The 55,522-nt window shown below is 74.4% G+C and carries 53 protein-coding genes, 3 tRNA genes, 1 other RNA gene and 1 riboswitch (2 of these 58 cut by a window edge); of the genes, 26 read left to right on the forward strand and 31 right to left on the reverse strand.

Annotated features, from left to right (window positions below):
- From ACWIYF_RS26180 to ACWIYF_RS26190, 3 genes are all read left to right on the forward strand, one after another.
- On the forward strand, window positions 1-529 hold the 3' portion of the coding sequence (locus tag ACWIYF_RS26180; RefSeq protein ID WP_448625752.1) for a metallophosphoesterase. The gene continues 383 nt to the left of window position 1, outside the view; the window shows 529 of its 912 coding nt (coding positions 384-912); its start codon lies off the left edge, out of view; its stop codon occupies window positions 527-529.
- A gap of 50 nt (window positions 530-579) precedes the next feature.
- A tRNA-Pro gene (locus ACWIYF_RS26185) sits at window positions 580-653 on the forward strand.
- A gap of 58 nt (window positions 654-711) precedes the next feature.
- Window positions 712-2,511, forward strand: a complete 1,800-nt coding sequence (locus ACWIYF_RS26190; RefSeq protein WP_448625753.1) for a prolyl oligopeptidase family serine peptidase — start codon at window positions 712-714, stop codon at window positions 2,509-2,511.
- On the opposite strand, the gene ACWIYF_RS26195 is transcribed toward ACWIYF_RS26190, so the two are convergent.
- The 3 genes from ACWIYF_RS26195 to ACWIYF_RS26205 all read right to left on the reverse strand — a co-directional run bounded on the left by ACWIYF_RS26195 (window position 2,438) and on the right by ACWIYF_RS26205 (window position 6,095).
- The gene (locus ACWIYF_RS26195; protein ID WP_448625754.1) at window positions 2,438-3,673 is read right to left on the reverse strand and encodes a glycosyltransferase family 87 protein; all 1,236 of its coding nucleotides are present in this window, start codon (window positions 3,671-3,673) and stop codon (window positions 2,438-2,440) included. The two genes, ACWIYF_RS26190 and ACWIYF_RS26195, sit on opposite strands and share 74 nt — an antisense overlap.
- Window positions 3,674-3,759: 86 nt before the next feature.
- Window positions 3,760-4,830, reverse strand: coding sequence for an aspartate-semialdehyde dehydrogenase (locus ACWIYF_RS26200; protein ID WP_448625755.1), 1,071 nt, complete (start codon window positions 4,828-4,830; stop codon window positions 3,760-3,762).
- Window positions 4,827-6,095 carry an aspartate kinase gene (locus ACWIYF_RS26205; protein WP_448625756.1) on the reverse strand — a complete coding sequence of 423 codons (1,269 nt, stop codon included), beginning with the start codon at window positions 6,093-6,095 and terminating at the stop codon, window positions 4,827-4,829. The genes ACWIYF_RS26200 and ACWIYF_RS26205 overlap by 4 nt, the downstream gene beginning before the upstream one ends.
- Window positions 6,096-6,119: 24 nt before the next feature.
- Here ACWIYF_RS26205 and ACWIYF_RS26210 point away from each other — a divergent pair, with 24 nt between their 5' ends.
- Window positions 6,120-7,712: a phospholipase D family protein gene (locus tag ACWIYF_RS26210; protein ID WP_448625757.1), complete on the forward strand. Its 1,593-nt coding sequence runs from the start codon at window positions 6,120-6,122 to the stop codon at window positions 7,710-7,712.
- 23 nt (window positions 7,713-7,735) lie between these two features.
- Here the strand turns inward: ACWIYF_RS26210 and ACWIYF_RS26215 are convergent, their stop codons facing one another.
- Window positions 7,736-7,993: a hypothetical protein gene (locus ACWIYF_RS26215; RefSeq protein ID WP_448625758.1), complete on the reverse strand. Its 258-nt coding sequence runs from the start codon at window positions 7,991-7,993 to the stop codon at window positions 7,736-7,738.
- A 663-nt stretch (window positions 7,994-8,656) separates the two neighbouring features.
- On the opposite strand from ACWIYF_RS26215, the gene ACWIYF_RS26220 reads away from it, so the two are divergent.
- The 4 genes from ACWIYF_RS26220 (at window position 8,657) to ACWIYF_RS26235 (ending at window position 12,669) form a co-directional block, all read left to right on the forward strand.
- Window positions 8,657-9,286: a helix-turn-helix domain-containing protein gene (locus tag ACWIYF_RS26220; RefSeq protein WP_448625759.1), complete on the forward strand. Its 630-nt coding sequence runs from the start codon at window positions 8,657-8,659 to the stop codon at window positions 9,284-9,286.
- Window positions 9,287-9,461: 175 nt separating this feature from the next.
- Window positions 9,462-11,201: a 2-isopropylmalate synthase gene (gene leuA, locus ACWIYF_RS26225; protein ID WP_448625760.1), complete on the forward strand. Its 1,740-nt coding sequence runs from the start codon at window positions 9,462-9,464 to the stop codon at window positions 11,199-11,201.
- 54 nt (window positions 11,202-11,255) lie between these two features.
- Complete coding sequence (locus ACWIYF_RS26230) at window positions 11,256-11,786, forward strand: RNA polymerase sigma factor (protein ID WP_448625761.1); 531 nt, start codon at window positions 11,256-11,258, stop codon at window positions 11,784-11,786.
- Window positions 11,779-12,669: a VOC family protein gene (locus ACWIYF_RS26235; protein WP_448625762.1), complete on the forward strand. Its 891-nt coding sequence runs from the start codon at window positions 11,779-11,781 to the stop codon at window positions 12,667-12,669. Before ACWIYF_RS26230 ends, ACWIYF_RS26235 begins: the two co-directional genes overlap by 8 nt.
- A gap of 69 nt (window positions 12,670-12,738) precedes the next feature.
- Here ACWIYF_RS26235 and ACWIYF_RS26240 read toward each other — a convergent pair whose 3' ends face one another.
- Window positions 12,739-14,553 (reverse strand): ABC-F family ATP-binding cassette domain-containing protein, encoded by a 1,815-nt coding sequence (locus ACWIYF_RS26240; protein ID WP_448625763.1) that lies wholly within the window; start codon window positions 14,551-14,553, stop codon window positions 12,739-12,741.
- Between the two features lie 119 nt (window positions 14,554-14,672).
- Here ACWIYF_RS26240 and ACWIYF_RS26245 point away from each other — a divergent pair, with 119 nt between their 5' ends.
- Entirely contained in the window at window positions 14,673-15,431 is a 759-nt protein-coding gene (locus tag ACWIYF_RS26245) for a hypothetical protein (RefSeq protein ID WP_448625764.1), read from the forward strand.
- A 103-nt stretch (window positions 15,432-15,534) separates the two neighbouring features.
- Here the strand turns inward: ACWIYF_RS26245 and ACWIYF_RS26250 are convergent, their stop codons facing one another.
- From ACWIYF_RS26250 to ACWIYF_RS26270, 5 genes are read right to left on the reverse strand one after another with little or no spacing between them, the layout of a single operon-like run.
- Window positions 15,535-16,416: a transglutaminase family protein gene (locus ACWIYF_RS26250; protein ID WP_448625765.1), complete on the reverse strand. Its 882-nt coding sequence runs from the start codon at window positions 16,414-16,416 to the stop codon at window positions 15,535-15,537.
- A complete protein-coding gene (locus tag ACWIYF_RS26255) occupies window positions 16,413-17,357 on the reverse strand; it encodes an alpha-E domain-containing protein (protein WP_448625766.1) in 945 nt (314 codons plus the stop codon). Before ACWIYF_RS26255 ends, ACWIYF_RS26250 begins: the two co-directional genes overlap by 4 nt.
- Window positions 17,351-18,985, reverse strand: coding sequence for a circularly permuted type 2 ATP-grasp protein (locus ACWIYF_RS26260; RefSeq protein WP_448625767.1), 1,635 nt, complete (start codon window positions 18,983-18,985; stop codon window positions 17,351-17,353). Before ACWIYF_RS26260 ends, ACWIYF_RS26255 begins: the two co-directional genes overlap by 7 nt.
- A 54-nt stretch (window positions 18,986-19,039) precedes the next feature.
- Window positions 19,040-19,804: a class I SAM-dependent methyltransferase gene (locus ACWIYF_RS26265; RefSeq protein ID WP_448625768.1), complete on the reverse strand. Its 765-nt coding sequence runs from the start codon at window positions 19,802-19,804 to the stop codon at window positions 19,040-19,042.
- Window positions 19,801-20,814 carry a methylenetetrahydrofolate reductase C-terminal domain-containing protein gene (locus tag ACWIYF_RS26270; RefSeq protein ID WP_448625769.1) on the reverse strand — a complete coding sequence of 338 codons (1,014 nt, stop codon included), beginning with the start codon at window positions 20,812-20,814 and terminating at the stop codon, window positions 19,801-19,803. Before ACWIYF_RS26270 ends, ACWIYF_RS26265 begins: the two co-directional genes overlap by 4 nt.
- 108 nt (window positions 20,815-20,922) lie before the next feature.
- Here ACWIYF_RS26270 and ACWIYF_RS26275 point away from each other — a divergent pair, with 108 nt between their 5' ends.
- Both ACWIYF_RS26275 and ACWIYF_RS26280 read left to right on the forward strand, forming a co-directional pair.
- A complete protein-coding gene (locus ACWIYF_RS26275; protein ID WP_448625770.1) occupies window positions 20,923-21,927 on the forward strand; it encodes a pirin family protein in 1,005 nt (334 codons plus the stop codon).
- Window positions 21,928-21,931: 4 nt separating this feature from the next.
- On the forward strand, window positions 21,932-22,897 hold the full coding sequence (locus ACWIYF_RS26280) for a pirin family protein (protein ID WP_448625771.1): 966 nt from the start codon (window positions 21,932-21,934) through the stop codon (window positions 22,895-22,897).
- An 84-nt stretch (window positions 22,898-22,981) separates the two neighbouring features.
- Here the strand turns inward: ACWIYF_RS26280 and ACWIYF_RS26285 are convergent, their stop codons facing one another.
- From ACWIYF_RS26285 to ACWIYF_RS26300, 4 genes are all read right to left on the reverse strand, one after another.
- A complete protein-coding gene (locus ACWIYF_RS26285) occupies window positions 22,982-24,667 on the reverse strand; it encodes an ABC transporter ATP-binding protein (protein WP_448625772.1) in 1,686 nt (561 codons plus the stop codon).
- Window positions 24,664-25,740, reverse strand: a complete 1,077-nt coding sequence (locus ACWIYF_RS26290) for an ABC transporter permease (protein WP_448625773.1) — start codon at window positions 25,738-25,740, stop codon at window positions 24,664-24,666. Before ACWIYF_RS26290 ends, ACWIYF_RS26285 begins: the two co-directional genes overlap by 4 nt.
- Before the next feature lies 1 nt (window position 25,741).
- On the reverse strand, window positions 25,742-26,851 hold the full coding sequence (locus ACWIYF_RS26295; RefSeq protein ID WP_448625774.1) for an ABC transporter permease: 1,110 nt from the start codon (window positions 26,849-26,851) through the stop codon (window positions 25,742-25,744).
- Between the two features lie 165 nt (window positions 26,852-27,016).
- Window positions 27,017-28,663 (reverse strand): ABC transporter substrate-binding protein, encoded by a 1,647-nt coding sequence (locus ACWIYF_RS26300; RefSeq protein WP_448625775.1) that lies wholly within the window; start codon window positions 28,661-28,663, stop codon window positions 27,017-27,019.
- A 216-nt stretch (window positions 28,664-28,879) separates the two neighbouring features.
- Between ACWIYF_RS26300 and ACWIYF_RS26305 the strand changes: the two genes are divergently transcribed.
- On the forward strand, window positions 28,880-29,311 hold the full coding sequence (locus ACWIYF_RS26305; protein ID WP_448625776.1) for a PPOX class F420-dependent oxidoreductase: 432 nt from the start codon (window positions 28,880-28,882) through the stop codon (window positions 29,309-29,311).
- 24 nt (window positions 29,312-29,335) lie between these two features.
- Here ACWIYF_RS26305 and ACWIYF_RS26310 read toward each other — a convergent pair whose 3' ends face one another.
- Window positions 29,336-30,106: a VOC family protein gene (locus ACWIYF_RS26310; RefSeq protein ID WP_448625777.1), complete on the reverse strand. Its 771-nt coding sequence runs from the start codon at window positions 30,104-30,106 to the stop codon at window positions 29,336-29,338.
- A 122-nt stretch (window positions 30,107-30,228) separates the two neighbouring features.
- A complete protein-coding gene (locus ACWIYF_RS26315; RefSeq protein WP_448625778.1) occupies window positions 30,229-32,271 on the reverse strand; it encodes a TPM domain-containing protein in 2,043 nt (680 codons plus the stop codon).
- Between the two features lie 469 nt (window positions 32,272-32,740).
- Between ACWIYF_RS26315 and ACWIYF_RS26320 the strand changes: the two genes are divergently transcribed.
- On the forward strand, window positions 32,741-33,097 hold the full coding sequence (locus tag ACWIYF_RS26320; protein ID WP_448625779.1) for a Rieske (2Fe-2S) protein: 357 nt from the start codon (window positions 32,741-32,743) through the stop codon (window positions 33,095-33,097).
- 43 nt (window positions 33,098-33,140) lie between these two features.
- Here ACWIYF_RS26320 and recR read toward each other — a convergent pair whose 3' ends face one another.
- The 4 genes from recR to ffs form a co-directional block, all read right to left on the reverse strand.
- A complete protein-coding gene (recR, locus tag ACWIYF_RS26325; protein WP_448625780.1) occupies window positions 33,141-33,740 on the reverse strand; it encodes a recombination mediator RecR in 600 nt (199 codons plus the stop codon).
- A 37-nt stretch (window positions 33,741-33,777) separates the two neighbouring features.
- A complete protein-coding gene (locus tag ACWIYF_RS26330) occupies window positions 33,778-34,116 on the reverse strand; it encodes a YbaB/EbfC family nucleoid-associated protein (RefSeq protein WP_448625781.1) in 339 nt (112 codons plus the stop codon).
- Between the two features lie 91 nt (window positions 34,117-34,207).
- Window positions 34,208-36,454 carry a DNA polymerase III subunit gamma and tau gene (locus tag ACWIYF_RS26335; RefSeq protein ID WP_448625782.1) on the reverse strand — a complete coding sequence of 749 codons (2,247 nt, stop codon included), beginning with the start codon at window positions 36,452-36,454 and terminating at the stop codon, window positions 34,208-34,210.
- Window positions 36,455-36,527: 73 nt separating this feature from the next.
- Window positions 36,528-36,623, reverse strand: an RNA gene (ffs, locus tag ACWIYF_RS26340) — signal recognition particle sRNA small type.
- A 212-nt stretch (window positions 36,624-36,835) separates the two neighbouring features.
- On the opposite strand from ffs, the gene ACWIYF_RS26345 reads away from it, so the two are divergent.
- Complete coding sequence (locus tag ACWIYF_RS26345) at window positions 36,836-37,759, forward strand: DMT family transporter (protein WP_448625783.1); 924 nt, start codon at window positions 36,836-36,838, stop codon at window positions 37,757-37,759.
- A gap of 41 nt (window positions 37,760-37,800) precedes the next feature.
- Here the strand turns inward: ACWIYF_RS26345 and ACWIYF_RS26350 are convergent.
- A tRNA-Ser gene (locus tag ACWIYF_RS26350) sits at window positions 37,801-37,885 on the reverse strand.
- 155 nt (window positions 37,886-38,040) lie between these two features.
- On the opposite strand from ACWIYF_RS26350, the gene ACWIYF_RS26355 reads away from it, so the two are divergent.
- Window positions 38,041-38,400: a hypothetical protein gene (locus ACWIYF_RS26355; RefSeq protein WP_448625784.1), complete on the forward strand. Its 360-nt coding sequence runs from the start codon at window positions 38,041-38,043 to the stop codon at window positions 38,398-38,400.
- An 11-nt stretch (window positions 38,401-38,411) separates the two neighbouring features.
- Window positions 38,412-40,037 carry a serine/threonine-protein kinase gene (locus ACWIYF_RS26360; protein WP_448625785.1) on the forward strand — a complete coding sequence of 542 codons (1,626 nt, stop codon included), beginning with the start codon at window positions 38,412-38,414 and terminating at the stop codon, window positions 40,035-40,037.
- A gap of 48 nt (window positions 40,038-40,085) precedes the next feature.
- Here the strand turns inward: ACWIYF_RS26360 and ACWIYF_RS26365 are convergent.
- From ACWIYF_RS26365 to ACWIYF_RS26385, 5 genes are all read right to left on the reverse strand, one after another.
- Window positions 40,086-40,173 (reverse strand) — tRNA-Ser (locus ACWIYF_RS26365).
- A 10-nt stretch (window positions 40,174-40,183) separates the two neighbouring features.
- Window positions 40,184-40,642, reverse strand: coding sequence for a tRNA adenosine(34) deaminase TadA (gene tadA / locus ACWIYF_RS26370; RefSeq protein WP_448625786.1), 459 nt, complete (start codon window positions 40,640-40,642; stop codon window positions 40,184-40,186).
- An 8-nt stretch (window positions 40,643-40,650) separates the two neighbouring features.
- Window positions 40,651-41,307 (reverse strand): HAD family hydrolase, encoded by a 657-nt coding sequence (locus ACWIYF_RS26375; protein WP_448625787.1) that lies wholly within the window; start codon window positions 41,305-41,307, stop codon window positions 40,651-40,653.
- Complete coding sequence (locus ACWIYF_RS26380; RefSeq protein WP_448625788.1) at window positions 41,304-41,801, reverse strand: tRNA adenosine deaminase-associated protein; 498 nt, start codon at window positions 41,799-41,801, stop codon at window positions 41,304-41,306. Before ACWIYF_RS26380 ends, ACWIYF_RS26375 begins: the two co-directional genes overlap by 4 nt.
- Entirely contained in the window at window positions 41,798-42,460 is a 663-nt protein-coding gene (locus ACWIYF_RS26385) for an O-methyltransferase (protein ID WP_448625789.1), read from the reverse strand. Before ACWIYF_RS26385 ends, ACWIYF_RS26380 begins: the two co-directional genes overlap by 4 nt.
- Before the next feature lie 43 nt (window positions 42,461-42,503).
- Between ACWIYF_RS26385 and ACWIYF_RS26390 the strand changes: the two genes are divergently transcribed.
- The 3 genes from ACWIYF_RS26390 to ACWIYF_RS26400 are packed head-to-tail and all read left to right on the forward strand — an operon-like array spanning window position 42,504 to window position 44,106.
- Window positions 42,504-42,920 (forward strand): PaaI family thioesterase, encoded by a 417-nt coding sequence (locus ACWIYF_RS26390; protein ID WP_448625790.1) that lies wholly within the window; start codon window positions 42,504-42,506, stop codon window positions 42,918-42,920.
- On the forward strand, window positions 42,917-43,834 hold the full coding sequence (locus ACWIYF_RS26395) for a prephenate dehydrogenase/arogenate dehydrogenase family protein (protein ID WP_448625791.1): 918 nt from the start codon (window positions 42,917-42,919) through the stop codon (window positions 43,832-43,834). The genes ACWIYF_RS26390 and ACWIYF_RS26395 overlap by 4 nt, the downstream gene beginning before the upstream one ends.
- Window positions 43,835-43,872: 38 nt before the next feature.
- On the forward strand, window positions 43,873-44,106 hold the full coding sequence (locus ACWIYF_RS26400) for a DUF2630 family protein (protein WP_448625792.1): 234 nt from the start codon (window positions 43,873-43,875) through the stop codon (window positions 44,104-44,106).
- A 4-nt stretch (window positions 44,107-44,110) separates the two neighbouring features.
- On the opposite strand, the gene ACWIYF_RS26405 is transcribed toward ACWIYF_RS26400, so the two are convergent.
- From ACWIYF_RS26405 to ACWIYF_RS26415, 3 genes are all read right to left on the reverse strand, one after another.
- Window positions 44,111-45,256: an RNA polymerase sigma factor gene (locus ACWIYF_RS26405; protein ID WP_448625793.1), complete on the reverse strand. Its 1,146-nt coding sequence runs from the start codon at window positions 45,254-45,256 to the stop codon at window positions 44,111-44,113.
- An 18-nt stretch (window positions 45,257-45,274) separates the two neighbouring features.
- Window positions 45,275-45,682, reverse strand: a complete 408-nt coding sequence (locus tag ACWIYF_RS26410) for a YciI family protein (protein ID WP_448625794.1) — start codon at window positions 45,680-45,682, stop codon at window positions 45,275-45,277.
- Window positions 45,683-45,786: 104 nt separating this feature from the next.
- Window positions 45,787-46,998 carry a PucR family transcriptional regulator gene (locus ACWIYF_RS26415; RefSeq protein WP_448625795.1) on the reverse strand — a complete coding sequence of 404 codons (1,212 nt, stop codon included), beginning with the start codon at window positions 46,996-46,998 and terminating at the stop codon, window positions 45,787-45,789.
- Window positions 46,999-47,262: 264 nt separating this feature from the next.
- Between ACWIYF_RS26415 and ACWIYF_RS26420 the strand changes: the two genes are divergently transcribed.
- From ACWIYF_RS26420 to ACWIYF_RS26450, 7 genes are all read left to right on the forward strand, one after another.
- Entirely contained in the window at window positions 47,263-48,054 is a 792-nt protein-coding gene (locus ACWIYF_RS26420; RefSeq protein ID WP_448625796.1) for an ABC transporter ATP-binding protein, read from the forward strand.
- Window positions 48,047-48,811, forward strand: a complete 765-nt coding sequence (locus ACWIYF_RS26425; protein ID WP_448625797.1) for an ABC transporter ATP-binding protein — start codon at window positions 48,047-48,049, stop codon at window positions 48,809-48,811. The genes ACWIYF_RS26420 and ACWIYF_RS26425 overlap by 8 nt, the downstream gene beginning before the upstream one ends.
- Window positions 48,812-48,841: 30 nt before the next feature.
- On the forward strand, window positions 48,842-49,723 hold the full coding sequence (locus ACWIYF_RS26430; RefSeq protein ID WP_448625798.1) for a branched-chain amino acid ABC transporter permease: 882 nt from the start codon (window positions 48,842-48,844) through the stop codon (window positions 49,721-49,723).
- 3 nt (window positions 49,724-49,726) lie between these two features.
- The gene (locus ACWIYF_RS26435; protein ID WP_448625799.1) at window positions 49,727-50,884 is read left to right on the forward strand and encodes a branched-chain amino acid ABC transporter permease; all 1,158 of its coding nucleotides are present in this window, start codon (window positions 49,727-49,729) and stop codon (window positions 50,882-50,884) included.
- Window positions 50,885-50,983: 99 nt separating this feature from the next.
- Window positions 50,984-52,288 (forward strand): ABC transporter substrate-binding protein, encoded by a 1,305-nt coding sequence (locus ACWIYF_RS26440; RefSeq protein WP_448625800.1) that lies wholly within the window; start codon window positions 50,984-50,986, stop codon window positions 52,286-52,288.
- A gap of 226 nt (window positions 52,289-52,514) precedes the next feature.
- Entirely contained in the window at window positions 52,515-52,664 is a 150-nt protein-coding gene (locus ACWIYF_RS26445; RefSeq protein WP_448625801.1) for a hypothetical protein, read from the forward strand.
- Between the two features lie 159 nt (window positions 52,665-52,823).
- Window positions 52,824-52,992: riboswitch (cyclic di-AMP (ydaO/yuaA leader) on the forward strand.
- Between the two features lie 8 nt (window positions 52,993-53,000).
- Entirely contained in the window at window positions 53,001-54,176 is a 1,176-nt protein-coding gene (locus ACWIYF_RS26450) for a transglycosylase family protein (RefSeq protein ID WP_448625802.1), read from the forward strand.
- Between the two features lie 145 nt (window positions 54,177-54,321).
- On the opposite strand, the gene ACWIYF_RS26455 is transcribed toward ACWIYF_RS26450, so the two are convergent.
- Together ACWIYF_RS26455 and rfaE2 are read right to left on the reverse strand one after the other, a co-directional pair.
- A complete protein-coding gene (locus tag ACWIYF_RS26455; RefSeq protein WP_448625803.1) occupies window positions 54,322-55,233 on the reverse strand; it encodes a glycosyltransferase family 9 protein in 912 nt (303 codons plus the stop codon).
- A gap of 32 nt (window positions 55,234-55,265) precedes the next feature.
- On the reverse strand, window positions 55,266-55,522 hold the 3' end of the coding sequence (rfaE2, locus tag ACWIYF_RS26460; protein WP_448625804.1) for a D-glycero-beta-D-manno-heptose 1-phosphate adenylyltransferase. 1,114 nt of this gene lie beyond the right edge of the window; the window shows 257 of its 1,371 coding nt (coding positions 1,115-1,371); its start codon lies beyond the right edge, outside the window; it ends in the stop codon at window positions 55,266-55,268.

The raw sequence follows: 55,522 nt of genomic DNA on the forward strand, positions 1-55,522 counted from the left end.
CAAGAAGAACCACAAGCGGGTGCACGGCGAGCGGCTGCCGTGGCGCGACCTCCGTGACGGGCTGGTCGAGCGCGGCTGGCTGAACCTCACCAACGCCCGCGGCGAGCTCACCGTCGACGGGCGGCGGATCTCCTTCGCCGGACTGGACGACCCGCACCTGAAGCTGGACCGCTACGAGCGCGTGGGCGGCCCCGCCGACCCGACGGCGGACCTGCGCATCGGCCTCGTCCACTCCCCCGAGCCGCGCGTGCTCGACCGCTTCGCCGCCGACGGCTACGACCTCCTGCTGTGCGGGCACACCCACGGCGGCCAGCTGCGGGTGCCGTTCTACGGGGCCCTGGTCACCAACTGCGGCATCGACCGCCACCGGGTGCGGTGGCTGCACCGCTGGGCCGAGCCGACGGCGAGCAACCCGAACGGCACCTGGCTGCACGTCTCGGCCGGCCTGGGCACCAGCCCGTACGCCCCCGTGCGGTTCGCCTGCCCGCCAGAGGCGACGCTGCTGACGCTGACCGCACGGGAGGACTAAGGCCCGCCGCCGGGGCCGGCGCGGCGGCGGGTTAGACTCGTCGGGCACCTCGGGGTGTGGCGCAGCTTGGTAGCGCGCGTCGTTCGGGACGACGAGGTCGCAGGTTCAAATCCTGTCACCCCGACTTCAGTGCTCAGGGGCCGCCGATGGCGGCCCCTGAGTCGTTCTGCGAGGAGGAATGCGTGCCCGCCGTACCGGACGCCCCAGCCCTGTCCCCCGAGGTCACCGCGCGCTGGCAGGCCCGCTTCCGGGCGCCGCGGGTGAGCCTGCCCCAGTGGGCCGACGACGCGCCCGACCGCTGCCTCTACACCTCGGACGTGAGCGGCGTCGTCGAGCAGTACGCGTGGGACCGCGCCACCGGCGCCCACCGCCAGGTCACCGACCGGCCCAACGGCACGCTGATCGGCACCATCTCCCCCGACGGCGAGACGATCTGGTGGTTCGCCGACACCGACGGCGACGAGTTCGGCACCTGGCGGACCCAGCCGTTCGCCGGCGGCCCCGACACCGAGCCGCTGCCCGAGGTCGGTCCCGCCTACCCCGCCGGGCTGGAGATCGGCCGGTCCCTGGTGGCCGTGGGCCGCTCCACGGACGACGGCAGCGAGCTGTGGCTGGCGCCGTCCGCGGGCGCCGCCCGGGTGGTCTACCGGCACGAGGACCCCGCGTCGGTCGACGCCCTGACCCGGGACGACGAGCTCCTGGTCATCTCCCACTCCGAGCACGGCGACCCCCGCTACCCGGCGCTGCGCGTGCTGCGCACCGCGGACGACTCCGTCGTCGCCGACAAGTGGGACGGCGAGGGCCGCGGCCTGCACGCCCTGGAGTTCGGCCCGCTGCCCGGCGACCGCCGGCTGCTGGTCGGGCACGAGCGGCGCGGCCGCGAGGAGCTGCTGATCTGGAACCTCGCCACCGGCGAGGAGACCGAGCTCGCGCTGGACCTGCCCGGCGACGTGACCGCGGGGTGGTACCCCGACGGCTCGGCGCTGCTCGTCGGCCACGACTCGGCCGCCCGCAGCGAGCTCTACCGGTACGACCTGGCCGCCGGGACGCTGGTGCGGCTGGACACCCCGCAGGGCGTCGTCCGCGGGGCCACGGCGCGGCCGGACGGCACCGTGGAGCTCGCCTGGTCCTCGTCGGAGAGGCCGCCGGTGATCCGCCGGGCCGACGGCCCCGTCGTCCTCTCCGTGTCCGAGGAGGAGCCGCCGGCCGCCTACCCGGTCGAGGACCGCTGGGTGCCCGGCCCCGGCGGCGACGTGCACGCGCTGCTGGTCCGCCCGGAGGGGCCGGCCCCGTACGCGACGGCGTTCCTGGTGCACGGCGGCCCGGAGTCCCTCGACGACGACTCCTACCGCGCCCGGCGGGCGGCCTACGTCGACGCCGGCTACGCGGTCGTGCACGTGAACTACCGCGGCTCGGTCGGCTACGGCAGCGAGTGGCGCGACGCGCTCACCGGCCGACCCGGCCTGACCGAGCTCGAGGACGTCGCCGCGGTCTACGACGCGCTCGTCGCCGAGGGCGTGGTCGACCCGGCCCGCGCGCTGCTGTCCGGCGGCTCGTGGGGCGGCTTCCTGACCCTGCTCGGCCTCGGCACGCAGCCCGAGCGGTGGGCCGCCGGCATCGCCGAGGTGCCCGTCGCGGACTACCTGGCGGCCTACGAGGACGAGATGGAGGGCCTGCGGGCCTACGACCGGGCGCTGTTCGGCGGCTCCCCCGAGGACGTGCGCGACGTCTACGTGCGGTCCTCCCCGATCACCTACATCGACGCCGTCGCCGCGCCCGTGCTCGTGGTGGCCGGGGCCAACGACCCGCGCTGCCCGATCCGGCAGATCGAGAACTACCTCGGGGAGCTCGACCGGCTGCGCAAGCCGCACGAGGTGTACCGGTTCGACGCCGGCCACGGCTCGCTGGTCATCGAGGAGACGATCCGGCAGGTCGAGGTGGCGCTGTCGTTCGCGCTGCGGACGGTGCCGCCGACCCGCTGAGCCGCCGCACCGGCAGCAGCGCCAGCAGGACCAGCACGATCGCCGCGTAGACGTCGTCGGACAGGACCCCGAGTAGCCCCTGCCGGTACCCCTGGCCCGGCACGCCCTCCACCCCGAACCACATCACCGACAGCCCGAACGCCAGGACGACGGCGAGCGCACCGAGGCCGGCGCCGAACCGCACCGGACGCTCCCGCGCCGGCGCGACGCCGAGCACCGGCGTCCCGGCCGCCACGTCGACGAGCACGACGACGGCGGGCAGCACCCAGTAGAGGTGGTGGGTCCAGGTGATCGGGCTGATCGCGCACGAGGCCAAGCCGACCAGGGTGAACCCCACGAGCTCGTCGCCGGCCCGGCAGGCTCGCACCGCCCGCCGCAGGGCCAGCACGAGGATCCCTGCGGCGAGCACGGCCCACAGCAGACGGTTCGGCTCGTCCGTCGCGGTCGCCCGCGCCAGCACCCCGAGCACGGACTGGTTGGTCTGCTTGCTGACCGGGCCGACCCGGGAGTCGTCCCAGAGGTCCGCCGTCCAGTACGTCCAGGACGCCCTGCCGTCGGCGAGGAACCCGACCAGCGTGGCGGCGAGGAACGTGCCGATCGCGGTGGCCGCGGGCCGCAGTCGCCGGGTCAGCAGCAGGTAGAGGACGAACAGGCCGGGAGCCACCTTCAGCGCTGCGGCCAGCCCGATGCCGACCCCGGCCCACGGCCGTCCGCGCTGCAGCGCCACGAGGTCGGCCAGGACCAGCCCGAGGATGAGCATGTTGATCTGGCCGTAGCCGAGCGTCTCCCGGATCGGCTCGAGCGCGAGGACCACCGGGACGGCCAGGGCCACGGTGAACGCCGGCGGCCAGCCGTGCCGGCGCGCGACGGGGACCAGCAGCACGGCCGCGATCAGGGCCACGGCCACCAGGCCGGCGGTCAGGACCACCGCCACGGCCACGGGCAGCGGCACCAGGGCCAGCGGGACCATGACCAGGAGGGCGAACAGCGGATAGGTGAACCCGTACCGGGTGTCGTCCAGGCGGAAGTCGTACAGCGGACGGTCGGCGAACCACCACTCCACCGAGCCGCGGTAGACGCGCAGGTCGAAGAAGTCGTGCCAGACCGGCCGCTGCGAGACGTGGAAGACGACGAACCAGGCCACGGCGGCGACCGCGGCCACGGCAACGGCCGAAATGGCCACTTTGGCCGGGCCACGCAGGCGAGTCGCGTCCCGACGCCGCGCCGAAGTGGCCATTTCGGCCCTCGTCAGCGGGACTGGGCGGCGACGAGTTCGGCGATCTGGACGGTGTTGAGCGCGGCGCCCTTGCGCAGGTTGTCGTTGCTGACGAACAGCGCCAGCCCGCGGCCGTCGGGGACGCCGGGGTCCTGCCGGATGCGGCCGACGTAGCTCGGGTCCTGACCGGCGGCCTGCAGCGGGTTCGGCACGGTCGAGAGCTCCACGCCGGGCGCGCCGGTGAGCAGCTCGGTGGCCCGCTCGACCGACAGCGGCCGGGCGAACTCGACGTTCAGCGACAGCGAGTGCCCGGTGAAGACCGGCACCCGCACACAGGTCCCCGACACCAGCAGGTCCGGGATGCCGAGGATCTTGCGGCTCTCGTTGCGGAGCTTCTGCTCCTCGTCGGTCTCGAAGCTGCCGTCGTCGACGAGCGAGCCGGCCATCGGCAGCACGTTGAACGCGATCGGGCGGACGTACTTGACCGGCTCCGGGAAGGTCACGGCCGAGCCGTCGTGGGTGAGCTCGGTGGCCTTGTCCACGACCGCCTTCACCTGGATGTCGAGCTCCTCGACGCCGGCCAGGCCGCTGCCGGAGACCGCCTGGTAGGTGCTGGCGACGATCCGGGTCAGCTGCGCCTCGTCGTGCAGCGGCTTGAGCACCGGCATCGCGGCCATCGTGGTGCAGTTCGGGTTGGCGATGATGCCCTTGCGCATCTCGGCCAGCGCGTGCGGGTTGACCTCGGCGACGATCAGCGGGACGTCGGGGTCGCGCCGGAACGCGGAGCTGTTGTCGATGACGGTCACGCCGGCCTCGGCGAACCGCGGGGCCTGCACCTTCGACGTGCCGGCGCCGGCCGAGAACAGCGCGACGTCCAGGCCGGCGGGGTCGGCGACGGCGGCGTCCTCGACCTCGATCTCGCCACCGGCCCACGGCAGCGTGCTGCCGGCCGAGCGCGCGGAGGCGAAGAACCGCAGCTCGCTGATGGGGAAGTTCCGCTCGGCGAGGATCTGCCGCATCACGCCGCCGACCTGCCCCGTGGCGCCGACGACGCCGACCCGCAGGCCGTCGTTCCTGCCAAGCCCACTCAACAGCGTGCTCATCGTCCGGTCCCTCCGTAGACCACGGCCTCGACCTCGTCGGTGCCCAGGTCGAACGCGTCGTGCACCGCGCGGACGGCGACGTCCACGTCGGTGTCGCGGCAGACCACGGAGATGCGGATCTCCGAGGTGCTGATCAGCTCCAGGTTGACCCCCGCGTCGGCGAGCGCGCCGAAGAACTTCGCCGAGACGCCGGGGTGCGAGCGCATGCCCGCGCCGACCAGCGACACCTTGCCGATGTGCTGGTCGAAGCTCACGTCGGTGTAGCCGACCGTGTTCTTCACGTTCTCCAGGGCGGCGAGCGCGGCCGGGCCGTCGCTCTTGGGCAGCGTGAAGGAGATGTCGGCGAGCTTGCTGGCCTCGGCCGACACGTTCTGCACGATCATGTCGATGTTGATCTCGGCGTCGGCGAGCACGCGGAAGATCTGCGCCGCCTCACCCGGGCGGTCCGGGACGCCGTAGACGGTGATCTTGCCCTCGCTGCGGTCGTGCGCGACGCCGGTGATGATCGCCTGTTCCACCGAGAGGTCCTCCATCGAGCCGGTCACGATCGTGCCGGGGAGCTGGGAGTAGGAGCTGCGGACGTGCACCGGGATGCCGTAGCGGCGGGCGTACTCGACGCAGCGGAGCATCAGCACCTTGGCGCCGGACGCCGCGAGCTCGAGCATCTCCTCGTAGGTGATGGTCTCCAGCCGCCGGGCGTTCGGGACGATCCGCGGGTCGGCGGTGAAGACGCCGTCGACGTCCGTGTAGATCTCGCAGACGTCGGCCTCGAGCGCCGCGGCCACCGCGACCGCGGTGGTGTCGGACCCGCCACGGCCGAGCGTGGTGATGTCCTTGGTGTCCTGGCTGACCCCCTGGAAGCCGGCGACGATGACGATCGAGCCCTCGTCGAGCGCCTGGCGCAGCCGGCCCGGCGTGACGTCGATGATCCGCGCCTTGCCGTGGCTGGACGTGGTGATCACGCCCGCCTGCGAGCCGGTGAACGAGCGCGCCTCGTACCCGTGCGTGGAGATGGCGATGGCCAGCAGCGCCATCGAGATGCGCTCACCGGCCGTGAGGAGCATGTCGAGCTCCCGGCCGGGCGGGTCGTCGGTGATCTGGCTGGCCTGGTCGAGCAGCTCGTCGGTCGTGTCGCCCATGGCCGAGACCACCACCACGACGTCGTGGCCGTCCTTCTTGGCGCCCACGATCCGCTCGGCGACGCGCTTCATGTGCGCTGCGGAGGCGACGGACGAGCCGCCGTACTTCTGGACGACGAGAGCCACGGGTCAACAGGCTACCGTCGCCGCGTGCACGATCCCGAGCAGTGGCTGCTCAGCGCGGAGGAGCGCGGCAACCCGGCGACGGACATCCCCGCCTGGACGGCGGGCAACCTCGCCGAGCCGCTGATCCACGGCGCCGCCTACTTCGACCGGCTGGTCGAGGAGGTCGAGGCGCTCGGTCCCGGTGACCAGCTGTTCTTCACCGACTGGCGGGGCGACCCCGACGAGCGGCTGCGCGAGGAGGGCCCGACCGTCGCCGAGCTGTTCACCGCTGCCAGCCGCCGCGGCGTGTGCGTCCGCGGCCTGGTGTGGCGCTCGCACTGGGACAAGCTGTCCTTCAGCAAGGAGGAGAACCGGGCGCTGGACAGCGAGATCGAGCACGGCGGCGGCGAGGTCCTGCTCGACCAGCGGGTGCGGCGCATGGGCAGCCACCACCAGAAGTTCGTCGTCCTGCGGCACGCGGGCGACCCGTCCCGCGACGTCGCCTTCGCCGGCGGGATCGACCTGTGCCACTCGCGCCGGGACGACGCCACGCACGCCGGGGATCCGCAGCCGCAGCCCATGTCCCAGGCCTACGGGCCCACCCCGCCCTGGCACGACGTGCAGCTCGAGCTGCGCGGTCCGACGGTCGCGGTCCTGGACACGATCTTCCGGGAACGCTGGGACGACCCGGACAGCCCCGACTCGGACCACCCCTTCGCGTGGATCCGCGACCACTGGCGGCACGCCCGGCTGCACGCCGACCCCCTGCCCCCGCAGCTCCCCCCGCCGCCGGAGTGCGGCCCGCACGTCGTCCAGCACCTGCGCACCTATCCGGCGATCCGACCCCGCTACGACTTCGCGCCGGACGGCGAGCGGTCGGTGGCTCGCGGCTACTCGAAGGCCGTCGAGCGGGCGCGGCGGCTGATCTACCTCGAGGACCAGTACATGTGGTCGGCCGACGTCGCCCGGCTGTTCGCCAGGTCTCTGGCCGAGCACCCCGATCTGCACCTCGTCGTCGTCGTGCCGCGCGTGCCGGACCAGGACGGCGCCTTCGCCGAGCGGCCGCAGTACGTCGGGCGGTGGCAGGCGATCGAGATGTGCCGGCGCGCCGGGCAGGACCGGGTGCACGTCTTCGACGTGGAGAACCACGAGGGGACACCGGTCTACGTGCACGCCAAGGTCTGCGTCGTCGACGACCTCTGGGCCAGCGTGGGCAGCGACAACTTCAACCGGCGCTCCTGGACCCACGACAGCGAGCTGTCCTCCGCCGTCCTCGACACCACCCGGGACCCCCGCGAGCCCCGGGACCCGGCAGGCACCGGCGAGGGCGCGCGCGTCTTCGCCCGTGACCTGCGCCTGCGGCTGGCCCGCGAGCACCTCGACCGCGATCCCGACGGTAGCGAGGACGACGACCTGCTCGACCCGCAGCGGTTCGTCGCCGCCCTGAACGCCGCCGCCGGCGCGCTCGAGGCCTGGCACGAGGGCGGCCGCCGCGGGCCACGGCCGCCCGGCCGGCTGCGCCCGCACAACCCCGAGCGGCTCTCGCTGCCCACCCGCGTCTGGGCCACGCCGATCTACCGGCTCTTCGACGACCCCGACGGCCGGCCGCTGCGCCTGCGGCTGAAGAAGTCGTTCTGATCGACCGGCGCCCGAGAGCGGGTTCAGTCGAGGCAGAACGTGGTGACCTGGGCGTAGCCGACGATCGGCCCGAGGTAGCGGCCCACGAAGTACTCGGCGTCCCCCTGCGTGGCGAAGTGCACCGCCGCCGTGAGGTCGTCGGGGTCGACGCCGAGCGCTTCGGCGGCGCCGGCGTCGCAACCCACCTGGGCGATGCCGGCGCCGTCGTAGCCGAGCGACCGGAGGTCGGCGAGTGCCCGGTCGAGCTCGGGGGCCGGACCGGGCGCGACGGCCAGGTACACGCCCCACGCCTGTCCGCCATGGACGGCGGGCGCCTCCGGTGGCGGCCAGGGCGGCGCGGCCGGCGGCGTGGTGGTGCTCTCGGCCGCAGCCGATGACTCCGCGTCCCCGCTCGCCGGCGGGGGCTGCGACCCGGTGTCCGCGGTTCCCGGCGAAGCCGACGTCCTCTCCGGCCCGGTGCTCGGCGCGGCCGACGTCTCCGTGGAGCCGGCTGTCGGTGAGGCGGACGGGTCGGACTCGCTCCCGCAGGCCGGCAACAAGGCCAGCGACAGCAGGAGCGCGGGGACCAGGGCGCGTCGATCCTTCATCCCGGAGCCTTCGTTCGGGGCTCCCCGCCGGAGCCGTGTGCTCAGAAGAGGGGGGAACGTGAGGTTCCGATACGAGTTCTCTCGCCACTTCGGTCGGGGACGGCGTGCCGCGACGATGCGTCCCCCTCCCGCTGCGTGCCTCCAGACCGATCCACCGGCTCCTCGACGACACCCACTACCGCCCGCGTCCCCCGTCCTGCCTCTCCCCGGCACGCTGGTGCTCTGAGTGCCACTGCACTCAGAGCACCAGCGTCCTGCCATCACTGTGTCGCGGACCCTCCGTCCACAGCCACGCAGCCGCTCCACAGATGCGGTCTCTCGATCCATCGGACGTCACGCCGGGCCGACCATCGCGCCGTGCCGGACTTCGACCTCGTGGGCGCGCTGAGGCGGATCCGGCGGGCGGCGGACCTCTCCCAGCGCGAACTCGCCGCCCGGTGCGAGATCTCCCAGTCCGCGATCGCCCAGGCCGAGAGCGGTCGACGTGACCTCCCGGTGGGGATCATTGCTCGAGCCGCGGAACTGGCCGGAATGCGGCTGGGGTTGCTGGACGCCGCCGGCGTTGTAGTGACGGGCATGGCCGACGGCGCTGTCCGCGACCAGGCGGGTCGGCGGTTCCCGGCCCACCTGGACACCCGCTACGGGGACCAGTACTGGTGGCACGGCGACGAGCGCTACAGCCGGGAACAGCCCTGGTACACCTTCGACCGCGTCCGGGAATGGCGCGATATCCGGCGCGACCGGCTCGGCACCCCGGACGACCACCAGTTCCCGCAGCCAGGGGACTCGCCGGCGGAACGGCAGGCGGCCCGGGTCCGGGCAGCACGGCTGCGCCGCCAGGACGCGCAGCAGCGCTGGCGCGAGGAACACCGCGGCCCGGGGACACCGCCGTGGACGTGCGAATGTCCGCCGGAGTGCGCGGAACTGGACATCGGCGAACGTCCGGTACACGCCGCGGGCTGCCCGTGTGGGTGCGACGTGGACTGACTCGCTGCTACCGTGGGGGCGTGCGCGGCAGCCTCCTGCTTACCCGCCGCGGCGAGGCCCTCTCCTAGGTCGGCCCCCTCGCCGCGGAGACTTGCCGTGACCGAGTGCGTTCCCGGCGCCTGCTGACCGCCCCACAACGGAGCTGAGTCCAGCCCGCGCCAGAGGAGCCAACCCAGTGAGCAACCCCAGCACGCACCCGCACGTACGCAATCCGCAGCAGCCCTCGCGGATGCCGATCCACCGCTACGCCCCGTTCACCCCGATCGACCTGCCGGACCGCACCTGGCCGAACCGGGTCACGACCGTCGCCCCCCGCTGGTGCGCCGTCGACCTCCGCGACGGCAACCAGGCGCTGATCGACCCCATGACCCCCGACCGCAAGCGGCGCATGTTCGAGCTGCTGGTCCGCATGGGCTACAAGGAGATCGAGGTCGGCTTCCCGGCGGCCAGCCAGACCGACTACGACTTCATCCGCCAGCTGGTCGAGGAGGACCTGGTCCCGGACGACGTCACGGTCCAGGTCCTGACCCAGGCCCGCGACGAGCTGATCGAGCGGACCTTCGAGTCGCTGCGCGGGGCCAAGCAGGCGATCGTCCACCTCTACAACTCGACCAGCACGCTGCAGCGTCGCGTCGTCTTCAACTCCGACCGCGCCGGCATCGTCGACATCGCCGTCCACGGCGCACAGCTGGTCCGCAAGCTGGCCGAGGACATGGGCGACACCGAGATCCGGTTCGAGTACTCCCCCGAGTCCTTCACGGGCACCGAGCTGGACTTCGCCGTCGAGGTCTGCAACGCCGTCACCGACGTGTGGGAGCCGACGGTCGACCGGCCGACGATCATCAACCTGCCGGCCACCGTCGAGATGGCCGAGCCCACCGTCTACGCCGACCAGATCGAGTGGATGCACCGCAACCTCGGCCGCCGCGACGCGGTCGTGCTGAGCCTGCACCCGCACAACGACCGCGGCACCGCCGTCGCCGCCGCCGAGCTGGGCTACCGCGCCGGTGCCGACCGCATCGAGGGCTGCCTGTTCGGCAACGGCGAGCGCACCGGCAACGTCGACCTGGTCACCCTGGGCCTGAACCTGTTCAGCCAGGGCGTCGACCCGCAGATCGACTTCTCCGACATCGACGAGATCCGCCGCACCGTCGAGTACTGCAACCAGATCGGCGTCCACGAGCGGCACCCCTACGGCGGCGACCTGGTCTACACCGCCTTCTCCGGCTCGCACCAGGACGCGATCAACAAGGGCTTCAAGGCCCTGGAGGCCGACGCCGCGGTCGCCGGCACGCCGGTCGACGACATGCCGTGGGCGGTGCCGTACCTGCCGATCGACCCCAAGGACGTCGGCCGCAGCTACGAGGCGGTCATCCGGGTGAACAGCCAGTCCGGCAAGGGCGGCGTCGCCTACATCATGAAGACCGAGCACCACCTCGACCTGCCGCGCCGGCTGCAGATCGAGTTCAGCGGAGTCATCCAGCGGCACACCGACGACGAGGGCGGCGAGGTGACCGCCCAGCAGATGTGGTCGGCCTTCAGCGCCGAGTACCTGCCCGACCCGTCGGCGCCGTGGGGCCGTTTCGCGCTGACCGGGCACCGGCACCGGGCCCACGGCGAGCAGCTCGACGAGATGACGGTGGACCTCACCGACCAGGGCGTACCGGTGAGCATCTCCGGCCACGGCAACGGCCCGATCGCCGCCTTCGTCGACGCGCTGAAGGGCCTGGGTGTCGACGTCCGGGTGCTGGACTACGCCGAGCACGCGATGTCCGCCGGCGGCGACGCCCGCGCGGCCGCCTACGTCGAGTGCGCGGTCGGCGACCGCGTCCTGTGGGGCGTCGGCATCGACCCGAACATCGTCACCGCCTCGCTGCGCGCGGTGGTCTCGGCGGTCAACCGGGCCCAGCGGTAGGAGAAAGTTCGGGCTGGGGCGTCGGGGAACCGGGCGCCCGGACGACGACCGGACATGAGCAGCAGCCCGGGGTCGCGCGCGGTGGGTCCACCGCCCGACCCCGGGCTGCTGGCTCTCTACGACCGGACCCTGCCCGAGGTCTACGGCTACCTGCTGGCCCGCTGCGGCTCGCGGGCCCTCGCCGAGGACCTCACCGCCGAGACCTTCCTGGCCGCGGTCCGCGCCGAGGCCGACGGGCGCGGCCCCACCACGGCGGCCTGGCTGATCGGCACCGCACGGCACAAGCTGATCGACCACTGGCGCCGGAAGGAGCGCGAGGAGCGCAGCCTGCGGCTGGTCGAGGGCGCGGACACGGTCGAGGATCCCTGGGACGTCGAGCTGGACGCGATGCGCGCGCAGCAGGTCCTCGACGGGCTCTCGACGCAGCACCGCGCCGTCCTCACCCTGCGCTACCTCGACGACCTGCCCGTGCCGGAGGTCGCCGCCCTCCTGCAGCGCACCGTCCACGCGACCGAGGCGCTGCTGGTGCGCGCCCGCAGCGCCTTCCGCCGCGCGTACGTCCTCACCGGGGGCAGCGATGCCTGACCCGTTCACCCAGCTGCGGCGCCCCGCCGACCGCGCGGAGCCGGACCCGGCCTTCGCCGCTGAACTGCGCGAGCGCCTGCACCGTGCCCTCCTCCAGCAGCCCCGTCCGACCGTGCCCACCGAGCCCACCGGAGGTCCCGCCATGTCGCACCTGACGCCCTACCTCGCCGTCCGTGACGCCCGTTCGGCGATGACCTGGTACGCCGAGGCCCTGGGCGCGCGCGTGGTCGGCGACCCCTACGTCATGGACGACGACCGGATCGGCCACGCCGAGCTCGAGGTCGACGGTGCGCGGCTGTACCTGTCCGACGCCTACCCGGAGATGGGCATCGTGTCCCCCGAGGACGGCCGGGTGTCCGTGTCGCTGCACCTCGCCGTCCCGGACGTCGACGCGGCGATCACCCGCGCCGCCGAGCTCGGCGCCACGGTCGAGCGGCCCGCCCGTGACGAGCCCTACGGCCGCACCGGCGTCGTCGTCGACCCGTACGGGCACCGCTGGATGCTGCAGACGCCGAGCCCCGCGCCGCAGAGCGAGCCGCGGCCACCGGTGCGCCCCGGCGACGCCGTCTACCTGACGCTGCAGGTCCGCGACGGCGCCCGCGCCCGGGACTTCTACGAGGCCGTCCTCGGCTGGTCCGCCGTCCCCGGGCGGGTGCCCGACGGCTGGCAGGTCGAGGGCCCGGTCCCCATGGTCGGCATCGGCGGCGGGTCCGACGAGCCCGGCATGGTCCCGATGTACGCCGTCGACGACCTCGAGGTCGCCGTCGCGGCGGTGCGGACGGCGGGCGGCCTGGCCGGCGAGATCCAGCAGCAGCCGTACGGGCCCACCGTCCTGTGCCGGGACGACCAGGGGCTGCCGTTCTACCTCGGCCAGCTGGGCTGACGTATCTGACGGCGGTGCCCGCCCTCAGTCCGGGTGATGGACGGGGAGCGAGCACCGCAGCGAGGCGGGTCAGCCCTCGGCGACCTCGGCCGCGGCGAGCCAGTCGGTCTCGACGCGGTCCTTCTCGGCGAGGAGCTCCCGCAGCTTCGCGTCGAGCTCCATGACCCGGGTGTGGTCGGTGGCCGCCGCGGCGAGCTCGGCGTGCAGCCGCTCCTCGTCGGCGGTGAGCTTCTCCAGCCGGCGCTCGAGGCGGGCCGCCTCCTTGCGGGCGGTCCGGACCTCCGCCGCCGAGGGGCCGGACGGCACGGGGGTGACGCCGGCCTGCGCGGGCCCGGTGCCGCCGGCGGGACGCAGCTGCGCCTCCCCGGCCGCGCGGCGGGCCAGGTACTCCTCGACCCCGCCGGGCAGCGCGGCCAGCGAGCCGTCGCCGAGCAGCGCGACCACCGAGTCGCAGACCCGGTCGACGAAGTAGCGGTCGTGGCTGACCACCAGCACGGTGCCCGGGAACGAGTCGAGCAGGTCCTCGAGCGCGGTCAGGGTGTCGATGTCGAGATCGTTCGTGGGCTCGTCGAGCACCAGCACGTTCGGCTCGCCCATGAGCAGCCGCAGCAGCTGCAGCCGCCGCCGCTCGCCGCCGGAGAGGTCGCCGACCGGCGTCCACTGGCGGGCCGCGGCGAAGCCGAACCGCTCGGCCAGGGACGACGCGGAGATCTCCTGGTTGCCCAACCGGGCGATGCGGGCGACCTCCTGCACCGCCTCGTGCACCCGCAGCCGCCCCGGCAGCTCGGTGACATGCTGGGAGAGGTAGCCCGCCGCCACCGTCTGGCCGCGCACCACCAGGCCGCGGTCGGGCTGCAGCTCGCCGACAAGCAGCCGCAGCAGCGAGGTCTTCCCGGCCCCGTTGACGCCGACGACGCCGATCCGGTCACCCGGGCCGACGTGCCAGGTGAGGTCGCGGAACAGCACGCGCTCGCCGTCGTCCGAGCGGACGGCGAAGTCGACGTCCTCGACGTCGTAGACGGTCTTGCCGAGCCGGCGGGCGGCGAAGCCCTTGAGGGCGAGCGACTCGCGTGGCGGCGGCTCGTCCGCGATGAGCGCCTCGGCCGCCTCGATGCGGAAGCGCGGCTTGCTGGTGCGCGCCGGCGGGCCGCGGCGCAGCCAGGCCAGCTCCTTGCGGACCAGGTTCAGCCGGCGCTCCTCGGTGACCGCCGCGATCCGCGCCCGCTCGGCGCGGGCGAGGGTGTAGGCGGAGTAGCCGCCCTCGTACGCGAAGACCTTGCCCTCGGCGACCTCCCACGTGGTCGAGCAGACCTCGTCGAGGAACCACCGGTCGTGGGTGACCACGACCAGGGCGCCGACCCGGCTCTTCACGTAGTCGGCCAGCCACGCCACCCCCTCGACGTCGAGGTGGTTGGTCGGCTCGTCGAGCACGAGCAGGTCCAGGGGGCGGATCAACTGGGCGGCCAGTGCCACCCGGCGCCGCTCGCCGCCGGACATGGGTGCCACGGGGGCATCCAGGCCCAGGCGGTCGAGCTCGAGGCCGGTGAGCACGCTGCGCACGGCCGGGTCGGCCGCCCACTCGTGCTCGGCGGCGAACAGGCTCTGCGGCAGCACCACGTCGCGGACCGTCGTCCCCGGCGGGAGCGTGCCGGACTGGTCGAGGACGCCGACGGCGAGGTCCCCGCGGCGGGTGACCCGGCCCGAGTCGGCGTCCTCCCGGCCGGTGAGGACGCCGAGCAGCGTGGACTTGCCGCTGCCGTTGCGGCCGACGACGCCGATCCGCTCGCCCGCGGCGATGCCGAGGGAGACGTCGTCGAGCAGGACGGTCGTGCCGTGCGCCTTGGACACGCGCTCCAGGGCGATGAGGTTCAGCGGCGCACTCATGGGAGCCCCAGTATTCCCGCCCGCTAGTGAGCCCCAAGAGCGCCCCAAGCGATCCCCGGCAAGGTCAGCACCGAACGAGGCACAGCGCCCCACCCGGGGGCGGAACGGGAGGACGGTCCATGAACGCGGCGGTCGCACGGCAGGACTCCGACGGCGCACCGGCGAACCGGCGGCCGGGGCTGCGCCGGGTGCCGCCCCCGGCGCCCGCCCCGGCCATCGTGTGGCTGGCCCGGCTGGCCCACCGCACGGCCGGCGGCCCGGCCGAGCACTCCCTGGTCCTGGTCAACTCCGACCGCTTCCCCGACGGCACCCCCGTGGACTTCAGCGCCCAGGACGCCCGCGGCCGCCGTCCGGCCGGCTGGCTGGTCGACGTCCGCTACCGGGCCTGCGACGGGCGGATCCGGCGGATCGACGTCTCCGAGTCCGTGGCCGCGCCCGAGCCGCCGCTGTGGTTCGCCGAGATCGCGCACGCCGGCAGCGGCGTGCCGTCGGCCTCGCTGGTGGCCTTCGCGGGCGGCGCCTACCCGGCCGGTGCGCTGGTCGGGCCGCACGACGTCGCCCGCCGGGGCCTGCGGATGAGCGACCGGGTGGGCGAGATCCGCTGGTGGATCCGCTCCGGGGTCGTGGAGACCGTCTCCGTCGAGCCGGTGTTCCGCCGGCAGGGCATCGGCCGGGTGCTGGTCGCCGCGGCAGAGGGCCTGCGGACCGTCCGCGGCTGGGCGCCGCTGACCACCGACGGCCGGCTCACCGACTCCGCCGCCGCCTGGCTCGCCGGAGCGCCCGGGTACTGGCGGCCCCGCCTCGCGGAGCGGACCGCGCACCTGCCCGAGGACGACGAGCCCGAGGGCCCGACCGGCGTCGCACGCCTCCTCCGCTGACGCGGCGCCGGTCACGGGAGCTTTTTCGGGCTGGAGCACCGCGCGCATGGCCGGGCGGGGGCCCGGCCGGGTGCTTCAGCCCGAAAAAGCGCCTCTCGGGGCTTCAAGCAAGGCGGGTGACCTCGACGGTCACGGCGTGCCCCTCGCTCGTGGGACCGGAGAACAGGCCCTTGAACGGCGGCACGTCCCCGTAGTCGCGGCCGCGGCCGATCGTCACGTGCCGCGGCCCGATCTCGACGGCGTTGGTCGGGTCGAAGCCGGTCCAGCCGCCGTCCCACCACTCCACCCAGGCGTGGCTCTCCCCCGTCACCGGCGCCCCGATGGCCGCGTCCGGCTGGGGGTGCAGGTACCCGGAGACGTAGCGCGCCGGCAGGCCGAGCGCCCGCAGCAGCCCGATGGTGACGTGCGAGATGTCCTGGCAGACGCCCTTGCCCGTCGTCCAGGCCTGCATGGCGTTGGTCTTCACGTTGGTGGCGCCGGAGAGGTAGGCCATGCGGTCGCGGACGAACCGGCAGACCAGCGCGCCTGCCTCGTGCGGGTTGGCGCCGCCCACGGCCGCCCGGGCCTCCTCCACGACCGAGTCGTCCATCGCGGTCAGCGGGGTGGGGCCGAGCAGCTCGCCGAACCGGTCGCGGACGTCGCGGCCGGCCAGTTCGGGCCAGCCGAGGAAGCGGTGCAGGGCCGGCTCGGGCCCGGCCTCGACGATCGACGTGCCGGTGATCAGCAGCTCGCGGTGCGGCACGTGCAGGTCGAAGGCGGTGACCGTCGTCCCCCAGTAGTCGCGGTAGGGATAGGCGGTCGCCGCGGGCTCGATCTCGATCCGGGAGCGCAGGGTCGTCTGCCGGCTCGAGTTCTCCGGGGTCAGCCGCGCCTCGTTGTAGGACGAGCGGACCGGCCCGCTGTAGGAGAAGCGCGTCCGGTGCACGACCTGCAGCCGCCACCGCTGCGCGGACAGCCGCGGCCCCTGCACCTGCGTCTGCGTCACCCGACCTCCTCCGGCACCCACACCTGCGGCGCCTGCTCGGTGAAGAACCGGTGGGTCACGGCCGCGCTCGCCGCCGAGCAGGTGCGCTGCAGCTCCTCCAGCCGGGCCGGCAGCCCGGCGAGCAGCTGGTCGGGGGCCATGAACTCCAGCATCGTGCGCGCACGGCCCACGATCCGGTGCGCCTCGCCGGCCACGCCGACCCGGGTCGCGTCGCGGACCGGCGCGCGCTCCAGCTCGGCGAGGCAGGCCTCGGCCTGCTCGAGCGCGGCGAACACCGACCGCGGGAACAGCCGGTCCAGCAGCAGGAACTCCGCGGCCCGGCCCGAGTTCACCACCCCGCGGTAGGTGCGCAGGTAGGGCTCGTACGCGCCGGTCGAGCGCAGCACGAGCGTCCAGGAGGGCGCGGCGTCCCCTGCCAGGACGCGGGTGGAGATCATCCGCGCGGTCATGTCCACCCGCTCCAGCGACCGGCCGAGGATGAGGAACAGCCAGCTCTCGTCGCGGCTCATCGTGGCGTCGGCCAGGCCGAACACCATCGCCGAGCGCTCACGGACGAACCGGAACAGCGAGTGCGGGCCGTACCGGCGGGCCATCGTGCGCTGCTGCGGCAGGGCGTTGTGGGTGACGTTGAGCGACTCCCAGATCTCGGCCGAGAGCACCTCGCGGGCGCCGCGCGCGTTCTCCCGCGCGGCGGACAGGGCCCCGACGATCGAGCTGGGGCTGGTCCGGTCGAAGGCCAGCGTGTCGAGCACCCGCTCGGTGTCGGCGCCGCCGTCCGGGGCGCCCATGAGCGCGAGCAGGTTGGCGCAGGCCCGGCGCTCGTCGATCCACGGGTCCTCGACCAGCCGCTGGGTGTGCACGTCGAGGATGCGGGCGGTGTCGTCGGCCCGCTCGACGTAGCGGCCGATCCAGAACAGCGACTCGGCGATCCGGCTCAGCATGATGGCCTCGCCCGGAGGCTCGACCCGAGCTTGCGAGGGTTGAGAGGGGCGAGGTCCTTTGTCTGCTGCTGCTGCTGGGACTGTCCGGCCGCCAGGTCGTTCAGCGGCCCGGCGTCCGGGGTGACCCCGGGCAGGTCCTCGGTGCTGAACTCGATGCGGGTGAGGTCGGGCTCCTCCGGCTGCTCGGTGGCCGGCCGCGGCGGGCTGATCACCCAGGTGTCCTTGGAGCCGCCGCCCTGGCTGGAGTTCACCACCAGCTCCCCCTCCGGCAGCGCCACGCGGGTCAGCCCGCCGGGTAGCACCCACACGTCCGAGCCGTCGTTGATCGCGAACGGCCGCAGGTCCACGTGCCGCGGCGCGATCCGGCCGCCCACCAGCGTCGGCACGGTCGACAACCCGATCGGCTTCTGCGCGATCCAGTCCCTCGGTCTCGCGCGCACCTTGGCGGCCAGCTCGGTCAGCGTCCGCTCGTCGGCGTGCGGGCCGATCACGATGCCCTTGCCGCCGGAGCCGTCGACCGGCTTGAGCACGAGCTGATCCAGCGAGTCGAGCACCCAGGCGACGGTGTCCTCGTCGTCCAGCCGGTGGGTCTCGGCGTTCTGCAGCACCGGCTCCTCGCCGAGGTAGTAGCGGATCAGGTCGGGCACCCACGTGTAGAGCAGCTTGTCGTCGGCGACACCGTTGCCGACGGCGTTGGCGACGGTCACCCGACCCGCGCGGGCGGCGTTGAGGACGCCGGCGCAGCCGATCACCGAGTCCGGCCGGAAGTGCACCGGGTCGAGGAACTCGTCGTCGATGCGCCGGTAGATGACGTCGACGCGGCGCTGGCCGTCCGTCGTCCGCATGCTGACCTGGTTGCCGGCGCAGACCAGGTCGCGGCCCTCCACCAGCTCGACGCCCATCTGGCGGGCGAGCAGCGCGTGCTCGAAGTACGCCGAGTTGTAGACGCCCGGCGTGAGGACGACGACCGTCGGGTCGGTCACGTTCGACGGCGCCGAGGCCTTGAGCGCCGCGAGCAGCCGGGTCGGGTAGTCGTCGACGGGCTGGATGCGGTGGTCGGCGAACAGCTCGGGCAGCACCTGGCTCATCGCCGACCGGTTGGTGATCACGTAGCTGACGCCGGACGGCGAGCGCAGGTTGTCCTCCAGCACGCGGAAGTCGCCGGCCTCGTCGCGGACCAGGTCGATGCCGGCGACGTGCACGCGGACGCCGTTGGGCGGCACCAGCCCGTGCGCCTGGCGGTGGAAGTGCGCGCTGGTGGTGACCACGCTGCGCGGCACCACCGTGTCCTCGAAGACCTCCCCGGCGCCGTAGACGTCGGCGAGGAACGCCTCGAGCGCCAGCACCCGCTGCGCGACGCCGCGCTCGATGACGTCCCACTCCTCGGCCCCGATCACCCGCGGCACGATGTCGAGCGGGAACGGCTGCTCCTCGCCGGCGTGCGCGAAGGTGACGCCGGCGTCGCGGTAGGTCTGCGAGAGCAGGTCGGCGCGGGCGGCCAGCTCCTCACCGGCCATGGGCTGCAGGGAGGCGAAGAGTCCGGAGTAGGCGGGCCGCGGAGAGGTGGGCGCGCCGAACATCTCGTCCCACTGCCCACCCAGGGGGTAGCCGTCGAAGAGGTCCGCCATGGAGCGCAACCTAGTTCGGCCGTGTGTCCAGCGCGTTTCGAAACGACGACCTGGTCAGCGCGCCGCCGCGACGCCGAGCCACGGCCGCACCGCGCCGTCCCCCAGCAGCCGGGCCATCCGGCCGGCCTGCTCGCGGGCCTGGCGCAGCGCCGGCTCGTCCCCGTGCCGGCGCGCGACCTCCTCGTCGACGGCGTCCGCGCGCTCGTCCCAGCCCGGCGGGTTGTCGTGCAGGTCGGCCTCGGTCGCCTCCAGCAGGGCGAAACCGGCGTCCGCGAGCAGCCTCTCCAGCTCGCCGGACGAGGGGAACTCGTTGCCCTCGGGCGCCGGGCCGGTCAGCGGGCCGTCGGCCACGAAGACGAGCAGCCCGAGGCGGCCGCCGTCGGCCAGCACCCGGCGCAGCTCGGCCAGGGCGGCCGCCTTGTCCGGCAGCGTGCACAGCACCCCGAGGCACCAGGACGCGTCGAAGCAGGCGTCGGGGAAGGGCAGCGCCTGGGCGGCGGCGACCACGGCGGGCAGGCCGAACAGCCGGCGGGCGGCGGCCACCGCGTCGGCCATCGGCTCCGCGCAGACCGGCCGCACGCCCCGTTCCCCGGCCAGCCAGCCGGCCGGGCCGCCGACGCCGGCGCCGTCGTCCAGCAGCCGGGCCCCGGGCCGCAGCGCCAGCCGGTCGGCCAGCCACCGCAGGGCGCCCTCGCTGCCGCTGCCGCGGCACCCGGCCGGGACGGCGTGCTCCGGCCCGAGCGCCCGCACCGCCTGCTCGGTCCAGGCCGCGACGGTGCCGAACTCGGCCTCCATCGCCTCGCTCGCAAGTTCGCTCACCCGCGGATCCTTCCCGCCACCTCGGCCTTCACCCGCGCGCCGTCGTCCTCGCCGGCCGCCGACGCCAGGCCGGAGAGGTTGACGCCGACGACGCCGGGCACCGCCAGCAACGCCCGCGCCTCCTCCACCGCGGCGGCGATGCCGGCCTCGCGGGGGTCCGGCGCGGCGAGCACCCGCTCGACGGCGTCGCCGTCCAGGTGCAGGCCGGGGAAGCTCTGCAGCACGCGGGCCGAGCGCTCGTCGGTGTAGACCGCGACGCCGGCGAGGAACGGCAGCGTCGCGCCGGCCGCCCGGGCCGCGGCGACGAACGCGGCCACCCGCGCCGGCGTGCCGACGTGGTTGAGCACGCACAGCGCGGCCCCGGCCCGCTGCTTCTGCACCACCCGGGCCGGCCGCAGGTCGACCGGCGGCGCCTCCGGCGACTCGGCGACGGCGGCCGACAGCCCCGCGCGCGCGGCGAGGGCGGCCAGCCGCGTGCCGTCGAGGTCGAACACCTGGCTGACGCCCGGCCGAACCGAGACCCCGCGGGCGTCACCGGTCACGCAGAGCACGCCGTCGACGCCGAGCGCGGCCAGCCCGGTCAGCTCCTGCTCCAGCACCACCCGGTTGCGGTCGCGGCAGGCCAGCGTCGTCCAGAGCCGGCCGCCCGCGGCGAGCGCCTCCGCGGCGAACATCGTGGGCGGGAAGTCGGGCCGATTGGCGTGCTCGCCGATCAGCAGGCCGTCGGCCACCGGGCTCAGCACCTCGACGACCCGGCGCAGCGAGCCGCGGTCGAAGGGGGCGACCGTGAGGTCGGCCAGCACCACCGGCCCGCTGCGCGCACGGTCGAGCAGGCCACCGGGCCGGGGCGGCGGCACCGGCTCGGGCAGGTCGTCCCACGTCACGAGCGGGGCGTCGACGAACACGCAGGCGTGCTCGGCGACCTCGCACCGGCCGTCGTCCCGGACGCCGCCGCACGGCCCGAACACCATCCGCTTCGGGCAGCCGAGGCGGCCGGCGGCGTCGTCCACGGCCCCGATCCTCCGACGGATCGATTCCCTCCGCGCGAGGGGGAACACTGGGGCGCCCGACAACGCTACAGTGCGCACTAGTTGAGCTCTCAACCGAGGAGGCCCGGCATGCCGGCCATCACCGTCGAGGACACCACCACCCTCCCCCGCGTCCCCGTCCCGGCGCCGGGCACGGTGCAGCGCCGGGTTCGGTCGGTCACCACCGCGCCGTCGGGCTTCGAGGGCGAGGGCTTCCCCGTCCGCCGGGCGTTCGCCGGGGTGGACCTGCGCGACCTGGACCCGTTCATCCACCTGGACCAGATGGGCGAGGTCGAGTACGCGCCCGGCGAGCCCAAGGGGACGCCGTGGCACCCGCACCGCGGCTTCGAGACCGTCACCTACATCATCGACGGCACCTTCGAGCACGCCGACTCCCACGGCGGCGGCGGCACGATCAGCAACGGCGACACGCAGTGGATGACTGCCGGCGGCGGTGTCCTGCACATCGAGCGCCCGCCGGAGCACCTCGTCGTCACCGGCGGCCTGTTCCACGGCCTGCAGCTGTGGGTGAACCTGCCCAAGGCGCAGAAGTGGGTCGAGCCGCGCTACCAGGACCTGCGCGCGCACGACTCGGTGCTGCTGGCCAGCCCCGACGCCGGCGCGTTCCTGCGCGTCATCGCCGGGGACGTCGCCGGCCACACCGGCCCGGGCAGCACCTACACCCCGATGGCGATGGTGCACGCGACGATCGCGCCCGGGGCGACCCTCGAGCTGCCCTGGCGACCGGACTTCAACGCGCTGGTCTACGTGCTCTCCGGCGCCGGCTCGGTCGGCATCGACAAGCACCCGGTGCGCACCGGCCAGCTCGCCGTCTTCGGGCCCGGCGACACGATCTCGATCCACGGGGCGCTCCAGCAGGAGTCGCGGACCCCGGCGCTGGACGTCGTCATCCTCGGCGGGCAGCCGATCCGCGAGCCGATCGCGATGTACGGGCCGTTCGTGATGAACACCCGGCAGGAGGTCCTGGACGCGTTCACCGACTACCAGGCCGGCCGGCTGGGCGTGATCCCCGCCCAGCATCTCCCGCACGCCGCCGTCCAGGGTGAGACCGGACAGCCCGGCGCCGAGGAGTGACCCGGTGAGCAACCTCGACCGGCGGCCCGAGCCGCGGGAGCTGGGCGGGCTGGAGCAGACCTCCGCCCGCCCGGCGCTGGACCTGCTGCCCGGCCGGGAGGTGCTGCTCGGCGAGAGCACCCGCGTCCGCCGGCTGCTGCCCACCCTGGGGCGGCGGCTGGTCGGCGCGTGGGCGTTCGTCGACCACTACGGCCCGGACGACATCACCTCCTCGCCGGGGATGCAGGTGGCGCCGCATCCGCACACCGGGCTGCAGACGGTGTCCTGGCTGCTGGAGGGGGAGGTCCACCACAAGGACTCCCTCGGCAGCGACGTCCGGTTCCGGCCCGGCGAGCTGGCGCTGATGACGGCCGGCCACGGCATCGCCCACTCGGAGCAGTCACCGGCCGACCACCCGCGCTTCCTGCACGGCGCGCAGCTCTGGGTCGTCCTCCCCGATGCCTCCCGCGACGTCGCGCCGGCGTTCGAGCACCACGGCACGCTGCCGGGATTCACCTCCGACGGGCTGTCGGCGACCGTGCTGATGGGCTCCTTCGGCGGGGCGACGTCCCCCGGGACGGCGTACACCCCGCTGGTCGGCGTCGACCTCGACCTGGCCGCGGGCGCCGACGTGGAGGTGCCGCTCGAGCCGGACTTCGAGCACGGCGTGCTGGCCGCGTCGGGGTCCGCGACGGTCGAGGACGTGCCGCTGGCCCACGGGACGATGGCCTACCTCGGCAGCGGCCGGCGGACCCTGCGGGTGCGCGCCGACGAGCCGGCCAAGCTGCTGCTGCTCGGCGGCGAGCCGTTCGAGGAGCGGATCGTCATGTGGTGGAACTTCGTCGGCCGCTCCGGCGACGAGATCGCGGAGTTCGCCACGGCGTGGAACGAGGACGGCGGCCGCTTCGCGCCGGTCGTGGGCTACGACGGCGACCGGATCGAGGCCCCGCCGCTGCCCCCGCTCCCCCTCGTCCCCCGCGGCCGCGTCTAGCCGTCGGCCGAAGTGGCCACTTTGGCCGTTCTCGGGACGTGAGGGACGCGCCCTGGGGCCAAAGTGGCCACTTCGGCCCCAGGCTCACTCGTCGGCGCGGAGGGCGGCGAGATGGGCGCGGCGGCGGGCCTGCTCGTCGGGGTCGGGCACCGGCAGCGACGCGAGCAGCCGCTGCGTGTACGGGTGCTGCGGCGCGCCGAGCACCTGCTCGCCGGTCCCCTCCTCGACCAGCTGCCCCCGGTAGAGGACGGCGATCCGGTCGGCCAGCAGGTCGACCACGGCCAGGTCGTGGCTGATGAACAGCGCCGCGAAGCCGAGCTCGCGCTGCAGGTCCTCGAACAGCTCGAGCACCTTGGCCTGCACCGAGACGTCGAGCGCCGAGGTCGGCTCGTCGGCGATGAGCAGCTCCGGGAACAACGCCAGCGCGCGGGCGAGCGACGCCCGCTGCCGCTGGCCGCCGGAGAGCTCGTGCGGGTACCGGTCGCCGAAGCTCTTCGGCAGCTGCACCGACTCCAGCAGGTCGTCGACCCGCTTGCGCGCGCCGGCGAGGTCGTCGTGCCGGCCGTGCACGATCAGCGGCTCGGCGACCGCCTCGGCGATGGTCAGCAGCGGGTTGAAGCTGGTCGCCGGGTCCTGGAAGACGAACCCGATCCGCTCGCGCACCGGCCGGAACGCCTTCTCCTTGACGCCGTTCATCTCGGTGCCGAGGACCGAGAGCGACCCGTCCGTCACCTTGGTCAGGCCGGCGATGGCGCGGCCGATCGTCGTCTTGCCGCTGCCGCTCTCGCCGACCAGGCCGAGCACCTCGCCGGGGCGGATGGCGAAGCTGACGCCGTCCACGGCCGTGAAATCCGGACGGCGGAACCGGCCCGGGTAGACGATCCGCAGGTCGCGGGCCTCGACCACCGGTGCCGCCGACTCCCACCCCGGCTCCCGGCGGGCGGCCCGCTCGGCCGCCCGCGCCGTCCCCTGCCCGATCCGCGGCACCGAGCCCAGCAGCTGCTTGGTGTAGTCGTCCTGCGGCTCGCGGAACAGCGTGCGGACGTCGGCCTCCTCGACGATCCGCCCCTGGTACATGACCGCCACCCGGTCGGCGAGGTCGGCGACCACGCCCATGTTGTGGGTGATCAGCACGATCGCGGCGCCGAACTCGTCCCGGCAGCGGCGCAGCAGGTCGAGGATCTCCGCCTGCACGGTCACGTCCAGGGCGGTCGTCGGCTCGTCGGCGATGATCACGCCGGGGTCGAGCACCAGCGCCTGCGCGATGACGATCCGCTGCTTCTGCCCGCCGGAGAACTGGTGCGGGTAGTAGTCGATCCGCTCCTCCGGGTCGGGGATGCCGACCCGCCGCAGCACGTCGATCGCCTTCGCGCGGGCCTCCGCCCGGGACAGCCCGCCGTGCGCGCGCAGCCCCTCGACGATCTGCCAGCCGACCTTGTAGACGGGGTTCAGGACGCTGCCCGGCTCCTGGAACACCATGGCCGCGTCCCGGCCGCGCACCTCCCGCAACTGCTTGCCCGAGAGGGAGACGACGTCGTGCTCGGCAGCGCCGTCCTTGCGGGTGAGGACGACGGCGCCGCGGGTGGTCGCCGTCTCGGGCAGCAGGCCCAGGATGCTGCGGGCGGTGACGGTCTTGCCGCTGCCGCTCTCCCCGACGATCGCCAGCACCTCGCCGGCCTCCACCGAGAGGCTGACGTCCTGGACGGCCTCGACCGTCCCGGCGTCGGTGGCGAAGGAGACCGCCAGGTTGTCGATGTCGACGACGGTCATCGCGCGCTCCCCGGTTCCAGCCCTGCAATTCCCCCGGGTGCGGCCAGCGCGCCGCCGGGCACGACCGCCACCTCGGCCAGCCCCTCCGGCTCCCCCTCGGCGACGCGGCGGCGGGTGCGCAGCCGCGGGTCGGCGAGGTCGTTGAGGCTCTCGCCGACCAGGGTCAGCCCCAGGACGGTGAGCACGATCGCCGTCCCCGGGAACACCGAGGTCCACCAGATGCCGCTGCTGACGTCGGAGATCGACCGGAAGAGGTCGTAGCCCCACTCGGCGGCCGCGGTCGGCTGGATCCCGAAGCCGAGGAAGCCCAGCCCGGCCAGGGTCAGGACCGCCTCCGAGGCGTTGAGCGTGAGGATCAGCGGCAGCGTGCGGGTCGCGTTGCGCAGCACGTGCCGGGTCATGATCCGCCAGTTGCTCGCGCCGATGACCCGCGCCGACTCGACGAATGCCTCGGCCTTGATCCGCACCGTCTCGGCCCGCACCACCCGGAAGTACTGGGGGATGAACACCACGGTGATCGAGATGGCGGCGGCGAGGATGCCACCCCACATGCTGGACTGGCCGCCGCTGATGGCGATCGCGACCACGATCGCGAGCAGCAGGCTCGGGAAGGCGTAGATCGCATCGCACAGGACGACGAGCACGCGGTCGACCCAGCCGCCGAAGTAGCCGCTGACCAGGCCGAGCAGCACGCCCGCGACGATCGAGAGCAGGACGGCGACGAGGATCACCAGCAGCGCCGTGCGGGCGCCCCAGATGACCCGGGACAGCACGTCGTAGCCGCCGACCGTCGTGCCGAGCCAGTGCGCGCTCGACGGCTCCTGCTGGGCGCCGAACGTCCCGTCGGGATCGCGCAGCTGGCCGTACTCGTAGGGCGCGAGCAGCGGCGCGAAGATCGCCGCGATCACGAAGACCGCCATGAGCACCAGACCGGCGACCAGCATGCCGCGCTGCAGGCCGACGCTCTGCCGCAGCTGGTGGACCACCGGCAGCCGCCGCCAGGAGCGGCGCCGGCGCGGAGCGGGCGGGGTCGAGGCGTCGGTGGAGGCCGGGGCGGGGGCCGCGGTGGCCATGTCAGTACCTCACCCGTGGGTCGATGAGCGCGGCGATGATGTCGACGACGAAGTTGGTGACCGCGACGATCACCGCCAGCAGGGCGACGATCCCCTGCACCGCGACGAAGTCGCGCGCCTGCAGGTACTGGGAGAGCTGGAAGCCCAGCCCCTTCCACTCGAAGGTGGTCTCGGTGAGCACCGCGCCGACGAGCAGGATCGCCACCTGCAGCCCGATGACGGTGATGATCGGGATCAGCGCCGGCCGGTAGGCGTGCTTGCGCAGCAGCCGGTACTCCCCCACCCCCCGCGAACGCGCCGCCTCGACGTAGCCGGCGCCCAGCGTGCCGATCACGTTGGTGCGCACCAGGCGCAGGAAGATGCCCGCGGTCAGCAGGCCGAGGGCCAGCGCCGGCAGGATCGCGTGCTGCAGCACGTCCTCCACGACCGACGAGTCACCGGTCTTGAAGGCGTCGATCAGGTAGATGCCGGTCGGGTTGTCCAGCGTCTGCAGCTGGATCTCCGCGCCGGTGGAGGCGCGGCCGGCGACGGGCAGCCAGTCCAGCCCGACCGCGAAGATCAGCTTGAACAGCAGGCCGAGGAAGAACACCGGCGTCGCGTAGAAGAAGATCGCGAACACGCGCAGGACCGCGTCGGGGAACCGGTCCCGGAAGTAGGCGGCGACCATGCCCAGCGGGATGCCGACGATCAGCGCCACGATCACGGCGTAGACGGTCAGCTCGAGGGTCGCGGTGCCGAACGTCGTGAGGACGTCGAGGACCGGCCGGCGGTCGCTGATCGTCGTCCCGAAGTCGCCGCGGAGGACCCCGCCGAGGTAGTCGAAGTACTGCACGAGCAGCGGCCGGTCGTAGCCGGCCTCGTGGACGCGCTCGGCCAGCTGGTCGGCCGGCAGCCGGCCACCCAGCGCCGCGGTGATCGGGTCACCGGTGGTGCGCATCAGGAAGAACACGGTCGTCACGAGGATGAAGATCGTGGGGAAGATCAGGAGGAACCGCACGAGGACGTAGCGGCCCAGGCCGCCACCGGATCTCCTGCGGCGACGGGCGGCCGGCGCGCCGGCGCCGTCGTCCTGCGCTGACCCCTCGGTCAGCTCGGTGGTGGTCGTGGACATGGCTCCCAGCCGTTCGGCGCCGACCCCTCGGTCGGCGGCCTGTGTCGTGTTCAGCCGGTGCTGCGGCACGGAAAGGATGCGCCCCGGGGGGCGCCACACGCACCGGGCCCCGGGCAACTCGCGCGAGGCGAGCCACCCGGGGCCCGGCTACCGGTCCGCCGGCGGTCAGCTGGTGCGGGACAGCACCCCGTACCGGAACTTGAAGGACGGGTCGAGCGTGTCCTGCGCCCCGTCGATGTCCGTGCCGGTGACCGCCACCTGGGCGCCCTGCAGGTAGGGCACCGTGGACAGGTCGGCCGCCTCGAGCTCCTGGATCTGCTCGATGAGCGCGGTGCGCTGGTCGGGGTCGGCCGTGGTGGCCTGCTGCAGGATCAGGTCGTTGATCTGCTGGTTGCTGTAGTGGTTGCCGAGGAAGTTCTCCGTCAGGAAGAACGGCGTGAGGTAGGTGTCGGCGTCGGAGTAGTCCGGGAACCAGCCGAGCTGGTAGGCCGGGTACACGTCCGCCGTCCGGTCCTCGGAGTACTGCACCCACTCGGTGGACTGCAGGTTCACCTCGAACAGGCCGGTGGCCTCCAGCTGGTCCTTGATGAGGGCGTACTCGTCACCCGACGACGGGCCGTAGTGGTCGGGGTTCCACTGCAGGCTCAGCTGGACCGGGGTGGTGACCCCCGCGTCCTGCAGCACCTGCGCCGCCTTGTCCGGGTCGGGGCCGCCGTTGCCGTCGCCGTACATGTCCTTGAGCGGCGTGGTGGCGCCGGTCAGGCCCTCGGCCACGAAGGAGTACAGCGGGGTGTAGGTGCCCTTGTAGACCTGGTCGGCGAGCTCCTCGCGGTCGAGCAGGTGCGCCACGGCCTGACGGACGGCGAGCGCCTTGGCCGGATCGGCCTCGGGGGTCGTCGCGCCGTAGGGCATCGTGTTGAAGTTGAAGACGATGTAGCGGATCTCGCCGCCGGGGCCGTCGACGACCTTCACGTTGTCGTTGCCGCGCAGGTCCTCGATGTCGGTCGCGGTCAGGCTGCGGAAGGCGACGTCGATGTTGCCCTCCTGGACGTCGAGCTTGAGGTTCGACGCGTCCGAGTAGTACTTGACGTTGATCTTGTCCGTCTTCGGCGTGCCGAGCGCCCCCTGGTAGTCCGGGTTCGCCTCGTACGACACCAGGTTGTTCTGGTCGTAGTTGGTGATCGTGTAGGGGCCGGCGAAGGCGTTGGCGTCCACGATGTCCGTGTCCGGCGTCAGGGCCTCGGGGTCGAAGACCTCCTCGTCGATGATCGGGCCGACGTTGCTGGACAGGATCTGCGGGAAGATCTGGTCATTCGGGTTCTTCAGGTGGAACACGACCGTGGTGTCGTCCGGCGCGTCGACGCTGGCCAGGTTGTACAGCAGCGAGGCGGGGCCGTTCGGGTCGTTGATGGCGACCATGCGGTCGAAGCCGAACTTCACGTCCGAGGACGTCAGGTCGTGGCCGTTGGCGAAGGTCAACCCCGACTTCAGCGTCACCGTGTAGTCGGTGGGGGACGTGAACTCGGCCGACTCGGCGATGTCCGGCGCGACGTCGGGGTTGCCGGGCGTCGTGTTGAGCAGGAACGGGTAGACCTGGTTCATCACCGTGAAGGACCCGTTGTCGTACGAACCGGCGGGGTCCAGCGTGACGATCTTGTCGGTGGTGCCGATGGTGAGCGTGCCGCCACCGCCGCCGCCCGAACCGCCGTCGTCGTCGCTGCCGCCGCCGCACGCGGTCAGCGCCAGGGCCGTGACCGCGATGCCGGACGTGGCGGCCAGCAGGCGCCGGCCACCCCTCGAAACGGATCTCATCCGCTACCTCGTCTTCATGGGAGCGGACGCCGGGCGCGGAGGGCGCCCCACAGCGGCCGCCCGTGGCTATGGAGGGTTCATGCCTAGCACAGAGCATTTCCCGTGCAGCAGGCCTGGCGAGCTGCTGTTATCCGGTCGTGACCGGCGCCGGCCGGACGGCTTGCAGCGACAGGCTCACCTCGAGACGACGGAGGCGTCCTCGGGCAGGCTGTCGGCATGGCCGCCCCGGATCCCCGCCTGCTCGCCGTCCTCGCCGACCGCCGCTGGGGGGTGCTGGCGACCGTCAAGCGCGACGGGCGCCCGCAGCTGTCCACCGTCGGCTACGCCTACGACACCGAGGCGGACGTGGTCCGCATCTCCGTGACCGACGACCGGGTCAAGACCCGCAACCTCCGGCGCGACCCGCGGGCCACCCTGCACGTGACCGGCGAGAGTCTCTGGACCTGGGTGGCGGTCGAGGGCACCGCCGAACTCACGCCGGTCGCCGCCGATCCGCACGACGCCACGGTCGAAGAGCTGATCACCTACTACCGGGGCACCGCCGGCGAGCACCCGGACTGGGACGAGTACCGCGCCGCGATGGTCACCGACCGGCGGCTCGTCGTCCGGCTCCGCCCGGAGCACGCCTACGGCCAGCTCGGCGGGTAGCCGAGCCGGCCGCGTGCGGCGCGATCAGGTGGACGGCGCCTGCATCACCTCGAACGGCGCGCCCCAGGGGTCCTCGACGACGGCGAAGCGCCCGAACGGCGTGTCCGTCGCCGGCATCGTGACCTTGCCGCCGGCCGCCTCCACCGCCGCGACGGCGTCATCGGTCGACGCCACGGAGAAGCAGACCAGCCAGCCCGTCGGCGAGCCGGGCTGCGCGCCGCCGAGCCCGCCCAGCGGGTAGTCCGCCGCCCGGTCGCCGGTCTTGAAGGTCGTGTAGCCGCCGGCGCCGGGGACCTCGTCGTAGGTGTAGCCGAACACCGCCGCGTAGAAGGCCCGGGCGGCGTCCGGATCGGCGAGCGCGGCCTCGTTCCAGGTCACCGACCCCGGCTCGTTGTAGCGCTGGAAGCCGGTGTGCTCGCCGGCCTGCCACAGGCCGAACGCCGTGCCGGTCGGATCGACGGCGATGACCATGCGCCCGAACGGCGCGACGTCCATCGGCGGGACGACGACGGTGCCGCCGGCCTCGGTGATGCGGGCGGCGGTGGCCTCGGCGTCGTCGGTGGCGAAGTACGTCGTCCAGGCGACCGGGTCCGACTCGTTCATGCGGGGGCCGAGGCCGGCGACCAGGAGTCCGTCGCGGGCGGCGTTGAGGTAGCCGCCGTACTCCTCGCCGCCGCCGCTGAACTCCCAGCCGAGCAGGTCGCCGTAGAACGCGCGGGCGGCCGCGATGTCGGGGGCGCCGTAGTCGACCCAGCAGGGCGTGCCGGGCGGCCAGGCGGTGTCACGGGTGGGCATGTCTCCTCCTTGGGACGGGGAGACGCACCCTCCTCCGCGGGACCGACAGTTTTCGCCCCGGTCCGGCCCCGCTGCAGGGTCCCGCCGCGAGCTTGCGAGCGGTGGGGGGCAGCGGGGCCCTTCTAGAAGTCCCCGCCCCCGCCACCGAAGTCGCCGCCGCCCCCGAAGTCGCCCCCGCCGCCGAAGTCACCGCCGCCGCCGGCGAAGCCGCCGCCGACGTCGTTGTCGTGGTCGCCGAACAGCAACCCGCCGAGCACGAGACCGCCCAGGCCCCAGCCCAGGCCGCTGCCCATCCCGCCCCGACGGCCGTACCCGCCGCCCCAGCCGCCGCCGTAGCCGGGGGCGCCGTAGCCGCCGCCCCAGCCGTAGCCGGTGCGCTGCGACCACTGGGCGACGTCCTCCTGGGCCACGTCGAGGGCGTAGCGGGCGAGCTGGTCGGCGTGCTGCGCCTCGCGCAGCGCCCGGACCGGGTCGTCGTAGGCCTGCCGCGCGGCCGCCTCGAGGTGCCGCTCTGCCTCGGCCAGCCGGGTCCGGGCCTCGCTGCCCACCGCGCCGCGGCGGGTGCTGATGAAGTCACCGGCCGCCGCGACCGCCGAGCGGGCGGTCAGCAGCGCCTGCTCCAGCGCCTCGGTGGCCCGCCGGCGGTTGGTCTCGGCGTCACGGGCGCTCACCAGCGCCTGCTCGAGTGCGGCGTCGGCCTCCTCGATGCGGCGCAGCGCGGCCAGCGGGTCGGGCTTGCCGCCGTCGGCCGGGCGCAGCGCGGCCTCCGCCGACCTCAGCTCGGCCTGCGCGCGGGCGACGTGCGGCTGCAGGTTGTCCCGGTCGCCGCGCTCCATCAGCGCGCGGGCCTCGGCCAGGTCGGCCTCGGTCTCGGCGCGCGCGGCGGCGAGCCGGTGCTCGGCGGCGGCCAGGTCGTCGGCCAGCCGGTCGATCGCGTCGAGCAGGGTGGTGCTCTGCGTGACGGCGTCCTCGGCCGGGCGCAGCCGCCCCACGGCCTGCCCCGTCTCGCCGGCGTCGTGGGCCTGGCGGGCCTGCCCGAGCAGCTCCGCGGCGGCGGCCAGCCGCGCCCCCGCCTCCTCGACGTTCACCGCGACCGGGGCGAGCGCGGCCGGGGCGTACCGGTCGGCCAGGGCGGCCAGCCGGCGCTGCTGCTCCGGCAGCCGCGCCCGCAGGGCCTCGATGCGCCCGCCCAGCTGCTCGATCGCCTGCGGTGCCGCGGCCTCCTGCGCGCGCAGGGCGTCCAGCGCCGCCGACTGCTCCTGCAGGCGTGCGCTCGCGGCGTCGGTGAGCGAGAGCAGCTCGGTGAGCATGCGCCGCTGCGTCGGCTCGTCCTCGGGGATCTCGTCGTCGAGCTCCTGCCGGATGGTGAAGGCCCGCGCCAGCTCGCCGCGGGTCCGCTCCAGCGCCTCGTCGGCACCCGGCACGGCGTCGGCGCCGAAGTGCGTCCGCGCGAAGTCCACGTTCACCTGAGCGGTGCGGACCCGCTCGTCGAGGTCGAGCAGCGCCTCGCTGGCGCGGCCGTTGAGCTCTGCCGTCGGGGTCCCGGCGTGCGGGTCCGGCTCGGCGCGGCGGGCTGACCCGGCCGGGAGCTCCTTCTGCTGCCGCCGCCGGCGGGACCGGAAGAACAGGTAGCCGCCGCCGGCGAGCAGTGCGACGACGAGCAGCAGGCCGAGGACGGCGCCTCCGCCACCCCCGGAGGACTCGGACGACGACGCCGAAGGCCCCCCGAGGGCCTCGGCGGCGGTGGCCACCAGCCCGTCGTAGTTGCCGTCGTCGAGCTGCGACCCGATCGCTCCCGCCGCCTGGTTGAGCTCGGCCTGGGCCTCCTGCGTGCCGGCGTAGAAGCCACCGGAGGACTCGTCGGTCGCGACGGCCAGTACCACCTGGTTGCCGGAGAGCCCGGAGGCCTCGAAGGTCTCCCGCGCCCACTGCTGACCGCTGGCGCCGTCGAAGTCGTCGACGTAGACCACGTACATCTGGGTGCCGGTGTCGGACCGCAGCTGGTCGAGCGTCCCCTCGACGTCGGCCTCCTCGCCGGAGGACAGCACGTCGGCCGTGTCGGTGACCGGCTCGGACACGGCGGTCGGGGGGTCGGCGAGCGCCGGGACGGACCCGGCGAGCAGGACGGCGGCGAGGACGCCGAGGACGATCGTCAGGCGACGCACGGTGCAGACCTCCAGTTGGATGGGGCGCCCCAGAGGACGTCCCGGACCTCATCCACGCGCGGGAGCGCTGCGTGGTTCCCGCGCCGGCCGGGTCAGAACCGACCGCCGCCACCGTGCCGGCGCCCGCCGCTCCGGCTGACCGAGCGGCGGGTGCCGGACGAGCGGCTGGAGGACCGGTATCCACGAGCGGAGCCGCCGAATCCGCGACGCCCGCCACTGCTCCAGCCGCCGGAGCTCCAGCCGCTGCCGCGGTAGAGGTCGCCCTCGGCCTGCTGCCGCGCCGTCGCGGCCAGCGCGGCCGCCCCGCAGCAGCCCCGCGAGCAGTCCGAGGACGACGAGCGGCCGGCGCACGGCGGGCACCTCCAGCGCGGTCGGGATCGGGCGAGCCCGGACCCTAGTGGCGGCGGGGGTCGGATGGGGGCGTCCTGGGTAGGGCGCGCACCCGACGTCCTCGAGCGAGGAGGCACCCGTGACCGAGCCCGACCGGATCCCCGCCGCCGACCTGCCGCCCGGAGCGGTCCGCCGCGCCGGCGAGTGGGCGGTCGGCAACGCCGGCGGGTCGTACTTCGCGGTCTCCCGCCGCTGCCGGCACCAGCTCGCCGACCTGGCCGAGGGCAGCATCGATGCCGAGGGCTGCCTGGTCTGCCCGTGGCACCAGAGCCGCTACGACGTCCGCACCGGGGAGATGGTCGAGGGGCCGAAGGGCTTCCTCGGCTACCACGGGCCGACGCCGGGCTACACGCAGCTGGCGCGCGCCTACGGCCGCTGGCTGCGGCTGCGCGTCCGCCGCGCCGTGCGCCGCGGCGACGACGTCGTCGTGGAATGACCGGAGGAGATCCGTGCGGGTGACGCGCACGGATCTCCTCCGGTCAGGCGTCGATGCGGCGGCGGCCCTCGAAGGCCCGGCCGAGGGTGACCTCGTCGGCGTACTCGAGGTCACCGCCGACCGGCAGGCCGCTGGCCAGCCGGGAGACCGCCAGCCCCATCGGGGCGACGAGCCGGGCGAGGTAGGCCGCGGTGGCCTCGCCCTCGAGGTTGGGGTCCGTGGCGATGATCAGCTCGGTGACCTGGCCGTTCATCAGCCGGGTCATGAGCTCCTTGACCCGCAGGTCGTCGGGGCCGACGCCCTCGATCGGGCTGATCGCGCCGCCGAGCACGTGGTAGCGGCCGCGGAACTCGCGGGTGCGCTCGATCGCGACGACGTCCTTGGGCTCCTCGACGACGCAGATGACGTCGTCGGAGCGGCGCGGGTCGCGGCAGATCCGGCACTGCTCGCCCTCGGCGACGTTGTAGCAGGTCACGCAGAAGCGGACCTCCGCCTGCACGCGCTGCAGCGCGGCGACCAGCCGGCCGACGTCGGCGCTCTCGGCGGCGAGCAGGTGGAAGGCGATGCGCTGGGCGCTCTTGGGCCCGACGCCGGGCAGCCGGCCGAGCTCGTCGATGAGGTCCTGGACGGCGCCCTCGTACACGGTGGGATTCCTCGGGTTCGGTCGTGCGGGGAAAGGCTCAGAAGCCGGGCAGGCCCAGCCCGCCACCACCGAGACCGCCGGCCAGCGGGCCCATGCGGCTGGCGGCCAGCTCGTCGGCGGCGCGCTTGGCGTCCCGCACGGCGGCGACGACGAGGTCCTGCAGCGTCTCGACGTCGTCCGGGTCCACGGCGGCCGGCGCGATGGTCAGCGCGGTCAGCTCGCCGCTGCCGGTCATGGTCGCGGTGACCAAGTTGCCCCCGGCCGAGCCGGTGACCTCGGTGCGCGCGAGCTCCTCCTGCGCGGCCACCAGCTGCTGCTGCATCTGCTGGGCCTGCTGGAGCAACTGCGCCATGTCGGGCTGGCCTCCGGGGAACATGCACCGAGCGTAGGCCGCGGCAGCGACAGCGGCGTGACACGCGGACCTGCTCGGAGTGCCACGGCGCGGAAAACGCGCCCGGGCGCTCCGCTCAGCTGTCGACGGGGCGGGCGCCGAGCTGGGCGCGCAGCAGCGCCAGCGCGGCCTGCTCCGGATCGACCGCCGGGGTGTCGTCGACCGGCACGCCGGCGGCCTCCGCGGCGCGCTGGGCCACCAGCTCGCGCTCCTCGCGCTCCTCCGCGACGCGGGCGGCCTCGCGGGCCACCTCGGGCGAGACCTTGGCACCGGCCGGGGCGCCGGCCCCCTCGACGACCGCTTCGACCTTCCAGCGGACGCCGAGCAGCTCGTTGAGCGCCTCGCGCAGCACGTCCTTGTTGAGGTCGTCCCCGATCCGGCGGGCCAGCGCCGGCGACCCCGTCGACAGGGTGAGCACGCCGTTCCTGAGCTCGTGCACCTGCGCGTTCTTCAGCAGCGCCTCGGTGGTGCGCTTGTGCCGCTTGACCACCGACAGCAGCTCCGGCCAGATCCGGCGGACGTCGCTGGTGGTCAGGTCGCCGCCCGAGGCAGGCTCGGGCGGGTTCGCCGAGACGACCGGCGTGGGCTCGCCACCGCGGGGGGCGGGCGCCGACTCGGCCGCGGCACGCGGCGGGGCGGCCGGGGCGGCGGGTGCCTCGGTGCGGGCGGCCGCGGCCTGGGCGGCGGCTGGGCGGGCCGGGTGCGGCCAGTCCTCGTCGTCCGTCGGCTCCGGCGGCAGCGGGATGTCCGGCTCGCCGGTCGCGACCCGCGGTCCGGACGGCGCGGCGGCCGGCGGCTGGTCGGCGGGTGCCGGCGGCGCGGCGGGGCCCGGGGCCGGCCGGGACGCGCCACCGGAGCCGGGCGGCACGGTCTCGGGCCAGTCGTCGTCCGCGACCGGGGCGGCGGCCGGCGGGGTGGCGACCGGTGCGGACGGCGGAGCGGCCGCCTGCTGCGACTTGCGCACGAACTCGCGGCGCGGGGCGGCCGGGGCCTCCGTCCGTTGCTCAGCGGCCGGTGCCGCGGGCACGGCCGGTGCCGCGGGCACGGCCGGTGCCGCGGGCGCGGCCGGTGCCGCGGGCACGGCCGGTGCCGCGGGCGCGGCCGGTGCGCGGTGCACCGGCGCGTCGAACTCCTCCACGGGCCGTCCGGCGTGCTCGCCGGCGATCGACATCCGCCGCTCGAGGCGCTCCAGGCGCTGCAGGGTGGCCGCCGCCGAGCCGTCGGTGGCGGGCAGCAGCATGCGGGCGCAGACCAGCTCGAGCAGCAGCCGGGGCGCCGTCGTCCCCCGCATCTCGGTCAGGCCCTCGTGCACGGTGTCGGCCATCCGCGACAGGGTGGCCGAGCCGAGGGCCTGCGCCTGCGAGCTCATCAGGTCCAGCCGGTCCGGCGGGCAGTCGAGCAGGCCGTTGCCACCGGCGTCCGGCACGGCGTCGAGCACGATCAGGTCGCGCAGCCGGTCGAGCAGGTCGGTGGCGAAGCGGCGCGGGTCGTGGCCGGCCTCGACGACGCGGTCGACGGCGCGGAACACCGCCGGGGCGTCCCGCGCGGCGAGCGCGTCGATCGTCTCGTCGAGCAGCGCGTCGTCGGTGACGCCCAGCAGGCCGACCGCCGTCCGGTAGGTGACGCCCTCGGGGCCGGCGCCGGCGAGCAGCTGGTCGAGGATCGACAGCGAGTCGCGGACCGAGCCACCGCCGGCGCGCACGACGAGCGGGAACACCGTCGGCTCCACCTGCACGCCCTCGGCGGCGCAGGTCTTCTCCAGCAGGCCGCGCAGCGTGGTCGGCGGGACCAGCCGGAACGGGTAGTGGTGGGTGCGCGACCGGATGGTGGGCAGCACCTTGTCCGGCTCGGTGGTCGCGAAGACGAAGACCAGGAACTCCGGCGGCTCCTCGACCACCTTGAGCAGGGCGTTGAAGCCCTGCGTGGTGACCATGTGCGCCTCGTCGACGATGTAGACCTTGAAGCGGCTGTGCACCGGCGCGAAGAAGGCGCGTTCCCGCAGGTCGCGGGCGTCGTCGACGCCACCGTGGCTGGCCGCGTCGATCTCGATGACGTCGATCGAGCCGGGGCCGTCGGGCGCCAGCGAGACGCAGGACGTGCAGACGCCGCACGGCGTCGACGTCGGGCCCTGCTCGCAGTTCAGCGACCGGGCGAGGATCCGTGCCGACGACGTCTTCCCGCAGCCGCGCGGGCCGCTGAACAGGTAGGCGTGGTTGATCCGGCCGGCGTCGACCGCGTTGACCAGCGGCGTGGTGACGTGCTCCTGCCCGACCACCTCGGCGAAGGTCGCCGGGCGGTACTTGCGGTAGAGCGCCAGAGCCACGCAGGCAGGTTACGTGCCGGAGGTGACGAAGCCGCGGACCCGAGCCAGCGGGTGTGCGCGATCACCCGGGAAAAGAAGGGACCCCCCGCGCACCCGCCAGAGCCCGCTTATCCTTGCTGCCTTCCGGCCCTGGGGAGGTTCACAGGGTGACGCCACACGAGGGGTCTGCACCCACTGTACGGGAAAGCGCTCGGGGGACCGACGACCCGCCCGCTACCCTCGGCGCCATGCCGCCCCGCCGCGCACTCGTCCTGCCCCCTCCGCGCTCCTGACCGGAGCGCCGCGGGGCTGACCGCTCCCCCGCCCGGGCCCTGATGGCCCGGGCGTCCTGCTGCGCGCTCCGGACCGAGCCCCTCACCCGGATCTCGCCCCAGGAGCGTCATGACCCCCTCGTCCCCCGCGTCTCGTCGCGGGTTCCTGCTCGTCGTCCTCGCCGCCCTCTGCTGGGGGACGTCGGGCATCAGCGGCCGGCTCGTCGCCGACCGCACCGACCTCTCCCCGCTCGACATCGCCTGGTACCGCCTCGCCGTCGGCGCGGTGGTGCTGCTGGCCGGCTGGGCGCTGACCGCCCGCCGGCGGACCGGCGCCGTGCCGGTGACCCGGCCGGTCGCCGTCCGCCTGGTCCTGGTCGGCGCCGGCCTGGCCGCCTACCAGCTCGCCTACTTCAGCGCGGTGGCCCGCGCCGGGGTGAGCATCGCCACCCTGGTCGCCCTCGGGCTGGCGCCGCTGCTCATCGCCGTCGGGGCGGCGCTGCTCGGGCACGGCCGGCCCAGCCGGACGACGCTGGCCGCGCTGGCCCTCGCGCTGGTCGGCCTGGTCCTGCTCGTGGGCGTCTCGGCCGGCGCCGACACCGGGACGGCGGTGCTGCTCGGGGCACTGCTGGCCACCGGCTCGGCGCTCGGCTACGCCGTCGTCACCCTGGCCTCGGCCGGCGTGCCGGCGGGGGTTCCGGTGACGCTCGCCGGCTTCGCGGGCGGGGCGGTGCTGCTCACCCCCGTCGTGCTGGCCGCCGGCGTGCGCTTCCCGGCCGATCCGGTGGCGATCGCCGTCCTGCTCTACCTGGGGCTGGTGCCGAGCGCGCTGGCGTACGGGCTGTTCTTCACCGGCGTGCGGACGGTGCCGGGCGCGGTCGCCTCGATCGTCACGCTGCTCGAACCGCTGACGGCGACGGTGCTGGCCACCGCGTTCCTCGGCGAGCGGCTGGCGCCGGGCGCCGTCGTCGGCGGGCTGCTCCTGCTCGCCGCGGTCGCGGGCCTGTACCTGCGCGAGCTGGGCCGGGCGCCGGAGCTGGAATCCGCGATGTGAACGCGACAGGCCCCCGGCGTGACGCCGGGGGCCTGGTCCTGCGGAGGATGGGAGATTCGAACTCCCGAGGGGTTGCCCCCAACCCGCTTTCCAAGCGAGCGCCATAGGCCACTAGGCGAATCCTCCAGTGGCGCCGATGGTACCGGGCGGCCCCGGACCGGTCAGCCGCGACACCGCCGCGCCGCCCTCCGGGGCCCGCGTGCGGCATCCTGCCCCCGGGTGGTTGGGTAACCGATCACCGGGGAAGGCCACGGGGGGAGTTCGGCGGAGGAGGGCGTGTCGTGAGCGAGTTGGGCAGCGAACGGGACGACGTGCGACCCGAGGTCGTCGACGCGATCCTCGGCGTCCTCAAGGGCGGCGATGCCGAGGCGCTGCCGCCGTCGGCGACCCGCGCCGAGAAGGCCGCCGCGCAGGACCGCTACCTCTCGGAGTTCGCCGCCGAGCGCAGCAAGCGCGACCGGCAGACCCACGCCTGGGAGCTGCTGCTCACCCGCAGCTACGACGAGCCCCCGACCTGGCAGCGGCTCTTCGACGACCTCGCCCCCGAGGCGGTCGAGGAACTCGGAACGCTCTACGACGCCCTGCCCGCCGGCGCCCAGGAGGAGTACGCGCGGCGCTTCGGGGTCCCGTCCGCCGTCTGACGGCGGCGCCGATGACCACACCCCTCACCCGGCCGGGACGGCTCGTCGCCGGTCGCTACCGGCTCGTGTCGCAGATCGGTGGGGGCGGCATGGGCACGGTCTGGATGGCGCAGGACGAGCTGCTCGGCCGCCGGGTCGCGGTCAAGCAGGTGCTCCCGCGGCCCGGCGCCGACCCGCACGAGGCCGAGCAGCAGCGGCAGCGGGCGCTGCGGGAGGGCCGGATCGCCGCCCGGCTCAGCCATCCGCACGCCATCTCGGTCTTCGACGTCGCCCTCGACGGCGGGCTGCCGTGGCTGGTGATGGAGTACCTCCCCTCCCGCAGCCTGGCGACGGTGCTGGGTGAGGACGGTCTGCTGCGGGTGGACCAGGTGGCGCAGATCGGCGCCCAGGTCGCCGATGCGCTGGCGGCCACCCACGCGGCGGGCATCGTGCACCGCGACGTCAAGCCGGCGAACATCCTGATCGGCGAAGGCGCACGGGTCGAGGGCCTGGTCAAGATCACCGACTTCGGCATCTCGCACGCCAGCGGCGACGTCAGCCTGACCCAGACCGGGCAGATCACCGGCACGCCGGCCTTCCTCGCGCCCGAGGTAGCCCAGGGCCAGGAGCCGGCACCGCCCAGCGACGTGTTCTCGCTGGCCGCGACGCTCTACACCTGCCTGGAGGGGCAGCCCCCGTTCGGCCTGAGCGACAACTCGCTGCAGCAGCTGCACCGCGTGGCCGGCGGGGAGATCATCCCGCCCCAGCGGTGCGGGGCGCTGACCGCGCCGCTGCTGCGGATGCTCGCGGCCGACCCGGCGGCGCGGCCGTCGATGACCGAGGTCCGCGACCAGCTCGCCTCGCTGGCCGCCCACGACGGCGACACGACGACGGTGCTCATGGCGCGGACGAACCTGCGCTCGTCCGCCCCGGGCCGGCAGCGGACGGCGACCTTTCCGCCCCCGGCCCCGACGCCCGCCCCGGCCCCGGCTCCGTCCTCGCCCACGCCGCCGCCTCCCCCGCCGCGCCGGCCCGTGGTCGTCGACGCCCCCGCCCGCCCCTCCCGCCCCTCCCGCCCCGCCGGCGAGCGCCGGCGCGGGGCACCGTGGCTGTGGGTGGCGGCCGGCGCACTGGTGACCGCCGCACTGATCCTCGGCGGGGTGCTGCTGGCCACAGCGGGCCGCGACGACGGGGACACGAACGCCGGTGCCGGGACGACGACGCCCGCCGCCGCGCCGACGTCGTCCGCCGCCGTGGAGCCGACCACCCAGTCCCCGGCACCGGCCACCACCACGACGGCGGAGCCGCCACCGACGACGACCGCCTCCAGCGCGCCGGCGGCGGACGTCGACGCCGGCGACGTCCGCGACTTCCTGCGCGACTACCACCAGCTGGTGACCGACGACCCGGAGGAGGCCTGGCAGCTCACCGGGCCGACGCTGCGCAGCAGCATCAGCGAGCAGGGCTACGTGAACTTCTGGTCGCAGTTCAGCGACGTCAGGCTCTCCGGCGTGCAGGCGGAGGACGGCTCGCTCACCGCCACCGGCCAGCTGGAGTTCCGCACCCGGGACGGCTCCCGCGAACGCGAGGAGCACCGGTTCACCCTGGTCGTCGACGAGGACGGCGACCTGCTGCTGGACAGCGACGTCGCGATCTGAGGAAGCGAGAACGGCGGCGCCCGGCGGGCGCCGCCGTTCCCGGCTGGCTGGCGGTGGCGGTGGGATTTGAACCCACGGAGGCTTGCACCTCACACGCTTTCGAGGCGTGCTCCTTCGGCCGCTCGGACACGCCACCGCCGAAGAGGTTACAGGGCCCGCTTCGCGCGGAAGAACGCGCGTAGGAGCGCGGCGGACTCCTCGGCGCGGATCCCGGCCGTGACCTCGGGCCGGTGGTTGAGCCGGCGGTCGCGGACGACGTCCCACAGCGAGCCGACCGCGCCCGCCTTCGGGTCGTCGGCGCCGTAGACCACCCGGCTGACCCGCGCGAGGACGCTCGCACCGGCGCACATGGTGCAGGGCTCGAGCGTGACGACGAGCGTCGCGCCGGTCAGCCGCCACCCGTCCCCGTGCCGCCGGGCGGCCTCCCGCAGGGCCAGCACCTCGGCGTGCGCGGTGGGGTCGCCGCGCTTCTCCCGCTCGTTGGCGGCCTCGGCCAGGACCGTCCCGTCGGGCCCGAGGACGACGGCACCGATCGGCGTGTCGCCCCACTCCTGGGCCTGCGCGGCGAGCTCCAGCGCCCGCCCCATGGCGGTCTCGACGTCCACGGGTGTCCTCAGCGGGGGGCGCCGTCCAGGCGGAAACCGACCAGCTCCGACAGCTCGGCGAGCGCCAGGGCGGGCTCGACGACCTTGATCGTGCGGAAGCCCAGCTCGCGGGCCGGCTTGAGGTTGATGCCGAGGTCGTCGAGGTAGGCGCAGTCGGCGGCGGCGATCGGGCGGCCCACGGCGTCGGAGAGGCGGGCCAGCGCGCGCCGGTAGATCTCCGGCTCCGGCTTGCGCACGCCCTCCACCGACGACTCGACGATCGCGTCGAAGAGCCCGAGCAGCGCGCCGAGCTCGCCGGTCCGCTCCATCGGCGCGACGTTGTTCGACAACAGGCCCAGCGGCAGCCCGGCGTCCCTGAGCCGGCGGACGGCGGCCACCATCTCCGGGCGCAGCTCGCCCCGCAGCGCCTCCAGCACCCGGGCGGCATCGACGTAGTGCCCCGCGGCCAGGGCCTCCGCCTCGAACGCCGCGCTGAACCCCGCCACGTCGAGCTCGTTGCGCTCGTACCGCGCCCACGCGTTGGTGTCCGGATTGGTGCTGTTGAGCCGGCGGATCAGGCCCTCGGGCAGGCCGGCCTCCCGCTCGTAGGCGGTGAACGCGTGCAGCGGGCTCTCGGTGATCACGCCGCCCAGGTCGAAGATCACCGCGCCGACCAGCGCGCTCACGGGGCGACCACCGCCCGCAGCTGGTCGGCGAAGCCGAGCCGGGCCGCGATCCGGGCGACCATCTCGTCGGCCCACAGGTCGTCGGCGGTCACGATCGGCCGCAGCTCCTCGGCGGGCAGGCCGTCGTCGGCGAACACGTCCAGGTCACCTCCGGGCCAGCCGGACTCGTCGTCGTCGAAGGCGCCGTCGGTGTCGACGGCGATCCCGTAGCGCTCGACGACCTCCGCGGCCAGCACCCACTCCTGCATGGTCGCGTCGGAGATCAGCGCCCGCACCATGCCGCCCGGGCCGTGCCGGAGGACGACGAAGTACAGCCGCGAGTCGACGACGACGACGAAGGGCCCCGGCCAGTCGGCGCCGGGCTCGCCGAGGGCGCGCTCCAGGACGGGGAGCTCGTCGGCGGCGTCGGCGGCCAGCAGCTCGACCGCCCAGCGCGTGCCGGAGCGGCTGACCCGCACGGCGTAGCTCGGCCGCGGGGCGGCGCCGTCGCTCATCGCTTGCGCAGCAGGGTCAGGCCGTCGGAGACCGGCAGCAGCACGGTCTCCCAGCGCGGGTCGGCGGCCAGCGCGGCGTTCAGCTCGACGAGGGCGTGGTCGTCGGCGTTCTCGGGGGCGAGCACCCGCCCGTTGCGCAGCGTGTTGTCCAGCAGCACCAGCCCGTTGTCCACAAGCCGCCCGTGCAGCTGGTCGACGTAGTCGGCGTAGCCGGTCTTGTCGGCGTCGACGAAGGCCAGGTCGAACACCGGCTCGGCGGGCAGGCCGCGCAGGGTCTCGTGCGCGTCGCCCAGCCGCAGCTCGATCCGGTCGGCGACGCCGGCGCGCTCCCAGTACCGGCGGGCGATCGCCGTCCACTCCCCGTTCCGGTCCAGGCAGACCAGCCGGCCGTCTTCCGGCAGGCCGCGGGCGACGCACAGGGCCGAGAAGCCCGTGAACGTCCCGATCTCGATCGCCCGCCGCACCCCGAGGGCGCGGGTGAGCAACTGCATGAACGCGCCCTGCTCCGGCGGGATCTGGAAGGTCGGCGGCACCTCGCCTCGCTCGGCCAGCCGGGCGGTCTCGGCGATCAGGTCCACCACAACCTCGTCGGGCGGCTCGCAGCCGGCCCGGACGTAGTCGCCGAGCTGCGGGGTGAGGAGGAACGACCGCGGCGTCATGGCGCGTGGGGAGGGAGGAACGCGTGGGCCATAGTGTCCGATCATGGACGACGTCCCGGCCGAGCTGTTCGCCCGGCTCGCGGCCGACCCACTGGCCGGGCACCTCGGCATCACGCTGGAGCAGGTCCGCCCCGGCTACGCGCGCGCCTCGATGACCGTCGGGCCGCAGCTGCTCAACGCCGTCGGCATGGCGCACGGCGGGGCCACGATGGCGCTGCTCGACGTCGTCCACGCGGCGGTGAGCAACAGCCACGGCACGGTGGCGATCGCGCAGGACGTGCACACCGAATTCCTCGCCGCCGGCGCCGAGGGCGACCGGCTGGTGGCCGAGGGCGTCGAGGTGCACCGCAGCAACCGCACCGCCGTCTACCGGGTCGAGGCCCGCGCGCAGGACGGCCGGCTGGTCGCGACCGCGCTGGCCCGGGTCTTCCGCACCGACCGCCCGTGGGAGGTGTCGTGACGTCCTTCCCGGTGCCCACCATGCCGGCGCCGCCGGTCTCGGTCGTCGGCCTGGGCCAGCTCGGCGGCTCGCTCGCGGCGGCGCTGGCGGCGGCGGGTCGCCCGGTCACCGGCTGGGACGTCGACCCCGCGGCCCGCGACGCCGCGGCGGCCCGGGGCGTGCGAATGGGGCGGGAGCTGGACGGCGTCGTCGTCCTGGCCGTGCCGCTGCCGGCGATGGGCACCGCGCTCGACGACCTCGCCGTCGCCCCGGACGCGACGATCACCGACCTCGGGTCGGTGAAGGCGCCGGTGCTCGCCGAGCTCGGCGCCCGGTACGGCGGGCGGTTCGTCGGCGGGCACCCGATGTGCGGGACGGAACGGTCCGGCCACGAGGCGACCGACCCCGCCCTGTTCACCGGCGCGCGGTGGGCGGTCTGCCTGGAGCCGGGCACGGACCTCACGCGCTGGCTGCGGGTCGCCGAGGTGGCGCTGCAGGCCGGGGCCGAGGTCGTCCCGGTCACCGCCGCCGAGCACGACGACGCCGTCGCCGCGATCAGCCACGTGCCGCACCTGCTGGCCGCCGCCCTGGCCGCCGCGGCGGGCGAGGCCGGGCCGCTGGCGCTCAACCTGGCCGCCGGCAGCTTCACCAGCGGCACCCGGGTGATCGGCAGCGACCCCGCGTTCGTGACCGCGATGGTCGAGGGCAACGCCGGTCCCACCGCGGCCGCGCTCGACCGGGTGCGGGGGCAGCTCACCCGGCCGTGGCCCGAGCTCGTCGCCGCCGGGCACGCCGTGGCGGCGCGGCCCCGCGGCCGACGGGAGGTCCGCGTGCCGGTCGACCGGCAGGCGCTGCTCGCGCTCGGCCGCGCCGGCGGGGCGGTCACCCGCCGGCTGGCCGCGTTCCTCGAGGGCTGGGTGCCCGAGCAGGCCTGACCGTTTCCGTGGGAGGACCCGAGGGCAGGGAGGACGCCGTGGACGAGAAGGACATCCTGAGCCGGATCTCGGCGCTGGTCGACGAGGAGCACAAGCTCCGGGACAGCGCCGAGCACACCGACGATCAGCGGGCGCGGCTCTCCGAGCTGGAGGCGCACCTCGACCAGTGCTGGGACCTGCTGCGGCAGTGGCGTGCCAAGCGCCAGTACGGCGAGAACCCCGACGAGGCCACGCCCCGCCCCGAGCCCGAGGTGGAGAACTACCTGCAGTAGGGGCTCACCCGCGCAGCCGCGCGTTGAGCCGGGCGGCCTGGCGGGTGAGGTGGTCGCGTTCGGGGAGGTCGGTCGCCGATCGGGCGGCCTCGGCGTAGAGCCGGGCCGCGGTGGCCGGGTCCCCGTCCCGCTCGTGCAGGTACGCCGCGACGGCGGCGGCGCGGGGCAGGGCGGGGTCGAGCTCCGCCAGGGCGGCCAGGCCGGCCCGCGGGCCGTCGGCCTCCCCGACCGCGACGGCCCGGTTGAGGCGGGCGACCGGGCTGCCGGTGAGCCGCACCAGCTCGTCGTACCACTCGACGATCTGCACCCAGTCGGTCTCCGCCGCCGTGCGTGCGTCGGCATGCAGCGCGGCGATGGCGGCCTGGGCCTGGAACTCCCCCAGGCGGTCACGGGCGAGCGCGGCCTGGAGCACGTCGACGCCCTCGGCGATCAGCCGGGTGTCCCACCGGCCGCGGTCCTGGTCGGCGAGGGGCACGAGGCTGCCGTCGGGGCGGGTCCGGGCCGGACGCCGCGCGTGGTGCAGCAGCATGAGCGCGAGCAGGCCGGCCACCTCCGGGTGGTCGATCCGGGCCGCCAGCTGGCGGGTGAGCCGGATCGCCTCGGCGGCGAGGTCGACGTCGCCGGAGTAGCCCTCGTTGAAGACCAGGTAGAGCACGCGCAGCACCGTGGCGACGTCGCCGGGCTGGTCGAACCGGACGCCGGAGACGGTCCGCTTGGCCCGGCTGATGCGCTGGGCCATGGTCGCCTCCGGCACGAGGTAGGCCTGCGCGATCTGCCGCGTGGTCAGGCCGCCGACCGCGCGCAGCGTGAGCGCGACCGCCGAGGCCGGGGACAGGGACGGGTGCGCGCAGAGGAAGTACACCTGCAGCGTGTCGTCCACCGCCCCGGCCGGCCCGGGCGCCGGCTCCGCGTCGACGAACTCCTCGCGCCGCCGCCGGGAGGTGTCGGCGCGGGCGGCGTCGAGGAACCGGCGCCAGGCCACGGTGACCAGCCAGCCCTGCGGGTCCCGGGGCGGGTCGTCCGGCCACACCCGGACCGCTTCGACCAGGGCGTCCTGGACGGCGTCCTCGGCCGCCGCGAAGTCGGCTCCGCGGCGGCCGAGGACCCCGATCACGGTGGGGACGATCGCCCGGAGGAGGGCCTCATCCACTCCGCGGACCACCGTGCGTCACTCCGTGATGGTCTGCGGTGCGCCCAGGAACGGGCGCACCTCGAGCCACTCGTGGATGGGCTTCCCGCCCGCGCCCGGCGCCGCGGACAGCTCGCCGGCCAGCTCGAGCGCCCGCTCGTAGGTGTCGACGTCGATCACCATCCAGCCGGCGATCAGGTCCTTGGTCTCCGCGAACGGGCCGTCGGTGACCGGCGGCCGCCCCTCGCCGTCGTAGCGGACGAAGGTGCCCCTCGGGGAGAGCGCCTGCTCGTCGACGAACTCACCGGTGGCCTCGAGCCGGGTGGCGAAGTCCCGCATGTACTGGACGTGGGCGACCACCTCCTCCGGCGTCCACTGGTCCATCGGCACGTCGTTGACCGCCGCCGGAGCGCCCCGGTAGTGCTTGAGCAGCAGGTACTTCGCCATGGTGTTCTCCCTGGTCGGGTACGGCCCAGTGTGGCCGCGTGCACCCAGGGGACGGAGCCGCGCGCGGGTTCTCGACATCCCACGGCGAGATTTTTTCCCGCCGTTCAGGCGGAGCGGGCAGGGCGGCGCTGCTCGGCGCCCAGCAGCGCGAGCTGCCACTGCAGCCGGGCGCGGGGATCGGTGAGCTTGCGGCCGGTCACCGTCTCGATCCGCCGCAGCCGGTGCATGACCGTGTTCCGGTGGCAGTAGAGCGCGTCGGCGGCCCGCGTCGGCGACCCGTCGGCCGCCAGGAACGCCGCGAGCGTGTCCAGCAGCACCTCGCGCTCGTCGTCGGGCAGCTCGAGCAGCCCGCCGAGGGTCTGGCCGACCAGCCGCGAGCTGATCTCCGGCGAGTTCGACAGCAGTGCCTCGGGCAGCCGGTCGTCGATGGTCACCAGGCGGGGCGCGCCCACGGGCAGCGTGCGGGCGGCGGTCTCGGCCAGCCGGTAGGCGGCCGCGCAGCCGGCGGCGCCGTCGACGACGGCCGAGACGCCGACCGGGCCCAGGGCCAGCGCGGCGAGCCAGGCCTGGACGTCGCCCGGGCAGCGGGAGCCGAGCGCGACGAAGCCGACCTGCGCGCCCGCGCGGGTGCCCCACACCGAGCGCACCCCGCGGCGCAGCAGCGCGCCCGACGGGTCGGCGAGCGCCGCGGCGCCGTCGGGGTCGGGCAGCGCGACCACGGCCAGCAGCCGGCCGGCGAGCGGCACCGCGAGCAGCTCCGAGGCGGTGCGCACGAACGCCGGGTCGCCTCCGCGGCCGTCGAGCAGCCCGTCCAGCACGTGCTGGCGGGCCTCGTCGTCGACGCCGGCCAGCCGGCGCTGCTCCTCGCGGTAGCTCTCGGCCACCGCGCCGCACTCGAGGTCGTTGGACCGCCAGATCGAGCCGGCCACCTCGAGCAGCAGCGGGTCGTGCCCTCGGCCGGCCACCCGGGCGACGTCGAGCAGCCCGTCCCAGATCACCTGCCCGGCGTACCGGTAGGCGCGCAGCACCGCCTCGAGCGGGATGCCCTGCGCGGCCCGGCGCCGGCCCACCTCACGCGCCCACGCCATGGAGGCCCCCCGGGGCAGCGCCCCGATCAGCCCCCGCACGCCCCGCTCGAGCCCCGCCCGGGTCGAGGTGCGCAGCTCGGTCGCCGAGTGCCCGGCGAACTGGCGGTAGGCCGGCTCGTCGCGCAGCAGCAGCTCGATCATCCGGTCGTTCATGTCGCCGAGCCGGCCGAGCAGCAAGGGAGTCAGTTCGACGAGGCGGGCGGTCACTTCCGGGCGGAACGCCTGCACTCGGCCTCCTTCTCGGTGGGGCAGCGCCGCGCACAACGGAGCTGTGCGGAAACTGTGCGGCGAGCCCATTGTGACTGCCCTCACCGGCGGGGAACGTCAGGGGGACGTAGCCGTGACCCAATCGTCGCCGAGCCCTCTCCGGCCGGGCGACCTCCCCGACGAAGAGGAGACATGGGCCTGTTGGCGCAGCCGCCCGAGCGACCTGTCAGTAATACGGAACCGGATCGGCTGGTAGCCGATCGCTCGCCCGGCTCCCGGCTCGAGATGTCCGGGATCACGGTCACCTTCGGCGGCGTCACCGCGCTGTCCGACGTCTCCCTCACCGTCGAGCCCGGCCAGGTGCACGGGCTGATCGGGCCCAACGGCGCGGGCAAGACCACGCTGTTCAACGTCGCCTGCGGGCTGGTCCGCCCGACCGCCGGCCGCATCGTCTGGCGCGGCGCGGAGCAGCGCCGGCTCAAGCCGGCCGCGCTGGCCGGGATGGGCATCGCCCGCACGCTGCAGGGCGTGGGCCTGTTCAACGGCCTGACCGTGCTCGAGAACGTCATGGTCGGCGCCCACAAGCACGCCCGGGCCGGCTTCGCGTCCGCCCTCTTCGGCCTCGGGGAGAAGGACGAGCAGAAGCTGCGCGGCCGCGCGCTGGCCGCCCTCGAGGAGCTCGACGCGGTCGACTACGCCGGCCGCTACCCCGGCAGCCTCCCCTACCCGGTGCAGAAGCGGGTCGCGCTGGCCCGCGCCCTGGTCACCGACCCGGAGCTGCTGCTGCTCGACGAGCCGGCCAGCGGCCTGTCCGAGGAGGAGATGCACGATCTCGGGGACCTGATCGGCGCGCTCCAGTCGCGGATGAGCGTGCTGCTCGTCGAGCACCACATGGACCTGGTCATGCGGGTCTGCGACCGGGTGACCGTGCTCGACTCCGGCCTGCAGATCGCGGCCGGCACCCCGGCGGAGGTCCAGGCCGACCCCGCGGTGACCGAGGCCTACCTGGGCGAGCAGGTCGACGCCGAGGCCGACGCCGCACAGCTCACCGCAGGCGAGGGAGGGTCCCGTGGCTGAGCCGGTCGCCCACGGCAGCACGGCGGTCTCCGGCACGGACGCGGACGGCACCGCCGTCCTGGAGGTCCGCGACCTCACCACCCACTACGGGCCGGTCCGCGCCCTGGACGGCGTCTCGCTGCGCGCCGACCGCGGCCGCATCACCGCCGTGCTGGGCGCCAACGGCGCGGGCAAGACGACGCTGCTGCGCACGGTCAGCGGGCTGATCCGCCCGGTGCGGGGCCAGGTGCTGCTCGACGGCGAGGACATCACCAAGGCCCCGGTCGAGGCGATGGTCGGCAAGGGCATGTCCCACGTGCCGGAGGGCCGGGGCGTCATCGCCGAGCTCACCGTCGACGAGAACCTCCGCGTCGGGGCGCTGTTCCGCGGCAAGCCGCCGAAGGAGGAGTTCGACCGGGTCTACGACCTGTTCCCGCGGCTGGCCGAGCGCCGCACGCAGCCGGCGCACAACCTCTCCGGCGGCGAGCGGCAGATGCTCGTCGTGGGCCGCGCGCTGATGGCCCGGCCGCGGGTGCTGCTCCTGGACGAGCCGTCGCTCGGGCTGGCGCCGCGGATCGTGGCGCAGATCTTCGGGCTGGTCCGGCACCTGGTCGACACCGAGGGCCTGTCGGTGCTGCTCGTCGAGCAGAACGCCCGGAGCGCCTTGTCGGTCGCCGACGTCGGCGTAGTGCTCAACCTCGGCCGCGTCGTCGTCACCGACTCCGCCCGGACCCTCATGGCCGACGAGGACCTCCGGCACGCCTACCTCGGCTTCTGACTCCGGCGACCAGGAAGGCAGCGCTTCTCCGTGCAGCAGTTCATCACCCTCACCGTCGCGGGTGCGGTCCAGGGCGCGATCTTCGCGGCCTTCGCCCTCGCGCTGGTCCTCATCTGGCGGTCCACCCGGATCGTCAACTTCGCGCAGGGCGCGATGGCGGCGGCGACGACGTTCATCGCGCTCGCGCTGATCGAGGCCGGCCAGTCCTACTGGGTCGCCGTCCTCGTGGCGCTGGTCAGCGGCTTCGTGCTCGGGGCGGTGATCGAGCGGGTGGTGATCCGCCCCGTGGAGGGCGGCCCGGAGCTCAACGCGGTCATCGTCACCCTCGGCCTGTTCATCGCGATCCAGGCGGCCATCGGGATCATCTTCGGCAACAACGAGCGGGCCTTCCCGCCGCCGTTCGGCCGGGTGGGATTCACCGTGGGCGGCACCAACATCGCGCTCACGCCCAACAACCTCTACACGCTCGGCGGGGTCCTGCTGACCCTCGCGCTGCTGATCGTGCTGTTCCGCTACACCCGCGTGGGGCTGGCCATGCGCGCCTCCGCCTTCGGCCAGGAGGTCGCCCGGCTGCTCGGCGTCAAGGTGGGCCGGATGCTCACCCTCGGCTGGGCGCTGGCCGCGGTGGTCGGCGCGATCTCCGGCGTGCTCATCGCCGGCGAGGGCTCGTCGCTGACGCCGACGTTCATGGACGCGCTGATCGTCTACGGCTTCGTGGCCGCCGTCCTCGGCGGGCTGGACTCGCCGATCGGCGCGGTGGTCGGCGGCGTCGCGCTGGGCCTGCTGCTCGGCTACGTGCGCGGCTACCTCGGCGACGAGGTGGTCAGCCTGGCGGCGCTGGTGATCCTGGTCGTCGTCCTCCTGGTCCGCCCCGGCGGGTTGTTCAGCAGCGCCAAGGCCCGGAGGGCATGACCGATGAGTGACCTGCAGACCCCCGGACAGGCGACGGACGACGCCCCCACGGTCGCGACCGCGGCGGCCGACGCACCCACCGCCACGGCCGGCGGACGGCGGCGGAAGTGGGGCCTGCCCCAGGCGGCCCTGCCCCGGCACGCGCTGCTGCTCCTGCTGGCGCTGATCGCCGGGATGCTCCTGATCGAGGTGACCGACCGGTTCACCCACACGCAGATCGCCCAGGTCGGGTTCTACGCGGTGGCCGCGGCCGGCCTGACGCTGCTGACGGGCGTCAACGGGCAGATCTCCCTCGGCCACGGCGCCCTCATGGCGGTCGGCGCCTACACCACGGCGCTGTTCTTCGAGCACCAGGAGAACCCGTGGCCGCTCCCGGTGATCTTCCTGATCGCCGCGGCGCTCACCACCGTCGTCGGCGCGGTGGTCGGCGTGGCGGCGGCGCGGCTGCACGGGCCCTACCTCGCCGGCGCGACCCTCGCCCTCGCCGTCGGCCTGCCCGGCCTCGCCCTCGTCTTCCCCGAGACCCTCGGCGGCAACCAGCCGATCACCTACCGCCGGCCGGAGCCGCCGGAGTGGTGGCAGGACTTCTCGTTCTTCCTGTCGGGGACGCAGCCGACGAACCAGAAGTGGCAGGCCTACCTCGGCCTGATCTGCGTGTTGATCACGTTCTTCCTGCTGGCCAACCTGGTGCGCAGCCGGATCGGCCGCACCTGGCGGGCGGTCCGTGACCAGGAGGTGGCCGCCGAGCTGGCCGGCATCCGGCTGGGGCACTGGCGGGTGCTGGCCTTCGTGGTCAGCTCCGCCTGCGCCGGGCTCGCCGGCGCGCTGCTGGCCTTCGTCCTCGGCTCGGTGTCGGCGCTGTCGTTCACGCTCGTCCTCTCGCTGTCGCTGCTGACCGCGATCGTCATCGGCGGGCTGGGCAGCATGCTCGGCGCGCTGCTCGGCGCGGTGATGCTGGTGTTCCTCCCCGAGCTGGCCCGCAACACGGGATCGAGTCTGAACCTCAGCGACACCGAGGCCGCGCAGCTGTCCCCGCTGGTCTACGGGATCGTGCTGATCGTCGTCATGCTCTTCGCCCCCGCCGGCCTGGTCGGGACCATCCGGCTGCGCTGGCTGTCGGCACGGGCGAAGCGCGCCGGTGCGCGCGCCGGCAGGGGGTGAGGGCCCTCGGCCGTCCTCCGCTCCGCCATTCCAGACCTCCGGGCAGCGGTGCCCGGATCGCACAGAGGAGAACAATTGCGCACATCCTCACGGCGCCTCGTGTCATTCCTGACCGCGGCCACCGTTGCCTCCGCCCTCGCCGCCTGCGGCGCGGGCGAGAGCCGCGACAGCGGTGACGACACCGGCGGGGCCAACGAGGCCTCGGACATCGGCATCACCGAGGACAGCATCAAGATCGGCGCCCACTACCCGCTGACCGGTGTCGCGGCGCCCGGCTACAGCGAGATCCCGACCGGCGTCCAGGCGTACTTCGACTGGGTCAACGAGAACGGCGGCGTCAACGGGCGGCAGATCGAGTACGTCTACCGGGACGACGGCTACAACCCGACCAACACCGCGTCGGTGGTCAACGAGCTCGTCCTCGAGGAGGAGGTCTTCGCGATCGCGGGTGGCCTCGGCACGCCCACGCACAGCGCCGTCCTCGACTTCCTCAACGGCGAACAGGTGCCCGACCTGTTCGTCTCCTCCGGCTCGCTGCTCTGGGACAACCCGGAGGAGAACCCGTACACGTTCGGCTGGCAGCCGGACTACGAGATCGAGGGCAAGATCATCGGCAACTACATCGCCGAGAACTTCCCGGATGCGAAGGTGGGGCTGTTCCTGCAGGCCGACGACCTCGGCGAGGACGGCGAGAAGGGCGTCCGCCAGTACCTCGACGCCCAGATCGTCGACGTGCAGACCTACGTCCCCGGCAACACCGACATCACCGCGCAGATCGCCGCACTGCAGGCCGCCGGCGCCGACTTCGTCGTCGGTTTCAACGTGCCCAGCTACACGGCGATCGCGCAGCTGACCGCGCTGCGCCTGGGCTACAAGCCGCAGTGGTTCTACTCGAACATCGGCTCGGACCCGCAGCTGGTCGGCGCGCTGCTGGCCAACTTCTCGCAGGGCCAGGTCAGCGACGCCAGCCTGCTCAACGGGGCGTTCACCACGGAGTACCTCAACGGCGTGGACGTGCCGGACGACCCGTGGGTGCAGCAGTGGCAGGAGATCTGGGACGCCTCCGGCCAGGAGGGCGAGCTGACCAACTTCCGCGTCTACGGCATGGCCCAGGCCTACACCGTGGTGCAGGCGCTGCTCGCGGCCGGGCAGAACCCGACCCGCGACAGCCTGGTCGAGGCGATCGAGGAGAACGGCCAGGACTGGGAGGGCCCCTGGCTGGCGCCCTTCCGGTACTCCGCCGACCGGCACGCCGGCATCAGCGGCGTGAAGGTCGTCCAGCTCAACGGGCTGGTCGGCGAGGACCAGACCGGCGTCCTGACCACCGACAACGGCGACGCCGAGATCGAGGAGTCCGACGGCGAGGCCAGCGACGTGCCGGAGAACGGGATCCCAGAGGCCTGACCGGCCGTACCGCACCACCGCACGACGCGACGGGCCGTCGGCTCCCCACCCGGGAGCCGGCGGCCCGTCCGCACGAGCGGGGAGGGCACGTCGGCCCCGGCGGACGGGGCAGCCCTCCGGGGGCGGCCGCCTGGTCCGGGTCGGCGGCCTCGGAGGCCCGCACGCCGTCCGCCACGATCGAGAGCGAGCATGGGCACTGCGCGCCGAGGCGGACTCGGAGCGGCCGGTGAAGGCGATCGGGGTGGCGCTGGGGCCGGACGCCGACCTCGACGTGCTGCGGCAGATACCCGAGGCCACGGGCGGCGCGGCCTACTCCGCGGAGGACCCGGCCGACCTGCAGGACGTGCTCTACGACGCGATACGCCAGCGGCAGTGAGCTGACCCGCATTTCGGCGAGCGGTGTCGCCGTCACCTGCCGTTTCCCGGTCGGTGGCACCGGATGTGGCGTCCATCACGGCGACAATGCACATAACGGGACGTAGCGTTTTGGCTGCGCTCAGCAAACAAGGAGCGCGGAGCCGGTCCGCCAAACCCTGCCCACCGGCTGCCATCCCGAACAGTTCAGGGCAGGGGTGGGGGACCCACTTTCCACGGCGCGCCACGGCCTCGGGCCGCGCGCCTCGGGGTGAAGCCGCGCGACCCGCGGCCGGGCACCGATCGCCCGAACCCGACAGCTCACCTCGCCGGCGGTGATCGGAGATCACCACACACCATGGCCAAGCACCGCGCGCCCCGCTACGTCCGCACCAAGAAGGTCATCGCCCGCGCCCCCGTCGCCGCCGGCGCCACCGTCGTCGGCATCGGCGTCCTGAGCTCCCCGGCCCAGGCCTCCACCACCCACGACTGGACCGGCGTCGCCGAGTGCGAGTCGGGCGGCAACTGGAGCATCAACACCGGCAACGGCTACTTCGGCGGCCTGCAGTTCAGCCAGTCCACCTGGGCCGCCTTCGGTGGCACCGACCTCGCCCCCCGCGCCGACCTGGCGACCCCCGCCCAGCAGATCCAGATCGCCGAGGAGGTGCTCGCCGGGCAGGGCATCGGCGCGTGGCCGACCTGCGGCAAGCGCCTGACCGACGGCACCACCGCGGCCGCCGCCGAGGCAGCCCCGGCCCCGGCTGCGGCGGCCCCCGCTCCGGCCGACGCGGCCGCCGAGAAGGACGCCGCCGAGAAGGACACCGCCGACACCGCCGCCGCCCCGAGCGACGGAGCTCCGGCCGGCGACTACACGGTCGAGCCCGGCGACACGGTCGCGAAGATCGCCGCCGCGCACAGCGAGCCGTGGCGCGAGCTCTACCAGCGCAACGCCGGCGTCATCGGCGGCAACCCGAACCTGATCTTCCCGGGCCAGGTGCTGCTGACCTCCGGCTCGGCGCAGGCCGCTCCCGAGGCCGCTACCGACGCCGCGGCGCCGGTCGTCGCCGCTCCCGTTGTCACCGCCCCGGCCGTGGCGCCCATGGAGGTGGCGCCCGCCGCCGCTCCCGTCGCCGCCCCCGCGCCGGAGGCCGCCGCCGCACCGGCCACGACCACCGCGACGATCACCAACACCGCCGGCGCCATCAAGCCGCAGGCACAGGCGGCCGCCGACGCGGTCGTCTCCAACGTGCCCGGCGCCGACGCCATCACCCTCGGCGGCACCCGGGCCAGCGCGCGGGACCCGCACGGCCACCCGTCCGGCCTGGCGATCGACTACATGGTCATGAGCGACGCGGCCCTCGGTGACGCGATCGTCGCCTACCACCTCGCCCACTGGGACGAGCTCGGCGTCGAGTACGTCATCTGGCAGCAGCGGATCCTGACCTCGCCGACCGGCGCCTGGAAGCAGATGGCCGACCGCGGCAGCGCCACGCAGAACCACATGGACCACGTCCACGTGAACTACGGCGGCTGAGCCGCGCGGGAGGCCGAACGGTCTTCCGCCGACCCCGGACCGCCCCGCCCGCATCCCGCGGCCGGGGCGGTCCGTCGATTCCGGGGCAAGACCGGCCGGCCGGGTGCCGCCGCCTGACCGGACCTTTCTGTACAGAAAGCCCCGGTCAGACCCGGGCGAGCAGGCCGTCGAGGGCGGCGGTCACCTCGTCGACGGTCACCTTCGCCAGGGCCGGGTCCAGCTCGGTGCCCCATGGGTCGCCGGTTCCGTCGCCGTGCCAGAGGACGACGTGCTGCTCCCGCGGCGGCGGCCCCCACAGCGCCGGGGACACCGGGCCGAACAGCACCACCGACGGGCGCCGGTAGGCGGTGGCCAGGTGCGCCACGCCGGTGTCGCCGCTGACGACCACGCGGGCGGCCGCGACCACCGCGGCCAGCTCGAGCGACGACGTCCGTCCCGCGAGGACGGCGTCCGCCCCCAGCCCGGCCCCCTCGGCAACGGCGCGGGCCAACGGCTCCTCCGCCGGCCCGCCGGTGATCCGGACGTCGTGCCCGGCGCGCGCCAGGGAGCGGGCGACCGCGGCGAACCGGTCGGGCGGCCACCGGCGCCCGGGAAACGCCGCGCCGGGGTGGATCACGGCGGCCTCGGTCACCGGCGGGAGCACGGCCGGGACGGCGAGGTCGAGGGCGTCGGGGTCGGCGGGGACGCCGAGCCCCTCGGCGACCAGCCGGCACCAGCGGTGCACCTCGTGCTCGTCGGGCCGCCAGATCGGGCCGGGGTAGCCCGGGCTGGCGAAGGTCAGCAGCCGGTCGGGATGCAGCTGGTCGACGATCACGTGCGACGCCGGGCCCTTGCCGTGCAGGTCGACGGCCAGCTCGGGCGGCGGGCGGTCCCAGTCCAGCGGCTCCAGCTCGCACGCCGGCAGCACCTCGTCGACGGCGTCGATCAGCTCGGCCAGCGGCTGGAGAGCGGCCGTCGTCGCCAGGACGAGGTGGTGTTCAGGGACGGCGGCCCGGATCGCCCGGATCGCCGGCACGCCGGTGAGCAGGTCCCCGAGCCCCAGCGGTCTGAGGACCACCGCCGTGCGCGCTTTGTCGCGATCAAGCACCACTAGACGCGGGAGCGCTCGACCAGCGCGGTCGTCGAGTGCCCGTCGAGGTACGGCAGGACGACGGCCTGCCCGCCCCAGCGCCGCAGGACGGCGGCCTCGGGCAGGTCGGCGCCGGCGTAGTCCCCGCCCTTGGCCCAGACGTCGGGGCGCAGCCGGTCGAGGATCTCCGCCGGGGTGTCCTCGTCGAAGACGACGACGGCGTCGACGAACTCCAGCGCCTCCAGCACCCGCGCCCGGTCCGGGGCGCTCACCAGCG

The sequence above is a fragment of the Geodermatophilus sp. URMC 64 genome, from assembly GCF_053502555.1.

What these genes read in the sequence shown, in the direction of transcription:
- ACWIYF_RS26200 (WP_448625755.1), bottom strand. Translation starts at nt 4,830, where the DNA reads ATGAGCACGCTGTTGAGTGGGCTTGGCAGGAACGACGGCCTGCGGGTC.
- ACWIYF_RS26230 (WP_448625761.1), top strand. Translation starts at nt 11,256, where the DNA reads ATGAGCAGCAGCCCGGGGTCGCGCGCGGTGGGTCCACCGCCCGACCCC.
- ACWIYF_RS26235 (WP_448625762.1), top strand. Translation starts at nt 11,779, where the DNA reads ATGCCTGACCCGTTCACCCAGCTGCGGCGCCCCGCCGACCGCGCGGAG.
- ACWIYF_RS26240 (WP_448625763.1), bottom strand. Translation starts at nt 14,553, where the DNA reads ATGAGTGCGCCGCTGAACCTCATCGCCCTGGAGCGCGTGTCCAAGGCG.
- ACWIYF_RS26245 (WP_448625764.1), top strand. Translation starts at nt 14,673, where the DNA reads ATGAACGCGGCGGTCGCACGGCAGGACTCCGACGGCGCACCGGCGAAC.
- ACWIYF_RS26255 (WP_448625766.1), bottom strand. Translation starts at nt 17,357, where the DNA reads ATGCTGAGCCGGATCGCCGAGTCGCTGTTCTGGATCGGCCGCTACGTC.
- ACWIYF_RS26260 (WP_448625767.1), bottom strand. Translation starts at nt 18,985, where the DNA reads ATGGCGGACCTCTTCGACGGCTACCCCCTGGGTGGGCAGTGGGACGAG.
- ACWIYF_RS26275 (WP_448625770.1), top strand. Translation starts at nt 20,923, where the DNA reads ATGCCGGCCATCACCGTCGAGGACACCACCACCCTCCCCCGCGTCCCC.
- ACWIYF_RS26285 (WP_448625772.1), bottom strand. Translation starts at nt 24,667, where the DNA reads ATGACCGTCGTCGACATCGACAACCTGGCGGTCTCCTTCGCCACCGAC.
- ACWIYF_RS26290 (WP_448625773.1), bottom strand. Translation starts at nt 25,740, where the DNA reads ATGGCCACCGCGGCCCCCGCCCCGGCCTCCACCGACGCCTCGACCCCG.
- ACWIYF_RS26295 (WP_448625774.1), bottom strand. Translation starts at nt 26,851, where the DNA reads ATGTCCACGACCACCACCGAGCTGACCGAGGGGTCAGCGCAGGACGAC.
- ACWIYF_RS26300 (WP_448625775.1), bottom strand. Translation starts at nt 28,663, where the DNA reads ATGAGATCCGTTTCGAGGGGTGGCCGGCGCCTGCTGGCCGCCACGTCC.
- ACWIYF_RS26305 (WP_448625776.1), top strand. Translation starts at nt 28,880, where the DNA reads ATGGCCGCCCCGGATCCCCGCCTGCTCGCCGTCCTCGCCGACCGCCGC.
- ACWIYF_RS26310 (WP_448625777.1), bottom strand. Translation starts at nt 30,106, where the DNA reads ATGCCCACCCGTGACACCGCCTGGCCGCCCGGCACGCCCTGCTGGGTC.
- ACWIYF_RS26330 (WP_448625781.1), bottom strand. Translation starts at nt 34,116, where the DNA reads ATGTTCCCCGGAGGCCAGCCCGACATGGCGCAGTTGCTCCAGCAGGCC.
- ACWIYF_RS26345 (WP_448625783.1), top strand. Translation starts at nt 36,836, where the DNA reads ATGACCCCCTCGTCCCCCGCGTCTCGTCGCGGGTTCCTGCTCGTCGTC.
- ACWIYF_RS26360 (WP_448625785.1), top strand. Translation starts at nt 38,412, where the DNA reads ATGACCACACCCCTCACCCGGCCGGGACGGCTCGTCGCCGGTCGCTAC.
- ACWIYF_RS26380 (WP_448625788.1), bottom strand. Translation starts at nt 41,801, where the DNA reads ATGAGCGACGGCGCCGCCCCGCGGCCGAGCTACGCCGTGCGGGTCAGC.
- ACWIYF_RS26385 (WP_448625789.1), bottom strand. Translation starts at nt 42,460, where the DNA reads ATGACGCCGCGGTCGTTCCTCCTCACCCCGCAGCTCGGCGACTACGTC.
- ACWIYF_RS26390 (WP_448625790.1), top strand. Translation starts at nt 42,504, where the DNA reads ATGGACGACGTCCCGGCCGAGCTGTTCGCCCGGCTCGCGGCCGACCCA.
- ACWIYF_RS26410 (WP_448625794.1), bottom strand. Translation starts at nt 45,682, where the DNA reads ATGGCGAAGTACCTGCTGCTCAAGCACTACCGGGGCGCTCCGGCGGCG.
- ACWIYF_RS26420 (WP_448625796.1), top strand. Translation starts at nt 47,263, where the DNA reads ATGTCCGGGATCACGGTCACCTTCGGCGGCGTCACCGCGCTGTCCGAC.
- ACWIYF_RS26435 (WP_448625799.1), top strand. Translation starts at nt 49,727, where the DNA reads ATGAGTGACCTGCAGACCCCCGGACAGGCGACGGACGACGCCCCCACG.
- ACWIYF_RS26450 (WP_448625802.1), top strand. Translation starts at nt 53,001, where the DNA reads ATGGCCAAGCACCGCGCGCCCCGCTACGTCCGCACCAAGAAGGTCATC.